The sequence below is a fragment of the Micromonospora sp. A200 genome, assembly GCF_029893845.1.
Lineage (GTDB): Bacteria > Actinomycetota > Actinomycetes > Mycobacteriales > Micromonosporaceae > Micromonospora > Micromonospora purpureochromogenes.
The window spans coordinates 1-40,641 of sequence record NZ_JARXXY010000048.1 but is presented as its reverse complement, the minus strand read 5'-3'; the positions used below and the strand labels follow the sequence as shown (position 1 = coordinate 40,641).

Here is a 40,641-nt window from a genome sequence, read left to right as displayed (position 1 = left end):
CTGACCCTCTTGATCACTTAATCGACGTACCCGAACCGGCTCTGCCACCCCGACAGCCTGACGGCCCCACGCCGGCCCAGCCCTTCACTCAGGCCAGCGTGTCAACAACACCGCCAACGTTTGTGGTCAGAGCACTAGCACACCCGGGTGCCGTTTTAGACAGGCAGGAGGACGCCACCACCACCCGCCTGCCGCCTGCCGGTTGCCGGTTGCCGAGGAAGACTCGCGCCGTACGGACGCACGGCCGCCATCAGATGACCGAACGTGCCGGCGGTGCGCTGCGCGTACCACTGCTCGTCGACCGCGGCCCACGTCCGAGTCGGCGGCGTCGAAGGACAGCACGTTCGGCGCCTTGTGGTCGCTGGTGAGCGCCAGGTTGTAGACGTACGGGCTGTTCGCGATGCCGGTCCACGACAGTGTCACCGGGCCGACGGCGAGCCGGGCCCGCAGCGCGTCGCCGGTCTCCGGTCGGGGACGTACTGGCTGTTTGCGGCCCTTGATCACGTGACGCCCGAGAGCGCCGTGCGCCGCTCGGAATCGGCTCCCCCGAGCAGATCACCGGGTTAGGGACCGATCGAGGTCTCGCCGATGGTCGATTCGCGGAGAAGACCCAAAATTCGTGGACAAGACCCAGTAGATCCCGTTTCCCACTAAGGTGAGGGCTGCTCGGACAATCCCCACCCGCCTCGCTGGGCGCGGCCTGGCGTGACTCGTCGAGCGAGGTGTTGGTGCTCTCCTCATCCGTGACATCCCGGTCCGGGGCGCGACCCCTGGTCGCGGTGTGCGTGATCTTCGCCGCCGCGTCGCTGGTCGCGGTGCCGGCCAGTCTCGACCTCGGCTGGGACGAGGTCGTCTATGTGAGCCAGCACGGCAACCATGCGCCGTCGGCGTTCATGAGCGCACCGCGCGCCCGGGGCGTGACCCTGCTGGTGTGGCCCCTAGCGTCCTGGCTCGATTCCACCGTCGTACTCCGGCTGTTCCTCACCGTCACCGCGGCGGCGTCGCTCGGGCTGGCGTTCTGGGTGTGGTCGCGGGTGTCCCGGCGGCCCGGCACCGCCGCGATCGCCGCCGGGCTGTACGCGAGCCTCTGGACCGCCCTGTTCTACGCGAACGCCGCAATGCCCAACCACTACACGGCGATGGCGGCGGTGGCAGCGGTCGGCTGTTTCCTGCTGGCCGTGGCCGAGCCAGCCCGGCCCGGGGCGTACCTCGGGCTCGTCGCCGCCCTCGCCGTGGCCGCCCTGATGCGTCCGGCCGACGCCTTCTGGCTCGGGCTCCCGCTGCTCGCCGCCGCCGTCGCGGTGCCTGCGTTCCGGCGTTGGCGGCTGACCGCGGCAGTGGTCGCAGGCCTCGTGCTCGGCGGCGCACCGTGGGCGGTCGAGGCCGAGCTGCGCTACGGCGGGCTGCTGGAGCGCATCCGTCAGGCCGGTCACGTGCAGGGCGGCACGAAGCTGCAGTTCTCCCTCGGGCACGTGATCAGCACCCTGGACGGGCCGATCCTGTGCCGCCCGTGCGGCAGCCCCGTGCGGTGGCCGGCGGTGCTCTGGTGGCTGGCGCTGGCGGTGCTGGTGCCACTGGCTGTTCGGGCGGCCCATCGGGCGGGCGTGGCACGGACGGCCTGGCTGCCATTCGTGGTCGCCGCCGCCATGGCCTTCCCCTACCTGTTCCTGATCGGATACTCCGCACCCCGGTTCCTGCTGCCGACCTACGCCGTTGCTCTGGTCTGCACCATTCCGGGGCTCGCCGCATTGTTCTCCACGGCCGTCGGTCAGCGGCGGCGGGTCGTTGCCGCCGTGGTGGCGTTGGGCTTCGCCGGCCACCTCGCCATTCAGGCCGGCGTCCTGCACCACGTCGTGGCGGAGCAGGTCCGCAGCCGCGGCGACTGGACCCGCCTCGTCCAGACCCTGCGGTCGCACGGGGTGCGACCGCCGTGCGTGATCTCCGGCCACGAGGCCATCCCGATCGCCTACTACGCGGGGTGCCGGGCGCTGGAAGATCGGGGATACAACCGCAACGCGAGCACTTCGCAGCTGCGGCAGGCCGCGGCGACCGGACGCTTCGCCCTGCTGGTCAAGAACTCCGCTCCGCCCGGCTGGGCCAGGGACTGGCACCGGGTTCCGGTGCCGGACCTCACCACCTCGGGCTGGGAGGTGTACCTGCCGCCGGCGGCAGCACCGAACTGAGACGGCTGCGCGGCGGTGGGGCGCCCCGGCACCGCGCTCGTTCGGGCATACGGCGGGTGCCGGCGGGTATGTGCGGCGGATGCGCACCGGCGAGGTGACCCGGCTCTACCACCAGCAGACGAACCAGTGTCGCGGCGACCGGCCGCCGGGTGTCCCGGGGTTCGTCCCGATGGACCCGAGCAACCGGCCCCAGCCCTTCAAACGCCACCTCGGGGCGCCGGTGCACCCCCTCCCCCGCGACCTGCCGCCGACCGGGGCGCCGGCCGCGGTGACCCTGTCCGGACGGGTACCGCCGAGCGACCCGGCCATCGACGGCGAACTCCTCGCCCGGCTGCTGTTCTACTCGGCCGGCGTCACCCGAACCGTCGGAGACAACCTTTGGTTCCGGGCCGCCGCCTCCGCCGGCAATCTGCACCCCCTCGAGGTGTACGCGGTGGCCGGCGAGGTGGCCGGGCTCGACGCCGGGCTGTACCACTTCGCGCCGGAGGTGTTCGGTCTGGAGGCACTCGCGGCCGGGGACCACCGTCGGGCGCTGGCCGACGCCACCGCCGACCCGGACGTCGCGGCCAGCCCGCTCGCCCTCGTCGTCACCGGCCTCCCGTGGCGCACCGCGTGGAAGTACGCCGAACGGGGCTGGCGGCACGTCTACTGGGACGCCGGGACGATGCTGGCGAATCTGCTCGCCGTCGCCGAAGGCCACGGGCTACCCGTGCGGGTACGGCTGGGCTTCGTCGACGCCGCCGTGTCCCGCCTGCTCGGCGTCGACGGCGTGACGGAGTTCCCGGTGGCGGTGATCACCTGCGGCCGGCCCACCGCGACCGCCGCCGCCGAACCGGTCGAGCTACCTCCGCCGCAGTTCCCGCCGACGCCGCTCTCCCCCGCGCCGGTCGACTTCCCGCTGGTCGTCCGGGTGCAGCAGGCCGGTGAGCTCACCACGGGCGACGACGTGACCGGCTGGCGGGCGGCCGCCGTCGCGGGCCTGCCCCGCGCCACCGACACCGTCGATGCACCGGTTGCGGCCGGCAGCGAGCCGATCGAGTCGGTCATCCTGCGCCGCGGTTCCACCCGGCGCATGCGCCGCCAGGTCGCCCCCGCCGAGCTGCTGCACTGGGCGATGGCTGCGGCGACCCGAGCGGTCCCCGCCGACGCGATCCCGACCGGGAGCACCCTGCTCTCCCACGAGGTCGCGGTCCACGCGGTGCAGGACACGGAGCCGGGCCTGTACCAGCGGGTCGACGGCCCGCCGCAGCTGCGCCGGCCGGCGCCGGAACCCGAGGTACGAACGCTGAGCCAGGCGCTCTGCCTCGACCAGCCGCTCGGCGGCGACTCGGCCTACACCGACTTCGCCTGCGCCGATCTCGACCAGGTGCTCGACGGGTACGGCGAGCGCGGCTACCGGGTCGCCCAGTTCGAGGCGGGGGTGGCCGCCGGCCGCCTGCAACTGGCCGCCTTCGCCCTCGGTCACGGCGGCACCGGCCTGACGTTCTGCGACCAGGACGTCTCGGATGCGTTCGACACCCGTGCGGCCTGCATGCTCGCCATCGCCATCGGGCTACCCGCCTACCGGCCGAAGCCGGGCGGCCCGCCCGGCCGGCCCCGGCGGCTCACCCGCTGACGGGGTCCCGCTGGGTGCCGGGTGAGCGCCGGCAGCACGGACGGGCCCGTCGGCGACCGCCTCGACCACCTGGAAGCCGTACGCGTCGAGGATGCGCGTCAGCCCGTCCCGGAGGAGGGCGAGGTCCTCCGCGTCGACAACCCGCTAAGCCTTCGCCACGCCCGCCGGCTCCGGGGCGGCGTGCCGCCCCCTGGCCGGCCGCTCGTCGCCGTGTCCCGGCCACCACGCCTTGTGCCCGATCAGCGCGGTCAGCGCCGGAACGAAGAACATCGACATGACGAACGCCGACAGCACGATCCCGATCGCCACCGCGAAGCCCATCTGCTGCAGGAACGAGATCGGCGCGAGCATCAGCACCCCGAACGTCCCGGCCAGGATCAGCCCCGCCGCCGCGACCGTCGGACCGGCGTGTTCCACCCCGATGGCGGCCGCCTGGTGCGGCTCGTTGCCCTCCCGCGCCTCCTCACGCAGTCGGGCGATCATCAGGATGTTGTAGTCGGTCCCGATCGCCACCACGAAGAGGTAGAGGATGATCGGCAGCTGGAAGGTGATCCCGGGCTTGTCCTGCAGCCCTTGAAAGAGGTAGACCGTGGCGCCCAGCGTGGCGGCGAAGTTGAGCAGCACCGCTATCACGAGGTAGATCGGCGCGACCAGGCTGCGCAGCAGCAGCGCGAGGATCAGCGCGATCAGGCCGGCCGCCACCGGCAGGATCACCGACAGGTCGCGGTTGTTCGCCGAATTGATGTCCGCGAAGATCGCCGTGGGTCCGCCGACCACCGCCCGGGTGCCGGGCGGGGCCGCCGCGTGCAGGGCGTCGCGCAGTTCGTCGCGGACGAGCGTGATCGCCTCGTTGGAGACCGGGTTCTCGTCGAGCAACAGGTTGACCCGGGCGACACTCGGGTCGTTGCTGCGCTCCGGAGGCTGCGCCCGGCCCACTCCCGGGGCGCCGGCCGCGGCCGCCGCGAAGTCGCTGACCTGTTGCTCGGTCAGCGGCGACCCGTTGTCGGTGGTCAGGTAGACCTCGGTCGGGGCGAGCGCACCAGCGGCGAACCCGCGCTGCAGGTCCGCGGCGGCCTTCGCCGACTCGGTGTCCTGCGGGAAGCCGGAGCTGAAGTCGTAGTCGGCCTTGTAGGCCAGGGATCCGGCGGCGAGCGCGACCAGCAGGGCGCCGGATGCCGCCGCGACGAGCGCCGGACGGCGACCGATGGCGGTCCCGAGGCGACGCGCCATGGTGGCCTTGGGGGCACGCTGCCACGCCTTGGACGGCCAGAAGACGTACCGGCCGAGCAGCGAGACGACCGCCGGGATGAGCGTGAGCGAGGTGACCAGCATGACGCCGACGGCGATCGCGAGCGCCGGGCCGAGAGAGCCGAAGAAGCCCAGGGATGCGAGGAGCAGCACGAGGAACGCGACGATGACCGCTCCCGCGGCCGACGTGATGACCTCGCCGACCCGCTCGACGGAGACCATCATCGCGGTGCGCTTGTCGTCCCCGGCACGCAGCCGCTCGCGATAGCGGAAGAGCAGGAACAGGATGTAGTCGGTGCCGATGCCGAACAGCACGATCAGCAGCACGGTCTGCAGATCCTGGCTGACGTTGAGGTCGAACGCCTTACCCGCCGCGGCGACCAGTCCGCTCGTGACGGCCATGACCACGCCGATGACCACCACGGGCAGCAGCGCGGCGATGGGGCTGCGGAAGATGATCAGGATCAGTCCGATGATCAGGATGATCGTGGCGATGCCGACCACGGCGAAGGCCTGGTTGAAGGTGTCCTCGTTGTCGACGAAGCTCGCCACGTCGCCGGCCACGCCGGCGGTCAGCCCGCTGCCCGCCAGCTCCGGACCGATGGCCGCCCGCAGATCGCGAACGGCGTCGAGCAGCGCCGGGTCGTCCGGGGCGACCGCGTCGAGCCCGACGTTCACCACCTGCACCGACTTGTCCGGCGCGACGGCCTGCGGGCCGGTCAGGTAGCCGGACGTGTGCGAGATGTTCTTCGCCTTGAGCGACTGGGCGAGCTGGCCCACCCTCGCCTCGTCGGCCGGCGTGAGCGGCTGCCCGTCGGCGCGCTTGACCACGATGGTCGCCGTCGCCGTGGCCTGCTGCGGAAACGTCCTTTTGGCGAGTTCGATGGCCTGCACCGACTCGTACGAGCGGGGCAGGAAGCTGCCCTGATCGGCGGAGGTGATGTCGCTCAACGACGGCGTGGTGACGACGATGGCACCTGCCGCGAGCACCCAGCCGGCAATCACCCACCAGGCCCTGCGCACCACGAATCTGCCCAGCCGCTCGAACATGGTTTCCCCCGTTTGTTCGGCACCACCGACACCTGAGGCGTGGGGCGCCTCTGGGCGCCCGCCCGTCACTCTGCCGGGCAGCCTTCGCTACCCGTGTGCATCCTACCTACGGTGGGCAATCCTTTTCGGACGCGTGGGAGCGTGGGGCGTGTTCTACGAGCAGCTCAGCTGGCAGGGCCAGGAGGTCGAGGAGACGGGAGCCGAGATCAGGCCACCACCGCGTACGGCTCGGGCTCGGGTGACCGGCGGCGCTCGTCGTAGTCGGCGGCGAGCGTGCCGAAGAGCCGGTCCCAGATCGACGTGTAGAAGCCGAGGTTGACCGACGGCTCGACGTGGTGCCCGGCGTGCAGGGTCGGGGTGGCGACCCAGCGGAACACCGGGCTGCGCCGGGCCGCCGGCGGGAGCACCTCCACGCCGAGGTGGCCGAAGATTCCGAAGACGAGGTTCACCGCGGTGTAGGCGACGATCGCCCAGACCGAGAACGTGTGTGCGGCGAGCGCGGCCAGCCAGAGCCCACCGAATCCGAGGATCTCCAGCGGATGCAGCGCGTACAGCGTCGCGGGCTGGGCGTCGACGAAGCGGTGGTGCAGCGCGTGGGCCAGCGGGAAGATCCGGGGCCGGTGCGCCACCGCGTGGCCGGCGTACATCAGCGGGTCCATCAGCAGAAGCAGCAGGACGAAGTCGGCCAGGGCGCGCAGATTCCAGTCCGCGTTCAGGTGGATGATTCCGGCCTTCCACAGCCCCCAGCCGGCGACGGTGACCAGGGAGTTCATCAGGATCGCCCCGCCGGCGAGCCAGAGCTGCAGGCGGCTGATCCGGCCGGGGTCGGGCAGCAGCCGTACGACCGTCGGAAGCCGCAGCATGGCGTTGCCGACGCCGACGGCGACCAGGAAGAGAACCATGTTCTCGAGCAGGGCGAACCCGACCACCTGGGCGACATCGAGTCGCCACGCCCAGTCGAGCACACCATCCACGTCCTTCAGTATGCGCCCGTCGGAGAGGCTCGGGACCGACCTGATTCGCGGATCCCGCAACGGGCCGGCGCGAACGTCCATAGCCTGGCAGGCGGGGGCACTTCGAGACGTTGACGGAGGACACCGTGACCAAGGCCGTCAGGGAAGCGCTTGAGGGCGTCAGCGAGATCGAGCTGACCGTGACCGGCCGAAAGACCGGACGGCAGATCACCCACCCCGTCTGGTTCGTCCAGGAGGAGGAGAGCGCCTTCCTGGTCCCGATAACCGGCTCGGACAGCGACTGGTACAAGAACGTACGGCAGACACCGTTCGTGCAGCTGGCCGTCAACGGGACGGCGGTGAGCTCGACCGCGACCCCGATCACCGAACCGAACCGGGTCGATCACGTGGTGGAGATGTTCCGCGAGAAGTACGGCTCGGATCAGGTGGACCAGCACTACCCGAAGCGTGACGTCGCCGTCCAGGTCTCACTCACGTAGCCCGTCGGGTCAGCCGGTGATCGTCAGCGCGACGGGCAGGCCCTGCTGCACCTCCAGGCCCGCCCGCTCCCCCAGGCGGTCGGGCCAGTTCGGCTGCAGCCGTGCGCTCAGCCCCGATGGACGGGCACGCCTCGCCGCCGCCGATCAGCCGAGCACCGATGACCTTTAGCGGCACCCAGTCGGGGCAATCGCCAGGGCTCGACCCCCCGGATCTGCGCCAACGCCGCATCCGCCGAGGCGAGCGGCAGGTCGCCGGTGCCGTCGGCCCAGGTTACCTTCCCGCTCGTTCCGGGACGCCCTGACAGCCTTTCGATGGCCTCGATCCGACCGGCCCCCAGCGCCTGCTTGTGGTCTGCTTTCGCCGGCTCCCAGTCGCCGACCTGACGGGTCAGCTCGCCCACCGGAACGAACCGCGGCGGGCCGGCAACCGCTCGATCTGCCGCCCTCGTACCGGGCCAGCGCGTCGGCCGCTGGCTGGTGCAGGCCCTCCACTTCGTCGGCTGCTGGGCCGCTCCTCGCCGCAGCCGGCGAGCAGTGCCGCAGCGGTGATCCACAGCAGTAAGCGCTCGACCGGGGAAGTGGGCGTCACCATCTGACCACCGATCCGTGGTTAGCCGAGAGCTGGTTGTTCCACGGGTGTACCGCTTCATTGACGCGTGTGGACAGTCGTGCAATGCTGTCGGCCGGTACACCGAAGGAACAACCGGGAGGCTCCGTGAAGTTCTACACCGCCACCAAGAGCCGCAACCAGGGCCGTGAGAGCTGGTCGGTCATCTTCCGGCATCCAAGCAGGCTCGACATCGGTACGGGTAAGCCCGGCCGCCGGGTGCGTCGGGGACTCGGAACGACCGATGATGTCGAGGCGGGTCGCATGGTCGAGCAGCTCAACGAGATCTTGCGAACGCCAAGTCTTTGGGAGCTGACCGCTCGGGCGAGCGCCGAAGCTCGATTCGACGCGCGGGTCGTGGAGATCTTCTACGAGGGCTTGGAGGCTGTGGAGCTCAACTTCGCAGGCGTACGCGAAGAGCTCCTTCCTCTTCCGACGGCGGCCGACGGATACCGAACCGTGATGATGCTCGGCACCACTGGGGCCGGCAAGACAACCGTGGTCCGGCAGATCCTCGGCACCGACCCGGATACCGAGCGGTTCCCGTCGACGTCAACGGCGAAGACCACTGTTGCCGACACGGAGCTGATTACCAGTGCAGACGAGACTTACCGCGCCGCGGTGACGTTCACCCCTCGCGACGAAGTGATCGACTACCTCACCGAGAACGTGTCTGCGGCCGCGCTGGCCGCCTTCAGTGGCAAGGATGACGCCGAGGTGGTTCGGCGGCTGCTCGACCACATCAACCAGCGATTCCGTTTCAGCTATGTGCTGGGCCGCGCCACAGCGCCGACCGCCGAGGACCTCGTGGACGATGACGTCGAAGAGGACGACGACATCGATCCATCCGAGTACGGCCAGGTTGACCTCGAGGTTACCCGGCAGGTGATCCAAAAAGCGGCGCGCTCGGTCCGAGTGATCGTCGAACGGCATGCCAGCGCGATCCGCGACGAGTTCGATGCCAGCGAGGAAGACGAGCGGGTCGTTGCGGAGTACATCGAGGAAAACCTCGATACCGAGTTGCGGCAATCCGACGAGTTTCACAGCATCGTGGACTCTCTGGTCGACGAGATCGAAAAGCGCTTCTCGACGCTGGATGTCGGCGTCCTGCGGCGGAACCGGCAGGGCTGGCCGGTCAGCTGGTCGTGGAGCACCGACGACAGAACGACGTTCATCAAGTACGTCACCAGGTTTTCCAGCAACTATGCGCCACTGTTCGGCCGCCTGCTCACGCCGCTAGTTAACGGGATCCGAGTCAGCGGTCCGTTCGCGCCGGAGTGGGGCTCGCGGTCTGCAAAGCTTGTCTTGGTAGATGGCGAGGGTCTCGGCCACACCCCGAAGTCGGTTGCCACGCTTTCGACCCGCGTCGCCGCTCAGCTCGAGAGGGTCGATGCCGTGCTGCTGGTCGACAACGCGACTCAGCCAATGCAGGCGGCTCCTGTGGCGGCGCTGAAGGGCATTGCGGTCTCTGGCAACGCAATGAAGCTGCACTTCCTGTTTACCCACTTCGACCACGTCAAGGGAGACAACCTGCCGACGTTCTCGGCACGCGAGGAGCACGTCCTGGCGTCGGTGGAGAATGTGCTGCAGGCGATCGGCGACGAGCTAGGGCCCGCTGCAGAGCGTGTCCTGCGCCGCCGCCTGGACTGCGCCCGGTTCTTCGTCGGCGGAATCCACGAGTCGCTCAACGCGAAGAAGAAGATGGGCGGACGGTCAATCCAGGAGTTCCAGCGGCTGCTCGATGCCTTGTCTTACCCGGAGCATGCGGTCGAGGCCGGCCCCAGCCGGCCCGTCTACGACCGGATGAATCTCTCGCTCGTGGTGACGGAGGCGGCGAAAAACTTCCACCTGCGCTGGCGTGGCCTGCTAGGGCTCGATGTGAACCCGGATGCACCGAAGGAGCACTGGACCCGGGTGAAGGCGTTGAGCCGCCGCCTGGCGGAGGGCTGGACGGACGAGTACGACAACCTCAAGCCGGTCGCCGATCTCCGCTTCGAACTGCAGCGACAGGTGTACCTCATGCTGCAGCGCCCGGTGCGGTGGGATCGGGGCGAGCCGAGTGACGACGAGAAGCAGGCGGTCATCGACGATGTCTCGAATGCCGTGACCAAGAGGCTGATGGATCTGACACGCCGAAGGATGCAGGACGAAGTCAGGCTCGGCTGGCAGACGGCCTACAGCCAGAGCGGTACCGGATCCACGTTTGTCCGCGCGCGCATCATCGCCTCCGATGTCTACGACAAGGGCGCCCCGATACCAACCGTCAGCGCCTCGCCCGACCAGAATCGCTTCCTCAGAGACGTCGCGGGGATTGTCTCCGAGGTGGCGGAAGAACTGGACATCGTACTGGCGTGAGGGCCGTCGTCAGCTCAACGCCTGGCGATCGATTCACTTCTACGATGCACGTCGTGCGCGATGATGGTGAGCTCCCCGCAGGCCAGGACGGTTCGGGTCGGCGGTCGCTGGGCCGTACCCGGCTGGTCCTGGTGCTGTGTGGGGCGGTCGTCGCCGTCGTGGCCGCCACCGCGGGTGTCCGGTGGTTCGTCGGCGAGCCCGATCCGGCCGTGGGTGGGAAGCGGCCGATCGGCTACGGCTGCCCCGTGTTCGGCTCGGACCCGGGCCCTCCGAAGGAGTGCGGTCCGCCCGCGGCCCTGGACCCGCGCCGCGCAGCGGTGACCGAGGGGCAGCGGACGGCGGTCAGGGACAGGGCCAGGGCCATTCGCCTCGCCGCGTCGCACGCCGGCTGGTGCATGACCGGCACCCAGCCGGAATGTGCCCGTCAGCCGGCGTCGCACGAACCGACGCAGCACGATGTCGACGCGGCTCGGCTGTGGCTGAGCCGGACGGAGGCCTCAGCGAGCACGGCACGGCTGGCTCGTCCGGGCGATCCAGGTCATGTGGGCGCGCTGCTCTACGCGGCTCGCCTCGATGACGTCTGCGTCGTCGGCTACCTCGAGCAGGTGCCGAACGGTGTGAGCGGCGAGGAGATCGTCGGCCTGCTGCCCGACGGGACCTGCCTGCCCGACTGACGAGCCGAGTGTCCCCACCGGCGCAGGCGGGCACCCGACCGGACCCGGCTCCGCTCCGACAGCCGCCGCCCTGATCGGCGTCCGCCGGCCCGACGCGGATGCCGACGTCAGCGTCGAGTACCCGTACCGGTTGGCGGGTGGGGCCGAACCGCCGATATCCACGGCTATCCGTGACCGTCCGCGCGGCGATAGCGTGCACGCACCGCGACGCCCCTTGCGCGTCCCCACCTCGCACCACCGGATCGATCTCACGTCCGACGCCGGCGTAGTCGCCGGGAGAGAGGATCGAAGAGGATGCTCCCGACACCCACCACCTCCCGCTGGCGAGCGGCGAGAGTCACCCTTGCCGCCGCCATCGCACTGGTCAGCCTCGGCATTTTCGGCGCGCCCGTTCATGCCCAGGGACAGTCCAAAGTCACCGTGATGACCCGGAACCTGTTCCTGGGCGGCGATCTGACGCCGTCCATCGGCGCGCCGACAACGGGCGCGTTCCTGGCCGCGAACTCCGCGCTGTTCAGCCACGTCGGCCTGGTCAACTTTCCGGCCCGGGCGAAGCTGCTCGCTCGGGAGATCACCGAGAACAAGCCGGACCTGGTCGGACTGCAGGAGGTCGCCCTGTGGCGCACCGGCACGTTCGCTGACCCCGCACCCGCCACCGAGATCCGGTACGACTACCTGGCGCTGCTCATGGGTGAGCTGAGCCGTTCCGGTCACGCGTACGACGTCGCGGTCGTACAGGCCGAGGCGGATCTGGAGGCGCCCGCCGGCGGGCCGCACTTCCTCGACGTACGGCTCACGATGCGCGACGTGATCCTGGTGCGCCACGGCGGCCGGGTGAAGGTGACCGACTCCTCGTCCGGCACCTTCGCCAACAACCTCACCTTCACGCTCGCGGCAACGGGCGGGACCGTGACCAGCACCCGCGGTTGGACCGCGGTGGACGTGGTGCACGGGCAACGGCCGTTCCGGTTCGTGAACACCCACCTGGAGGCCTTCCACCCCGGTGTCCGGGTGCTGCAGGCGCGCGAGCTGCTGGCCGGGCCGCTGGCCACCGCGCCGGGTGACGTCATCCTCGCCGGTGACCTCAACACGGGTCCCGACCTGCCCGTCGCCGAGAACCGGCTCGCCTACGCGGCGCTGGTGGCCGGCGGGATGCGGGACACGTGGGAGATCCTGCATCCGGATGAACCCGGCTACACCGCGGGTCTGGGCGACGACCTGAACCAACCCGCCGACGCCGTCGAGCACCGCATCGACATGGTCCTGTTCCGGGGGGCGGTCGTACCCGTGTCGAGCCTCATCTTCGGCAACGAGCGGCAGACCCCCGACGGCCGGTGGGCTTCGGACCACCTCGGCTACCTGGCCGTGCTGGCCCTGCGGTAACCCGAACGCTGCTCCGGGCTGGCGCCGACGCGCCAGCCCGGAGTTGCCACTGGCGCAGAGCGCCACGGCGTGGCCACGGCTGCGATGACCGCCGCTCCGACGCGTCCGGCCGGCAACAGGCTGTCAGTAGGTCCCGCCCCGGGCCACCTGCGCGGCCACCCGCTCGTGCAGCGCGGCGAGGGCCGGGCTGACGGTGGCGGTGAGCGGCGCCGGGTCCGCCAGCCGACGCGCCGGCTCCGGTAGCCAGGCGAGGTCCGCGTCGAACCGGTTGCGCGCGGCGCGTACCTCACCGGCCGGGTCGGCGGCGGCCAGGCGGCGGCCGCCGCGCATGACCTGCACGAGCAGCGGCTCGCGGTCGCCCGGTGGGGGTTCGTCGCGCAGCCCCACCACGTCGCCGCCGGCACCGGTGGGGTCGCGGAAGACCTGCTTGGGACCGGGCAGGGTGGCCTTGCCGGGCGACAGCTTGAGCACCGGCCGGTCGCCGACGGCCACTAGCTTGTAGGCGCTGTCCAGGGACGGCGCGTCGAACGAGACGCCCATGCGGGTGCCGACGCCGTACGCGTCGATCGGTGCGCCCGCGGCGACAAGCGCCGCGATGACGTCCTCGTCGAGGCTGCCGCTGGCCACGATCTGGGCCTCGGTCAGCCCGGCCTCGTCGAGGATCGCGCGGGTCTGCACGGCCAGCGCGGCGAGATCTCCGGAGTCGAGCCGCACGCCCACCGGGCCGGTCAGTCCCAGCTGCGCGATGACCTCGACGGCGGCCCGCACTCCGGCGGGCGTGTCGTAGGTGTCGACGAGGAACACCGGGTTCGTCGGGAAGTCGGTCGCGAACGCCCGGAACGCGGCGCGCTCGTCCGGGAACGCCTCGACGTACGAGTGGGCCATCGTCCCGGACGGCAGCAGTCCGTATCGTCGAGCGGCCTCGACGTCGCTGGTCGCGGCGAAGCCGGCGATCGCGGACGCCCGCGCCACGGCCGCGCCGGCCTCGATCCCGTGCGTGCGGCGGAACGCGAAGTCGACCAACTGCGCGTCGCCGGCGGCGAGGCGGCAGCGGGCGGCCTTGCTGGCCACCGTGGTGTGAAAGGTGATCAGGTTCAGCACGCCGGTCTCCACCAGCTGCGCCTCGGCGATCGGCGCGGTGACCTCCAGCAGCGGTTCGTCGGCGAACACCACGCGGCCCTCCGGTACGGCCCACACGTCACCGGTGAACCGCAGCCCCGCGAGCGCTGCCAGCGTCGCTTCGTCGAGCCCGACGGTGTCGCGCAGGTAGCCGAGTTCGCCCTCGTCGAACGCGAAGCTTTCCAGGAACGCCAGCGCCTCGGCCAGCCCGGCGGCCACCAGGAAGCCACGCTGCGGCGGTAGGCGGCGGACGAACAGGCTGAACGTGGCGCGCTCCACCATGTCCCGGCGCAGGTAGCTGGCCGCCATCCGCAGCTCGTACAGGTCGGTACGCAACCCGGTCACAGTTCCTCCATCGGCACGGGCACCGCGACCACCCTGTCTGGCGGGATGTGTTGCGCGCGGGTACCCCTTCGGGTCGCTCGTACACCTACCGGCGGTGAACCCGCCGTGGCTCCCGCCCGCCAGTCCGTCGTCGACCGCCTCGCCGGGGTCCGCTCACCCCTGACGGATCAGACTGTCGAGGGCGACGGTGGGATCGGCCAGGCGATCGAGGTCGACGGGCTGCCGGGAGCGGATCAGCTGCCCGATCGGGCCGGTCACCTCCCAGACGTTGACGTTCATGCCCGCCAGCACCCGCCCCTGCGCGGTCCAGAACGCGATGAACTCGCCGCTGGTGAGCTCGCCGCGGACGACGACGCGGTCGTAGGAGCCGGGCGGGGCGTGGCCGGTGTACTCCATGCCCAGCTCGTACTGGTCGGTGTAGAAGTAGGGCAGCCGGTCGTAGCTGACGGCCTGACCGAGCATGCCGCGGGCGGCGGCGGGCCCGGAGTGCAGGGCGTTTGCCCAGTGCTCGACCCGCACCCGGGTGCCCAGCATCGGGTGGTGGGCGTTGGCCAGGTCGCCGGCGGCCCAGATGTCCGGATCGCTGGTACGCAGGGTGTCGTCGACGAGGACCCCGTTGTCGACGGCGAGGCCGGCCTGTTCGGCGAGTTCGGTGTCGGGCTGGACGCCGACGCCGACGACGACGAGGTCGGCGGGCAGGACGGTGCCGTCGGCGAGCAGTACCCCGCTGACCCGGTCCGACCCCTGGAACTCGTGGACCTGGGTACCGAAGTGGAAGGTGACCCCGTGGGCGCGGTGCAGGTCGGCGAAGACGGTGGCGAGCTGGTCGAGGAGGACGCGCTGCAGGGGCAGGTCGGCGGTCTCGACGACGGTGACGGCGGCGCCGCGGGTGCGCGCGGCGGCCGCCACTTCCAGGCCGATCCAGCCGGCGCCGACGATGACGACGTTCGCCCCGTCGACGAGGGCGTCGGAGATGCGGTCGCTGTCGGCGAGGGTACGCAGCCGCAGCACGCCGTCGAGGTGCGCGCCGGGAATCGGCAGGGTCCGGGCCCGTGACCCGGTGGCCAGCAGCAGCCTGTCGTAGGGGAAGCGCTGCCCGTCGGCCACCGTGACCTGCCGGGACCGGCGGTCGAGGGCGGTGACGCGGGTGTCGGTACGCAGGTCGACGTCGTGGTCGGCGTACCAGCCGGCGTCGTGTACGTAGACGCTGTCGCGCTCGCTGGTGCGCAGCAGCAGGCCCTTGGACAGTGCCGGCCGTTCGTACGGGCGCTCGGTCTCCTCGCCGAACAGGACGATCCTGCCGTCGAACCCCTCCTCGCGGAGTGTCTGCGCGGCTCTGGCTCCGGCCAGCCCGGCCCCGACGATCACGAACGGACGCTGCTGGGTCACGGATTCTCCTAGCGGGACGTGTCAGGCGCGGGCGCCGACTCCGGTGAGGGTGAAGAACTCGGCGCGGGAGCGCGAGTCGTCGCGTAGCGCGCCGAGCAGCGTGGAGGTGATGGTGGTGGCGCCGACCGCCTGGACCCCACGCAGGGTCATGCACAGGTGTTGCGCCTCGATGACCACCCCGACGCCTCTCGGACGTAGGTGGGCGGTGAGCCAGTCGGCGATCTGCTTGGTCAGCCGTTCCTGTACCTGCGGGCCGTGGGCGAAGAGTTCCGCCACCCGGGCGAGTTTGGACAGCCCGAGGATCCGCTCGCCGGGCAGGTACCCGACGTGGGCGACGCCGATGAACGGCAGCAGGTGGTGCTCGCAGACCGAGCGGATCGGGATGGCCCGGGCGACGACGAGCTCGTCGTAGCCCTCGTCGTTGGCGAAGGTGGTGAGCCGGAATTCGCGCGGGGTGAGCAGTTCGGCGTAGGCGCGGGCCATCCGGCCCGGCGTCTCGGCCAGCCCGTCGGCGTCGAGGTTCACGCCGAGTGCCGTCAGGAACGCGGACGCGGCCTGTTCGGCGGCGACCAGGTCCTTTGTGGCGGGCCGCCGGTCGACCTGTAGCGGACTGAGGGCCACCTCTACTCCCATCGACGGGCGGTGGGTGGTTCCATGTCGACCACCCACCCGTTTTCGCCAACCAACGTTGTCGTTATTCATGTTGTACCCGGCGCGGAAGAATTTCAATAGCCGGCGCTGGTGATAATCTCGGTGGGATGCCGGACCGATGGACAGCCGTGGCCGCGCTCGCCGATCCGTCCCGGCGGGCGCTGTACGACCACGTGCGCCATCAGGACCACCCGGTCACTCGGGAGGAGGCCGCCGACGCCACCGGGATCACCCGCGGATTGGCCGCCTTCCACCTCGACAAGCTCGTCGACGCCGGCCTGCTGCGGGCCCGCTATCAGGCCCCACCCGACCAGCCGAGAGGCCGGGGCCGCAGCCCCAAGGTGTACGAGCCAGCGGGGGACGGTCTCGCCGTCACGGTCCCGGAACGCCGCTACGAACTGATCGCCGAGATCCTCGCCGACGCGGTCGTCGACGATCCGGCCCACGCCGACGACGCCGCGCGTCGGCTCGCCGGGCAGCGCGGCCGCAGCCTGGGCGCCGGACTGGCCGAGGACGGGTGCGACGTCCTGTCGGCGCTGGGCGGCCTCGGATTCGAGCCGCGGCCCGATGCGCAGCGGCGGGTGCTACTGCACAACTGCCCGTTCCACGCCCTGGCCACCCGGCACACCGCACTGGTCTGCGGGCTGAACCACGCCTTCCTCACCGGCCTGCTCGACGGGCTCGGCGCCGCCGATGTCGACGCCCGGCTGGCCCCCCGCCCCGGTGCCTGCTGCGTGGAGTTGAACCTGCCGTCGTGAGTCCTCGCTCCACCGCACCGGCGGTCATCCCACGGTGGGCGTGGCCTTCAGGTTCAGCAGCCCGGCGTCGACGACGGCGCGGCTGAGCGGCCGCGCCACCTCCGCGAGCCGCGCACACCCGTCCTCGCCGAGCACCCGGTAGGCCGGTTCGGCGAGCGCGTCGGTCCGGTCCTCGACCGACTGACGCAACTCCCGGCCGGCGTCGGTGAGCGCGAGGTCGTCGGCGGCACCGTCGGCCAGCAGGCCGCGGGACCGCAGCCCGTCCACCGCCGCGGCCCACTCGTCGCCGGTCCAGCCGCGACTGCGGAGCAGGAACCGTACCGGTACGTCACCGGTGGCGGCGTGCAGCACGAGCGCGTCGAGGCCGGTGATGCCGGCGACGACGAGGGCGTTCACGTGCCCGTCGCCACGGAACTCGCGCAGCAGCGTCTGCGCGTGCCAGAGCACCAGCTGCGGCTCCTCCGGCCACGGCAGCGCCGCGTGCGCGGCGAACAGCGGACGCCCGGGCAGCTGCTCGCACGCCGACTCGGCGGCCCGGCGCGCCAGCTCGGCCGCCTCGGCGATGGCCTCGGCTGCGTCCTCCAGAGCCGAGAAGGCCCGGCTCAGGGCCGCGTCCGCGGCGTCCAGGCGGGCGCGCAGCACGCTCGCCGGGTCGGCGCGTTCCCAGGCAGCGGGCAGCGCCGCGCGTACCAGTGCGGGCTTGAAGTTGAAGAACGTCGCGATGACCGGCTCGGCCGGTACCGCACCGAACGCGGCCGATCGGGACGCGAAGTAGCCCGTCAGGCCGTCCAGGCCCAGCGCGTCGTACCGTTGCCGCGCCTCGGGGGCGAAATAGATCATGGCGTGGATCGGTTCGGCGCGGCGCCACGCGGCGCGGGCGACCGCGGGGTCGAGGGGGGATCGGGCCACGGGAGCTCCTTCCATCACTGGTCGACGACGGTCACGTGCGGGGTCTTCAGCAGGTCAGGGCGTCCGGTCCTGCGCGAAGCGCCACCGTAGCTCCCGCTTGAGGACCTTCATGCTCGGACCCAGCGGGAACTCGTCGACGAACTCGACCCGCCGCGGGTACTTGTGGCGGCCCACGTGCTCGCGCGCCCATTCGATGATCTCGTCGGCGGTCACCTCCGCCGCCGGGATGACCACCGCGCAGACCTCTTCGCCGTGCGTCGGATGGGGTACGCCGACCACCGCGACCTGCCCGATCGCCGGGTGGCGCAGCAGCGCCTCCTCGACCTCCCGCGGGTAGACGTTGAATCCGCCCCGGATGATCAGGTCCTTCTTCCGGTCGACGATCGTGACGAACCCGGCCTCGTCCCGGGTGCCGAGGTCGCCGGTGCGGAACCAGCCGTCCCGGAGGACCTCCGCGGTCGCCCGTGGCTGGCCGAGGTAGCCGGCGAAGATGTTGTGCCCACGGATGACGATTTCGCCGATCTCGCCCGGCGGGAGCAGCTCCACGTGGTCCTCCCGGTCGGCCCGGGCCACCTCGACGTCGACGCCCCAGATGGGGCAGCCGACGGTGCCCGGCCGCGTGCCGAAGGTCGGCTGGTTGGTGGTGGCCACCGGGGAGGTTTCGGAGAGGCCGTAGCCTTCGTAGACGGTCGTCGTGAACGTCGCCGCGACCTCGTCCAGCACGCTGAGCGGCAGCGACGCGCCGCCGGAGACGCACAGCCGCAGGGACGGGCGCGGTGCGCCCCTGCGGGCCGCGTCGAGCAGCGCGATGTACATGGTGGGCACGCCGAGGAACGCCGTCACGCCGTGCGCGACCATCAGCTCCAACGCCTGGGCCGGGTCGAAGCGCGGCTGGAGCACGAGCGTGGCGGCGGCGCGGAACGCGGTGTTCATCGCGGCGGTCTGCCCGAAGCTGTGGAACAGCGGCAGGCAGCCGAGCAGCACGTCGTCGCGGCGCACCCCGAGGTCGTCGAAGGCGTTGACGGTGGCGTTCATCGTCAGGTTGAAATGGGTCAGCACCGCGCCCTTCGGTCGACCCGTGGTGCCGCTGGTGTAGAGCACCACGGCGGGGTCGTCCGGCGCGGTCGGCACCAGCCCGGGCCTCGGCGCCAGCCGGGCGGCCGCCGCGACCAGCGAGTCCGGATCGGCCGGATCCAGTGGGACCGCCGGTATTCCGGCCAGCTCCGCCGCCTTCACGGCCGTCGCCGGGTCACCGCCGCCGTGCACCAGGGCACGGGCGTGGCTGTCGCGCAGGACGAACGCCACCTCCTCGGCGGTCAACAGCAGGTGGATCGGCACCACGACCGCGCCGAGCGAGAGGATCGCGTAGTAGGCGCGCGGAAAGTCCGGCACGTTCGCGGCCATGAGCGCGACATGGTCACCGGGGCGTACCCCCCGCTCGGCCAGCGCCGCGGCGTAGCCCCGGGTCTGCGCCCACAGCTCCGCGTACGTGACGCGTTCGTCGCCGCAGACGATCGCGGGATGCGCGGGTCGGCGTCGGGCGGACTCGGCCAGGACGGAAGCCAGCGACAGTTGGGCCATGGTTCCTCGCCGTCGAAGGGGGTGGGCGGCGTCGCGGACCGGACGCGGCGGGTGGGGGTCCACTGATCGAAGACCGGCGAGCCGGCGAAATCAAAGACGAGCCGTCACCCGCCCCATAGGCGGCGGCTATGGGGCGGCGCGCAACCGCCGCGACCACGGCGTCACGGCGTGGCCGGTCTACTCCGGCCCGGGCAGCAGTTCCAGCAGGGCCTGGGCGGCCGGCGACAGCCGCCCGGGCCGGTGGACCAGGGCGAACCGGCAGACCACCGGTGGGTCCAGCGCCCGCACGACGGCCCCGCCGCGGGCCGCCTCGTCGGCGTACCACCGGGTCAGGAACGCGGCGCCGGCCTGGGCCAGGACCATGGGTACGACGGCCTCGCGGTGCCGGGTCACCGCCGCGCGACGCATCCGCACACCGGCCGTGGCGAGCGCGGCCAGGACCGTCGCGCGCAGCGCGCTGTGCCCCTGGATGTCGATCACCGGGGTGTCCTGGAGCGCCCGCAGCGGCAGCGGCCCGTCGGGAGCGGGCGTGCCGGGCGGCAGCACCGCCCACACCTGCTGCGCGCCCAGCTCCCGCACGGGCAGCCGGAGGTCGGGGATGGGCAGGTACGTCAGGGCCAGCTCGCAGCTTCCGTCGCGGACGAGCCGGGCCAGGTCCTCGTCGTCGCGGGGCTCCAGCACGCGCACCGCGATGCCGGGGAAGCGTCGCCGCAGGGTGGCGAGCGCCGGGGTGAGGGGGTCGACGGTCAGGGCGGCGTGCGCGGCGATGTCGAGCCGTCCGGTGCGCAGGTTCACCACGTCGGCGACGGCGGCCCGGGCGGCGGTGGCGTCCTGAAGGACCTGCCGGGCCGGGGCGACCAGCGCCTCGCCGCCGACGGTGAGGACCAGGCCGCGCCCGGTGCGGTGGAACAGCTCGATGCCGAGTTCGCGTTCCAGCCCCCGGATCGCCTGGGACAGGGACGGCTGGGCGATGCGGATGGCCGCAGCCGCGCGGGTGACGCCGCCGTGGTCGACGACGGCGAGGAAGTACTCCAGCTGGCGCAGGTCGACCGTCATCGCCCCGCCCCGCACACGGCGCGGGCGTGTGCCACGAACGCACGGGCGGCCGGCGACAGTGGACCGGGCCGGTGCACCAGCCCGTACGCCTGCCGCAGCGGCGGGTCGACCGGGCGCACGACGACGCCGAGCGAGGCGGCCGAGTGCGCGGTCTCCCGCTCCAGGAAGGCGGCGCCGGCGCCGCCGAGGACGAGCGGCGCGAGCGCCTCCGGGTGCGCCACCTCGACCACCAGCCGGGTGCGGACGCCCTGATCGCGCAGCGCCCGCTCGACGTCGTCCCGTTGCCAGCTCCCGCGCGGCACCCCGAGGACGTCGGCGCCGTGCAGCCGGGCCAGCGGCACGGCGTCACCCGGACCGACGTCGGTGCCGGGCGGGAACGCCAGCCACAGTTCCTGTACGCCGAGTTCGACGACGTGGAGCCCGAGGTGCGGCAGGGGCAGGTGCGTCAGGCCCAGCTCGCTGTGCCCGTCCCGGACGAGGATGTGCAGGCCGTCGTCGGTTTCCGGCTCGTCGATGTGGACGACGATGTGCGGATTATCGTGCCGGAAGGAGCCGACCAGGGACGCTCCCGGGTAGGCCGCCAGCACGGGCACGGCGACCAGGTCGAGGGCCGGCGTGGCCCGTGCGTGCGACCCCACCGCCTCGCGGGCGGCGGTGATGCCGCGCAGCATCTGCCGAGCCGGGCCGACGAAGGCCCGGCCCGCGTAGGAGAGCACCAACCCGTGTGGGACCCGGTGGAACAGCTCGGCGCCGAGTTCCCGCTCGAGCGCGCGCACCGACTGCGACAGCGTCGGCTGGGCGACGTCGAGCGCCGAGGCCGCCCGACTGAAGCCACCGTGCTCGGCTACCGCGAGGAAGTAGGAGACCTGCCTGACGTCCAATGGGTTCCCGATGACTCAGCTGGTGCCCGGTCAGCACGGATGTTACCGGTAGGTTCTGCCCGGGCCGCCGGGCGTGCCGGGCAGAGTGTCGGAGCGAAGTTCTAGCCTGACCCGGACCCGACGCCCGCAGGAGGCAGCATGCTCGACCACCTGTCCATCCAGGTCCTTGACGTGGCGGTCAGCGCCGCCTTCTACGACGCCGTCCTGGCCCCGCTCGGCGGTCGCCGGGTGATGGAGTTCGGCCCGGTCATCGGGTACGGCACCGACAGCCCCGACTTCTGGCTCGGCCCGGTGAACACCGGCGGTGAGGCGCGCGAGGCGCACATCGCGTTCACCGCGCCGGACCGGGCCGCCGTGCAGGCGTTCCACGGCGCCGCGGCCGCCGCCGGCGCCGAGGTGCTGCACGCACCCCGGCTCTGGCCGGAGTACCACCCGAGCTACTTCGGCGCGTTCGTCCGCGACCCGGACGGCAACAACGTCGAGGCCGTCTGCCACACCGCCGAGTGACGAGGCCGGCCTAGCCGGGACCCCGCCTGGATCTCCACGGCTCAGCCCCGCCCGAGCAGGGTGGCGGCCCGTGCCAGCCAGTGCGGCACGTCGGCCTCGTGGTACACCCGCTCGCTCGGCTCGATCGCGGCGAGGAAGGCCGCGTACACGGCCGCCGACCGCAGTGCCGCGACCGGCCGCAGCAGCTCCACGGCCCGTTCCGGCTCGCAGCCGGGCACGTCGGCCCGCCACCGGGCGCACCATGCGGCCACCAGGGCGCCCGACGCGTCGGGCGGAAGCCCGCTGGTCAGTACCAGGATGTCGAAGGCCGGGTGCCCGACGAACGAGTCGCCCCAGTCGATGATGACCCGCCGGTCACCGTCGCTGCGGACGTTGCCGGGGTGCAGGTCGCCGTGCACCAGGGTGTCCGGCACGCCGCACCGCCGGGCCTGCGCCAGCCGCTCCTCCAGCCCGTCCAGCACGGCGTCGGCGTGGTGCCGGGCGAGCGCGGCGCGGATCCAGCGGGCCAGGGCGGCGCCGCGCAGGTCGGGCACCCCGGCCGCCACCAGGTCGTCGACGAGGGGCAGCGCGCGCATCTGGAGGGCGTGCTGGTCGGCGGCGATGGCGTGGCGTTCGGCGGGGTCCGCCCCGTAGCGGTCCTCCCCCGGCACGTGGTCGAGCAGCATCCGCCCGTCGTCGTCCGCGGCGAGCAGCGGCGGCACCAGGCCGGGCGTGACCGCGCCGAGCCGGCGCAGCACCGCCGCCTCGTGCCGGAAGAAGCCGGGCACCTGCTTGAGCCAGACCGGGCCGTGCGGACCGTCGAGTCGCCAGATCGCGGACAGGTTCCAGGTGCGCCGTTGCGCTGCCTCCTTCGCCGGCCGGCCGAGGCGGTCGAGGGCGGCGGTGGCCCACCCGACGGTGGCGGCCGGTCCGCCCGCCTCGGCGTAGGGCGCGCGCAGCGGGTGCGACGCGAGTTCCAGGTCCATCGGTCGCAGCGGTACGGCGGGTGGGGCAGCCACCTCGGCCAGGTACGTCACCGCGCTGCCGATCCCTGGCCGGTCGCTGACGCCGGAGAGCAGCCGCAGCACCGCGACCTCGACGGGCGCGCCGCAGACGACCGCATCGACCTCCTGCCACCAGGGCGTCGGCACCTCGTACGGAGGCAGTGCGCCGAGCAGCCGGCCGGCGGGGTCGACCAGGACGAGGGTCACGGTGCGGGTCACGGTCGCCGACGGTAGCGCCGGGGCGGGACGCGGGCGAGCGGGTTATCGCACCGGGTCGTGGGTGCCGCGCGGCACGCCGGGCCGGCACCGGCGCAGGCGGTCCGCCGCCATCCGCCCGCCGACCGCCAGGCCGTACCGCTCGACGGCGGTGAGGCCGTACGCGCTGCACGTCGGGGTGAACCGGCACTGGCCCGGCCAGCGGTGCGACAGCCAGCGCCGGTAGCCGAGGATCGCGGCTCGGCCGGCCCGGTCGACGACCGGTGCCCGGCTGACCTGGGCGGTCGTGGCGCCGAGGGTGAGCAGGAAGGAGAAGAGCCCGAGGTCGCAGCAGTTCGGACCGTCGCACTCGCAGGCGTCACAGCCGGCGTAGGCCCAGTCGCGCTTCTTCCTGTTCTTGGCGGTGCGCCGACCCCACAGTCTGTTGATCACGCCGTCCATGGTGGGACAGCCCCGCCACCCGGGTGCTGGTCAGGCCGGTCGGTCCGGCGGCGTGGTCAGGGCGAAGTGGACGGTACGGCCGGTGCGCCGCCGCCCGAGGCGGTGAGCCAGCGGCACGAGCACGCCGTGCAGCACGGGGTACTTGCGGACCAGCAGCCGGGCGGCGTGCCGCTCTTCGTCGCCGGTGAGCCGACGCGCGGTGGCCTCGACGGCCGAGCCGGTCGGTCGGCCGCGAGCGGTGGACGGGGCGACGGTGACCCTGGGCTCGTTGCGGACGCGCCGGGTCTTGCCGGCCCGCTCGAAGCTGCGCACGTACGCCCGGTCGCCGTCGACGGCGATGCTCACCGCCGTGTCGACCGGGGTGCCGTCGCGGCGGAAGCTGGTCAGCAGCACGGTCTTCTGCCGGGTGAACGGCGCCCACCCCGGTGCCGCGCCGACCTCGACCGCGCCGAGCACCCCGCCGAGTTCGCGCCACCGGGCCACCAGCGCCGCCGCCGCCAGCGCGGCGGTGAGCCCGACCAGCCAGGTCTGGCCGGCGCTGCCGCCGAGGTGCCGGTCGGCGAGGTGGGTGCCGGTGTGCGCGAGCGCCCCGGCGAGGTATCCGGCCAGGGCGACCGCCGGCGCGTCGGCCCAGATCGCGGCGAGGAGCAGGGTAACCCCGATGCCCAGCTGGAACGCGCCGACGTCGTGGACGAAGTGGTGGCTGCCGGGAAAGTCGACCGCCTCGGCGAAACCGTCCGGTCGGCGCAGCGCCCACCCTCCGACCAGCAGTGCGGTCAACCCGAGCAGGGCGCAGGCGGCCCGGACGAAGATCCTCATGCATACCTGACGGAACGCCGTGGGAGAACGTGACGGTCCCCGGCGGTACGGTCCGGGGCATGGAACAGCGGATCAGCCTGATCACCCTCGGCGTCGCCGACCTCCCGCGCGCCCGGGAGTTCTACGAGCGCCTCGGCTGGCGGGGCCAGGAGGTCGAGGAGACGGTCTTCTTCCAGGCCGGTGGCCTCGCCCTGGTCCTGTGGGGCCGGGAGAAACTGGCCGCCGACGCGGGCGTGCCGGACACCGGCCCGGGCGGACTGACGCTGGCGCAGAACGTCCGTAGCCGCGCCGAGGTCGACGCCGTGCTGGCCACGGCGGAGCGGGCCGGCGCGCGGATCACCCGCCCGGCGGCGGAGACCTTCTACGGCGGCTACGCCGGCTTCTTCACCGACCCCGACGGTCACGTCTGGGAGATCGCCTGGAACCCGGGGTTCCCGCTCGCCGACGACGGCACGCTCACCCTGCCCGACCTCAGCTGAACACGGTGCGCCGCACCCCCCGGTGCCCGGCGCAGGCGTCGCGCCGCCCTCCGGTGAGGCTGACCGCGCCGTCCTTGCACTGCACCAGGTAGCCGCGCCCCGCCCAGAAGTTCTGCGCGCAGTCGAAGAAGTCGCAGATCCGGTGGTCGGGCCGGCGGACGCGCTCGCCGCCGCAGAAGTCGTACCCCATGGGGTTGGCCGGGGCGCCGCAGCGCCGCTCGGCCGACGGCGAGGGCGCGGCCGGCGAGCGGCGGGGCTTCGCCACGGCGGACGGCGAGGGCCCGGCGGCGCGGGGCGCGGCCACCCGCGCGGGCACCGGCGTGGCGGCGACGGCGACGTCGGAGCCGGGACTGACCGGCGGGTCGGCCTCGAAGAGGACCGCGGGCACCACCAGGGCGAGCGCGGCGGCGACGGCGACGCTGCGCCGACCGCCGGGGATGCGCCCGGCGAGCCGGGCCTGCCCGGGGGTGGCGATCGCCGGCCGGAACGGCCGGGTCTGCTCGTGTTCGGCGATCAGCTCGTCGAGCTGCGCGATCACCGCCGCGCGCTGCTCGATGGCGTCGGCGAAGGCCAGGGTGAGGGTGAACCGGAACTCGGCCGCCGCCGTGGGCGGCACCAGCAGGCCGCAGGTGCGCCGCCGGTCGAGGACCTGGATCAGCGACACCGGGGCCGCCGGGTCGTGGGACAGGCCGGTCATCTTCCCGTACGCCCAGTCGCGCCGGCCGCGCCCGCCGAGCAGCACCAGTCGGCGGTTGGTGATCACGGCCACCCCGGCGTCGGTGGCCCGGACGCCGTCCGGGAGCCGGTGGCGCAGCGGCGCCGGCAGCGGCTCGACGGTCAGGTCGGGTGCGGGCAGCACCGTGGTGTGCCGGACCTCGACCAGTTGCGCGGCGGGCAGCGCCCAGAAGACCACCTCGCCGGGAGCGAGCTCCAGGGGCAGTCCGTGGCCGGCCGCCACCGAGCCGTGCAGGTCGACGGCGAGGGTACGCAGTCGCCGCAGCTCGTCGTCGCGCTGGCGCCACGCGCGCTCGGCTTCGCGGTATGCCCGCTGCCGGCGCTCGTTCTGCTTGCGCGCCCAGGTGTAACGCCAGGTGGAACCCGTCGAATCAGTATCTGCCACGCCGACTCCTTCGCCGCGCGAGCCACCAACCGGGGTGTCATCCGGATCAACGGTGGCGGCGAGTCCGGCGGACACGCCGAAGCGCGCGAACCACCCGATCGGGTGACCAATCCGGACGATTGGTGGATGCGCTGCGTCGATTCACGTTCGCCTCGGCAGGAGGCCGGCGGCGACGCCGACCGAGGCGAGATCATCCCGTGCGCCGTGCGGGGTGCCCTAACCCTCGGTAACGTCAGCCGAGCCGGACGGCGACGGGGCTACCCGGCATCGTGGCGCGGAGGTGGGCCGGTGAGCGACAGGGTCGTGCTCGGCGTCGACATCGGCACCACCAGCACCAAGGTGGTCGCCTACGACACCGAAGGCGAGCAGCTCGCCCACCATTCCGTGGGCTATCCGATGGACGAGCCGCACCCGGGTTGGTCGGAACAGGACCCGTCGACCATCTTCGACGCGGTCGTCGAGTGCGTCCGTACGGTGGCCGGTGAGCTGCCCGGGCCGGTGGCGGGCCTGTCGTTCAGCACCGCCATGCACAGCCTGGTCGGCCTGGACGCCGAGGGCGTCCCGTTGACCCCGTCGGTGACCTGGGCGGACTCCCGGGCCAGCGTGCAGGCCGAGCGGTTGCGGGCCGCCCCGCCGGGGCTCGCGCTGCACCGGCGTACCGGCACGCCGGTGCACCCGATGGCACCGCTGCCGAAGCTGGTCTGGTTCGCCGAGCAGGAGCCGATGCTCTTCGAGCGGGTCGCGCACTGGGTCAGCATCAAGGACTACGTGCTGCTGCGCCTGACCGACGCGCTGGTGACCGACCACTCGGTGGCCTCGGCCACCGGGCTGATGGACATCCACCACCTGGTCTGGGACGCGGAGGCGCTGGGCATCGCCGGCATCGTCGAGGAGCAGCTGCCGCAGCTCGTCGCGACCACCACGGTGCTGCCCGGCCTCACCGCCGAGGCGGCCGTGGCGACCGGGCTGCCCGCCGACACCCCGGTGGTGGTCGGCGCGGGCGACGGCCCGCTGGCCAACCTCGGCCTGGGCGCGGTCCAGCCGGGCGTGGTGGCCTGTTCGATCGGCACCTCCGGGGCGATGCGGGTGGCCGTGGAGCGGCCGGCCGTCGACCCGCTCGGCGGGGTGTTCTGCTACGCGCTGACCGAGGAGCGCTGGGTGGTCGGCGGCGCGATCAACAACGGCGGCATCGTGCTCCAGTGGGCCGGCGACGCGCTGGCTCCGGACCTGGGCGAGGACTCCGAGGAGGAGCTGCTGGCGCTGGCCGAGCGGGCGCCGGTCGGCTCCGGTGGGCTGATCATGCTGCCGTACCTGCTCAGCGAACGGGCGCCGCACTGGAGCGCGCTGCCGCGCGGGGCGTACGTGGGGCTGACCCACGGCCACCGCCGCGAGCATCTGATCCGGGCGGCGCTGGAGGGGGTGTGCCAGCAGCTCGCCCTGGTGCTGGCCTCGGTGCGGGCGGCCGGCAACGAGGTACGCGAGATCCGGGCCAGCGGCGGCTTCGCGCGCAGCCCGCTGTGGCGGCAGATCCTCGCCGACGCGCTCGGCATGCCGGTGCGGTTCCCCGCCGGGCACGAGGGCTCCAGCTTCGGCGCGGCGCTGCTCGGCATGCAGGCGCTCGGGCTGATCCCGTCCATCGACGTCGCCGCCGACCTGGTGGACATCGACGAGACGGTACGCCCCGACCCGGCCGCCGCCGCCACCTACGCCGCGCTGCTCCCGCTCTTCTCCGAGCTGTACGACGCGCTGGTCCCGACCTTCGCGTCGCTGCGACGGCTGGCCCCGAGCCTGCCGCCGGAACCGTCACCGACCCCCGCACCCATGTGATCGCCCGTTCCGCACGGGAGACCGGACGCCGTCCGAAGGGTCGTGATTACCGTGACCACTGTCCTCGCCGCACCGGCCGAGCTCACCGACGCCGGTGACGCCCAACTGATCGTCGCGGCGCTGCTGGGCATCGCGGCGGTGGTGCTCCTGATCGCCTGGGGCAAGGTCCACCCGTTCCTGTCGCTGATCCTCGGCGCGGCGGTGCTCGGCGTGGTCGCCGGCGTGGCCCCGGACAAGATCGTCACCTCGTTCAGCGGCGGGGTCGGTTCCACGGTGGGCGGGGTCGGCCTGCTGATCGCGCTCGGGGCCATGATCGGTGGCCTGCTCGCCGAATCCGGCGGCGCGGACGGCATCGTCGAACGGGTGGTCGGCCGGGTCTCCGGCACGGCGCTGCCCTGGGCGATGGCCGGGGTCGCCGCCCTCATCGGGCTGCCGCTCTTCTTCGAGGTCGGCGTCGTGCTGCTGGTGCCGATCGTGCTGCTGGTCTCGTTGCGCACCGACGTACCGCTGATGAAGATCGGCATTTCGGCGCTGGCCGGCCTGTCGGTGCTGCACGGCCTGGTGCCGCCGCACCCGGGCCCGCTGGTCGCGATCGACGCCCTGGGCGCCAACCTCGGCCAGACCCTCGCACTGGGACTGCTGGTCGCCATCCCGACGGTGATCGTCGCCGGTCCGATCTTCGGCAACTTCATCGCCCGCTACGTGCCCGCCACCGCCCCGGAGGCGTTGCTGCCCACCCGGCGACCGGCCGCGCTCGCCGGCGGGCGGGGTCCGGCGGCCACCGGTCGCGGCCCGCTCGACGCCGACGGCGACCTGGTCACCGAGGACGACCTGGCCAACCCCGGCGCCGGCCGCCCGGGTGCGCCGATCGACGAGGCCGCCACCGCGCGGGTACGGGCGCGCCGCGCGCCGGCCCTGTGGGCCGCGGTCATCACCGTCCTGCTGCCGGTGGTGCTGATGCTGCTGCGGGCGATCGGCGAGCTGACCCTCGACGAGGGCACCGGCGGCCGCAAGGCGCTGGACATCATCGGCACCCCGATCGTCGCCCTGCTCGCCGGCGTCATCTTCGCGATGATCTTCCTCGGCTACCGGACCGGTTTCAGCCGTACGCAGGTCTCCGCCTTCCTCGGCGGGTCGCTGCCGCCGATCGCCGGCATCCTGCTGATCGTCGCCGCCGGCGGCGGTTTCAAGCAGGTGCTGGTCGACGCCGGCGTGGGGAACCTGGTCGCGAACGCGGCCGAGGGCGCGAACCTCTCACCGCTGCTGCTGGGCTGGCTGGTGGCCGTCGGCATCCGGGTGGCGACCGGCTCGGCCACCGTCGCCACCATCACCGCCGCCGGCATCGTCGCGCCGCTGGCGGAGACCCTCCAGGGACCGGAGGTGGCACTGCTGGCGCTGGCCATCGGCTGCGGGTCGCTGTTCTTCTCGCACGTCAACGACGCGGGCTTCTGGCTGGTCAAGGAGTACTTCGGACTGACGGTCGGACAGACCATCAAGAGCTGGTCGGTGATGGAGACGATCATCTCGGTGGTCGGCTTCCTCGGCGTCCTCGTCCTCGACCTCCTCCTGTAACGCCCACGGCGAGGTGAGCCCGTGAGCCGGCGGGGGGTGGTCAGGGGGCTTCGACGGCGGAGATGCGGTAGCGGTGCACCTCGGCGCCGAGGATCGCCGCCACCTGCTCCTCCGCTGGGCCGGAACCGCGGAAGGCGAGCAGTTGGTCGTCGCTGTCCCAGCGCTCGTAGACGTTGATCCGGCCCGGCTCCACCAGGTCGGCGCTGATCGCGAAGTCGATGCAGCCGGGCGCGGAACGCGCCTGCCGGACGACCTCGGCGCAGGACGCCAGGTAGGCGTCCCGGCCGGCCGGGTCGACGTAGAGACTGCCCGCGACGATGAGCACGGTGACCTCCGGTGGTGTGGTGGGGCGGTCCGCCTGACAGGCACCAATATGCCTGCCAGGCGGCACCGGCACCGCCCACACCGGCTCAGGCGCGCGTGATCGCGTTGGCGTGGATCGCCTCGTTCAGGTACGCGGCCATGCCCGGGGCGATCGCCTCGTAGTGCGCGGTGAACCGCGGGTCCGCCAGGTACATGTCGGCCAGCCCGGTGTGGATCTCGTAGGAGCAGTCGTAGAACCAGCGGCCGATCAGCTGCCGGTGCTCCTCGGCCAGCGCCATCGCCGCCGGCGAGTCCGCCGCCGCCCCGGACGCCATCAGCTCGACGAACCGCCGCCCCCAGTCCTCGTTCTCCGCCTTGTTACGCAGCCAGTCCTCCTTCGAGTAACCGGCCACCCGCCGGTTCGACTCCCGGTACGCGTCGGTGCCGCCCCAGCGCTGCTCCGCCTCCTCGGCGTGCGCGTCCGGGTCGAAGTCCCCGAAGACCTCGAACCGCTCCTCCGGGGTCAGATTGATGTTCATCCTTCTCGCCTCCATCGCGAGCTCGATCGCGGTGACCATCTCCTGGAGCTTCCCGATCCGACCGCTGAGCAGCTCGTGCTGCCGGCGCAGGTGCGCGGCCGGGTCGGCGCTCGGGTCGTCGAGGATCGCCGCGATCTCCTCCAGCGGGAACCCCAGCTCCCGGTAGAACCGGATGTGCTGCAGGCGCTCCAGGTCCGCGTCGTCGTAGCGGCGGTAGCCCGCCGCGGTGCGTCCGCTGGGCGACAACAGCCCGATCTCGTCGTAGTGGTGCAGCGTCCGGACCGTCACCCGGGCCGCCTTCGCCACCTGACCCACCGTGTACGCCATGGTTTCCCTCCCTTCCGCGACCAAGGCTCCCGCCTGCCGTTGCGTGAGGGTCAAGCCCGATTCTGCGCGCCGCGTCACACCCTCGCCGGTGATCGGCGCGGCGGCACACGCGAACGCCCCCGGCCTCCGAGGGGGTGGAGAGGCCGGGGGCGTCCGGGGCGGGGTCAGGCGGTGGCCCGGTCCTTCGCCCGCTCCGGGGCGGCGAAGGCCTCGGTGGCCGGGGTGCGGAAGGCGTGCACCAGGCCGGCGATCGACAGCAGCAGGAGCAGCCCAGCCCCGACGAAGGTCACCAGCCCCGACCGGTCAGACCGGGGCGGAGACCGGGCGCAGGTCGGCCAGGCGGCCGGGGCGGCCGTAGCGGTAGCCCTGCCCGTGCACGCAGCCGATCGCGGTGACCGCCGCGTGCTGCTCCTCGGTCTCCACCCCCTCGGCCACCACCGTCAGGTCGAACGCGCCGGCCAGCCGGGTCACCATCTCCACGGTCGCATACGCCCGGGCGTCGGTGTCGAGCCGGGAGACGAACGATCGGTCGATCTTCAGCTCGGTGGCCGGGATGCGGTGCAGGTAGCTCAGCGACGAGTAGCCGGTGCCGAAGTCGTCGATGGCGATCCGGATGCCCAGTTCGCGCAGCTGGCCCAGCCGCTCCAGCACCGCCTCGCTGCCGTCGATCAGCGCCGACTCGGTCAGCTCCAGGGTCAGCGCGCGGGGGGCCAGTCCGGCGCTGGCGGTAGCTGCGGTGACGGTGGCGATCAGGTCCGGCCGGCGCAGGTGGGCGGCGGCGATGTTCACCGCCACGGTGGCCTCCGGCGCCCGTTCCCGCCAGGTCGCGGCGGCCCGGCAGGCCTCGTGGATCACCCAGCGGTCGATCGGCACGATCAGGCCGGTCTCCTCGGCCAGCGGCAGGAACGCGGCCGGCCCGAGCAGCCCCAGCCGGGGATGCCGCCAGCGGACCAGCGCCTCCGCGCTGCGGACCGCGCCGGTGGCCAGGTCGACGATCGGCTGGTAGTCGAGGTGCAACTGCTGCTCGTCGACCGCCCGGCGCAGGTCGGCGATCAGCTCCGCCCGGGTCACCGCCGACTCGCGCAGCCCCGGCGTGCAGGTCCGGTACGCGGACTTCCCGGCGGCCTTGGCCGCGTACATCGCGATGTCGGCGTCGCGCAGCAGGTCGGTGTGGGAGGCGTGCTGCGGGCCGTACTCGGCGATGCCGATGCTGGCCGACGGGTGGATGCCGACGTCCTCCTCGCCGGCGGAGGGTTGCAGGGCGGCGAGCAGCCGTTCGGCGAGCCGTTCCGGCGCGACCGGGCCGTCCCCGTCGACCAGCACGGCGAACTCGTCCCCGCCGAGCCGGGCGATGGTGCCGTCGTCGCCGACCGCGTCCCGCATCCGGTCGGCGATGCTGGTCAGCAGGGTGTCCCCGGTGGCGTGCCCGAACCGGTCGTTGACCTGCTTGAACCCGTCCAGGTCCAGCAGCAGGACGGCGACCGGCGGCCCGTCGCGCAGCGCCCGGCGCAGCCGCCGGTTGAACATCAGCCGGTTGGGCAGCCCGGTGAGCTGGTCGGCGTAGGCGAGCCGGCGCAGCCGCGCCACCAGGCGGAGGTTCTCGTTGGCGGCCAGCCCCTGCCGCAGCGCCAGAGCGCCGAGCAGCGCCATCATGCCGATGAAGACCAGGTGCGGGGTCTGCCCGGTGGGGTGCCGGGCGAGCACCACCGCGATGATCGCCCCGCCCACCGGCAGGTACGGCAGGGCGACCCGCCACCAGGGCGGCAACGGCGACTCGATGCCCTCGTCGCCGCCCTCGCCGATCGGCGGCGGCGGGTACGTGGTGGCCACGCCGATCAGCAGGTAGCTCAGCGGCCAGCAGACGTCGATCACGTGCCCGGGGGCGTAGGTGCCGTGCGCGACGAGCGAGACGTAGACCGCGTCGGCGCCGGCCCGGGTGGCCAGGCTCGCGCCGATCAGGGTCAGCGGCCGCCAGATCGGGCGGGACGGGCCGGCCACCGCCACCAGGATGGTCAGCTGCATCAGGTCGAGCATCGGGTAGAGCAGGCCGAAGGTGCGCAGCGGATCGGCCAGGTCGGCGTCGGCGATGTCCCGGAACACCACCACCCAGCCGATCGGGATCAGGGCCAGCGCGACGATCACCCCGTCGAGCAGGGTGCGGGCCCGGCCCACCGCGCTGCGCGGGGCGGCGAGCGAGCAGAGCAGGGCCATGGTGCCGGTGAGGATGCCGGCGGTGAAGACGGCACCGATCAGCGGAGTGTGCGGCAGTGTCTCGCCGCCGAGGCGGTCGACGGTCCACAGGGTGCGGCCGGCGGCGGCGAGCGCCATGGTGACCGCCAGCAGCGTCCAGAACCGGCGCAGCGTCGCGGGGTGCCGGCGGGCCGCGCCGGCGCAGGCGACGGTCGACCACCCGGCCACCGTGATCGCGCCGACGTCGCCGGCCAGGGCGGCGCCGGGCAGCGCGGCCGTCAGCCAGACCGTCTCGACGAGGACGACCAGCGCCGCGGCAACCGCGCCGACCCGTCGGGCGCGGGTCGAGCGGGGCGGCGCGACGGCCTCTCGGCGGGCGTCATCGGGCAGCACGATGGTCGCTCCGGCTCTCTCTCCTGTGCGCACCTCGTCGGTGAGGACCGGTCACGGGCGGCGAACCATCGCAGCCTAGCCAGCACCGGGGCACCTCGCCAGGGCCGCTGGACCCGGGCCGGACCGTCCGTCCAGGACGGTCGGACCGGCGCGGCGGCGGGCGAGACGAGCTGTCCGGCCAAAAGGGACGCGGGGCGGCGCGGCGGTCAGCCGCCGCCGTCGCTGGCGGCGGGCGCGTCGTCGGCGCGGGTGGGCGGCGGCCCGCCGTGCGTCCACGGCGTCTCCTCCGGCGTCGGGAAGGCCCCGGCGGGCAGGAACGCCTCGGACAGGGTGGTGTAGCAGAGCCGCTCCCCCACCTCCGGCACGCTGCCCGGCGCCGCGGTCAGCCCCCGGCCCATCGCGCCGGAGAGTTCCAGCACCACCTCGGTCTTGCCGTCCGCCGCCGGGGTCAGGAAGACCACCCTGGCCTTCTGCGTCGGCCGGGCCGGCGAGTAGAGGGTCGTGCCGACCGGCACCAGCACCGGTTCGGTGGTGACGAGCTGGATCCGGGGGCGCAGCACCGGCCGCTTCCCCGTGTCGTCGACCCGCTTCGGGTCGGCCAGCGTCACGTCCCCGACGAACGCCTCGCCGGTCAGCCGGTGCTCGGCCATCACCAGCGGGTCGTCGTAGGCGCGCTGCACCGCGTACGTGGTCAGGGCGCGTTCCAGCCGGTGCAGCCGCTGGGCGGCCACCACCGCGCCGTCGCGCCGGGGCTGCGGGCCACCGCCGGCGTCGACGTGCTCGGCGTGGCCGGTGAAGGTGTCCTTGTCGCCGTCCCAGCGGCCGGCCACCCGGGCCCCGGGCGGCAGGGTCCGCAGCAACCCGACGCCGCGCCACATCAGCTCCCAGGTGGGCGTCAGCTGGTCGCGCAGCACCCGTTCCAGCTCCGCGTACGCCGCGCCGCGCGCCACCGGGTCGTCCCCCGCGTCGGCGTACGCGGCGACGGCCGGGGCGAGCACCCGGTTGTCGAACTCGGGGTCGGTGGCCGGGCCGGCGGGCGGACAGACCGCCGGGTCCTCGGCCCGGGCGGCCGCCTGCGCCCCGGTCATGCCCGCCGGCGGATCGATCCAGCCGAGCAGCGCCGGCAGGTGCAGGTCCTCCACCACGCTCTGGCCGGTGGCCCAGTGCAGGCTCAGCGCGTCGGTCATCGCCACCAGCGCCGACGAGCCCGGGTGCTCGGCCCGCTCGGCGAAGAAGGCCAGCCAGCGCCCGAGCAGCGGCACCGACGGGTGCACCGGATGGTCGCCGTCCGGGCGGCGGAACCGGGTGGAGCGGCCCAGCAGCCGCAGGAAGGTGATCCCGGCCGGGTTCGGCACCAGCAGCTGCGGCGCGTCGACGTACCGGTGCCGGACGTCGCGGCCCCGGTCGACCGGCACCGCCTCGGTGCCGTCGCGGAACTCGTCGAGGTAGGGCAGCACGGTGGCGGCCAGCTCGGCGGCGAAGCGGAAGCGCTGGTCCCGGTTGCGGGGCTGCGGCACGACCAGCAGCCGCGCCGCGTCGGGGGCCGCGCCGACCAGCGCCGCCAGTGGCGCGTTCGCCTCGCCGGCCATGGCCAGCGGCACCACCACCAGCGGGCGCGCGGACAGGTGCAGGTGCCGGACGGTGGCCACCGGCTGGGCCACCCCGGCGGCCAACGCCTGCGCCCTGGCGAGAGCCCGGAGCGTACTCATGCGGGCCGCCGGATCGGGGCGGCCGGCGCGCGGCGGGCGCGGGGCGTACTCATGCGGGGTTTCCGGCGAGGGCGTCGGCGCGCAACCGGGCGGCGGCCCGCAGCAGCGCGGCGGCCTCCTCCTGCTCAGGTTCGGGGGCGCGCTCGCCGGTCGCCAGCGCCAGCACCTCGGCGACGGTGGCGACGCCGCCCAGCGCCTCCCGGACCGGCCGGCCCAGCGCCCCGGTGTGCCCGCCCGCCTCGTTGCGGCAGAAGTACGCCAGCTCGCAACTGGCCAGGCACTCCGGCGCGTAGCGGGCCGGCACCCCGCGCAGGCCGGCGGCCAGCGTCGCCGGGTCGGCGGTCGGGTCGGCGGTGAAGTCCGCCGGCACGCTGTCGAGCAGCGCGTCGAGCTTCGCCATCCGGTCGAGCTGCCGGCGCAGCACCAGCAGCTGCTTGCGGACGTCGAGCAGGCTGGCCACCGGTCGGTTGCCGAAGTCGCGCGGGCAGATCAGCACCACGTCGTGCGAGACCAGCTCCTCGGCGTGCCCCTCGGCGGCGAGCAGCTCGCGCAGCGCCAGCACGTAGACGGCGGACTGGATGGCCGCGGCGGCCACCTTCGCCGGGTCGGCCTGCCCGTCGACCACCGGGAACGACTTGATCTCCACCACGTGGAACCGGCCGCCGAGCCGGGCGGCGACCAGGTCGGGCTCCAGGTGTACCCGCTGGCCGGCGACGTCCAGGCCGAGCAGCGGGTGGTCGAAGAGCGCCGCCTCGGGCCCCTGGGCGGTCAGCGCCCGGCGGGACCGCTCGTGCCGGTCCGGCAGGTCGTCCGCGCCGCCCAGGTCCGTCCAGCCGGCCCGCTCCGGCACCGGTACGCCGAGCCGCTCCGCCACCAGCCGCAGCAGCTCCGCCCCGCCGTCGGCCTTCACCTGCGCCTCGAAGGCGTTGCCCCGGGTGATGGCGAACCGCGACTGTCCGAAGCGGGCCGGGAAGCCGATCGCCTCCGCCAGCCTCGGCTTGTCCACCCCGGCGCCGTCCAGCACCGCCCGGCGGGCGCAGCCCGGGTTGCCGGTGAGCGCGGCGAGGGTCCGGGCGTTGTGCCGTTTCGGGGGCAGGTCGCCGCGGATCGCGGCCAGGCGCTGCGCGGTGCTCGTCACGATCCGCCAGGATAGGCGCTCAGCGCCGGTTCGGCCGGGACGCTGGCCCGGTGGACCAGCACGGCGGTCGCCACCGCGGCGAGCAGGGCCACGCCGGCCATCGCCCAGAGCACGGTACGCAGGCCGCCGGTGAAGCCGGGGTCGGCGAGCCGGCCGGCGGTGGTGCTGGCCAGCACCGCGCCGACCACCGCGATGGCGACGGTCTCGCTGGCGAGCCGAGCCGTGTTGATCATTCCGGCGCCGGTGGCCGCCCGGTGCGCGGCGACGCTGCCGATCGCCATGGCGTCGAGCAGGCCGATCGACAACCCCACCCCCACGCCGATCGTCAGCAGCGGGCCGGCCAGGGCGGCGGTGCCGCTGTCCGGGGCGAGCACGGTGGCCCAGGCGGCGCCCACCGCGACCACCGCCACCGAGGTGACGATCACCGCCGGGGCCGGCACCAGCCGGGTCAGGGCACCGCTGAGCAGCGGCAGCACCAGCGTCGGCGCGGTCAGCAGGATGAGCGTGGCGCCGGCCGCGCCGGGGCTCATCCCGACCACCGTGGTCAGGTACGACGGCAGGTAGACCAGCAGCGGCACCAGCACCGCGACGATGGTGGCCGCCGCCAGGCAGATGCCGAGGAAGCGGGGGCTCGCCAGCAGGGCCAGGTCGAACATCGGCTCCGGTCGCCGGCGTTCCACCCGGACGAAGGCCACCAGCAGGGCCACCGCCGCGGCGAAGGCCGCCACGATCACCGGGGCCGACCAGCCCAGCTCGGGGCCCTGCACGAAACCGAAGATGAGCAGCAGCAGCGCGGCCGTGAAGGTGACCGTCCCGGGCCAGTCGATCCGCCCGGCGTGCGGCTGGCGGGACTCGGGCAGCAACGGGGTGAGCGCCAGCACCGCCACGGCGGCCAGCGCCGGCGCGGCGAAGACCGCCCGCCAGCCGAACGCGGAGATCAGCAGGCCGGCGATGGAGGGCCCGAAGGCGAGGCCGACGCCGATGGTCGTCCCGAAGATGCTGAACACCCGGGCCCGGGACCGGGCCGGGAAGGCGTGGGCCAGCAGGGCGGAGGCGCTGGTCGCGGCGGCAGCGGCGCCGACGCCGGCCAGCGCGCGCAGCAGGTCGAACAGCACGATGTTCCCGGCGACCGAGGCGAGCAGCCCGGAGCCGGCGAAGATCGCGACCCCGGTGGCGAAGACCCGACGCCGGCCGAGCAGGTCCGCCAGCGCCCCGGTGGCCAGCATGAAGCTGGCGAAGGTGGCGTTGTAGCCGTTCACCACCCACTGCACGCCGGCCAGCCCGGCGTCGAGGTCCCGCCCGATGTTCGGCAGCGCGACCGACGCGCCGGTCAGCGAGACCGGCAGCGAGAGGGTGGACAGCAGGACGGCGACCAGCACGACGGCCGGGTGGTTACGCAAGGATTCTCCCCGTTCGGACGGCGGCCCCAGCCTAAAACGCGGAGGTGGGCAGGCATCCGGTACGGGCGGAAGATCACATGGTCAGCGCTCGGCGGACCGGTTCCAGGGAGAGCGGGGCGAGCGGGCCCCGGCCAGCGGGCGGCTGCGACGGCGGTGCCGGCGACGGCCCGGGGTGCAGGGCGGACGGGAGACGGTGTGCACCGGCGCGAGGGCCGGCACGACCGGCTGCCGGCCGATCAGCCAGCAGAGGAAGCGGGCCATCGCCGGGTCAGCCGACCGGGAGGCTGCGGGCCTCGTCCTTGGCGATCCCGTACTCGGCCCCGCAGAACGAGCACTGCTGCACGTAGCGGGTGCGGACCGGGATCAGCGGAATGAAGAAGAGGGTGAACTTCGTCGACCGGCGGGTGATCACCTGCGCGGCCCGGTTGCCGCAGTTGCGGCAGACCGCGGTGACCACGCCGGACCGGTTGACGGACGTGCGCAGTCCGAAGATGAAGAACATCGCCGGCCTGTACCCACGGGAGGGGGCTCACACACCCGTTTTCAGGAAATGGTTCGCCGCCACGGCCGACGGGCGTCGAGCTGGACGGCGAGCAACTCCAGGAATTCCCGGAACCGCTCCTCGTCGTGCGGGGTGGGCAGCTCGTCGGTCAGCGGACCGCGGTGCCGCCGGGCCCGGGCGATCGCCGCGGCGTAGACACGCGGACCGGCGCCGAACAACCGGCGTTCGACCATCGCCTCGGCCATCCGGGCGGCGGCCGCCTCGTCCAGCTCGACGGTGAAGATCAACCCGTAGAGGATCTGGTTGACGACACCCTTCCAGTCGTCGCGGGGCATCGCGGTCCTCCTCGGTCACTCCGTCGCCGGTGAGCGGTGCCGATGACATGATCCACCCGTGTCCGGCCCCGACCCGGTGGACCCGCCGTACCGGTGCGTCGGCGAAGATTTCCCGTCGGTCGGTGTCCGGATCCGGGTCGACCGTTCGTCACCCTGGTGAGAGACCACGACACCGAGGAGCGCCGACCGATGAAATTCATGATGTTCGTCTGCACCGACACCGAGCCGGACACCGACCCGGACGCCGCGCCCGACATCGAGCAGTGGGTGGCCGAGCGGGACGCCCGCGGCCAGCGCCTGGAGGGCAGCGTGCTCGCCCCGCCCTCGGGGGCGACCACGGTCCGGGTACGCGGCGGCGAGCTGCTGCTCAGCGACGGCCCGTTCGCCGAGACCAAGGAGGTCATCGTCGGATTCGACCTCCTGGAGTGCGCCGACCTGGACGAGGCGATCGAGGTCGCCCGAGCCCACCCGATGGCGTACGGCGGGCGGATCGAGCTGCGCCCCTTCGCCGACCTGGACTGACGCGGTGGTGGACGCGGCCGACGCGGTGGCGGACGCGGGTGCCGAGGCGTACCCGCGGATCGTCGCCGCGCTGATCCGGGTCACCGGCGACTGGACGCTCGCCGAGGACTGCGCCCAGGAGGCGCTGGCCTCGGCGCTTCAGCGGTGGCCCCGCGACGGCGTGCCCGGCAATCCGGGCGGCTGGCTGATGACGGCCGCCCGGAACCGCGCCGTGGACGTGCTGCGCCGCGCCGCGGTGGAGCGGCGCAGGCTGCGGGACCTGGCCCTGTTGACCGATCCGGAGCCGCCGACCGGGACGGCGGGGGACGTGGTGGACGACCGGCTGCGACTCGTCTTCACCTGCTGCCACCCGGCGCTGGCCCTGGAGGCGCGGGTCGCCCTGACCCTGCGCACGGTGGCCGGGGTGCCCACCGCCGACATCGCCCGCGCCTTCCTGGTCAGCGAGTCCACCATGACCCGGCGGATCACCCGGGCGAAGACCAGGATCGCCACGGCCGGCATCCCCTACCGGGTGCCGACCGGGCCCGCGCTGGTCGAGCGGCTGCCGGGCGTGCTGGCCGTGCTCTACCTGCTATTCACCCGGGGGTACGACGCCGACGGCGAGCCCGCCTTCGCCGATGAGGCGATCCGGCTGGCCCGGCTGCTCGACCGGCTGATGCCCGACCAGCCGGAGGTCGCCGGGCTGCTGGCCCTGTTGCTGTTCCAGAACTCGCGCCGCGCCGCCCGCCGTGACCCGGCCGGTGACCTGCTGACCCTCGACGCGCAGGACCGCTCCCGCTGGGACCACGCCGCCATCACCGAGGGACTCGCCGCCCTGGACCGCGCCGGCCACGGCCCGTACGCGCTGCAGGCCCGGATCGCCGCCGCGCACGCCACCGCCCCGACCGCCGCCGACACCGACTGGGCCGCCATCGCCGGCTGCTATGACGAGCTGGCCCGGATCCGGCCCACCCCGGTGATCCGGCTCAACCGGGCGGTGGCGCACGGCTACGCCGACGGGCCGGCGGCGGGGCTTGCCCTGGTCGCCGAGGCCCGCGCGGGCGGCGCGCTCGACGGCTACCCGCCGGCGCTCGCCGCGCAGGCCGAGCTGACCGCCCGCCACGGCGACCCGGTACGCGCCGCCGCGCTGTTCCGCGCCGCCGCCGACCTGGTCGGCTCCGACCCGGAACGCCGGGCGCTGCTGCGCCGGGTCGGCGAGCTGGACCACTGACGGCGCCGCCTGTCCCGTCGGCACCCACCGGGTTCAGGGCTGGCGGCACCGGCGGGATGGCCGGCGGGTACCGGCGGGATGGCCGGCGGGCGGTCCGACCGGCGCGAGCGCGCGGGGCGACCGGACGCCCAACCGGATCCGGCCGAACGTTCGTGGTTTCCGGCCGCGGCGGCCGGTGATGGACGAGGTCCGCGCACCCACCCGTCCGGCCACCTCCAAGGCAGTCCCCTACCCGCCGCCACCATGCCATGGGGTATGCGAGCCCTTTCGACCTGATGACGTAAACGAATCGGGGCTGAGCGAGGCGACCACACCGCGCGGCGCCCCGTCGCGGACGACCGGGCCTCCCGGGCCTCCCGGGCCTCCCGGGCGTCGGGCTCGCCGCGCGCCGTGGACCGACCGGCGGACGACGCGACCCGGGCCGCCCACGCACCTCGGCTCGGTCCGCCCCTCGGCCGTAACAGGCCCCGGCAGCGCAACCCCGCCTCTCTGCCGAACCGCGCCGTGAATCGGCCCGCCAAGCGGTCAACAGTCACCAACGCCGGCCAACGACGACCGCCGACTCTCACGGCCGGCGGCTCCCGGGGACCGAATCCCGGCGCCGGTGCCGGTGAATCGTTTGCGTCATCAGCTCGAAAGGGCACCGACACCGTCCATACCGCCCGGCCACCGCCGGGTCCACTCGCCGGGAGTCACGCCTGGACAGGAACACGGTGCACGGACGGGGCGGGGCGCCCCCCCCCCGGGGGGGGCCCCCCCCCCCCCCCCGGGGGGGGGGGGGGGCCGGGGGGCGGCCGCCCCCCGGCCCAAAAGCGGCCCCGGCGGCCCCAACCCGGTGGGGGGCCCCGCGGC

At 73.4% G+C, this 40,641-nt stretch carries 35 protein-coding genes and 1 pseudogene; 13 read left to right on the top strand and 23 right to left on the bottom strand.

Annotated elements, in window-relative coordinates; genetic code table 11:
- Positions 1 to 743 precede the first annotated feature (743 nt).
- Both M2302_RS29935 and M2302_RS29930 read left to right on the top strand, forming a co-directional pair.
- Positions 744 to 2,183, top strand: a complete 1,440-nt coding sequence (locus tag M2302_RS29935) for a hypothetical protein (RefSeq protein ID WP_280841170.1) — start codon at positions 744 to 746, stop codon at positions 2,181 to 2,183.
- Positions 2,184 to 2,262: 79 nt separating this feature from the next.
- Positions 2,263 to 3,798, top strand: a complete 1,536-nt coding sequence (locus M2302_RS29930; RefSeq protein ID WP_280841169.1) for a SagB family peptide dehydrogenase — start codon at positions 2,263 to 2,265, stop codon at positions 3,796 to 3,798.
- Positions 3,799 to 3,840: 42 nt separating this feature from the next.
- On the opposite strand, the pseudogene M2302_RS29925 reads toward M2302_RS29930, so the two are convergent.
- The 3 genes and pseudogenes from M2302_RS29925 to M2302_RS29915 all read right to left on the bottom strand — a co-directional run.
- A pseudogene (locus tag M2302_RS29925) lies at positions 3,841 to 3,942 on the bottom strand (DNA-binding response regulator); the annotation flags it as partial.
- Complete coding sequence (locus M2302_RS29920) at positions 3,943 to 6,096, bottom strand: MMPL family transporter (protein ID WP_280841168.1); 2,154 nt, start codon at positions 6,094 to 6,096, stop codon at positions 3,943 to 3,945.
- 206 nt (positions 6,097 to 6,302) lie between these two features.
- A complete protein-coding gene (locus M2302_RS29915; protein WP_280841167.1) occupies positions 6,303 to 7,070 on the bottom strand; it encodes a sterol desaturase family protein in 768 nt (255 codons plus the stop codon).
- A gap of 125 nt (positions 7,071 to 7,195) precedes the next feature.
- Here M2302_RS29915 and M2302_RS29910 point away from each other — a divergent pair, with 125 nt between their 5' ends.
- The 4 genes from M2302_RS29910 (at position 7,196) to M2302_RS29895 (ending at position 12,568) form a co-directional block, all read left to right on the top strand.
- Positions 7,196 to 7,549, top strand: coding sequence for a nitroreductase/quinone reductase family protein (locus M2302_RS29910; RefSeq protein ID WP_280841166.1), 354 nt, complete (start codon positions 7,196 to 7,198; stop codon positions 7,547 to 7,549).
- 715 nt (positions 7,550 to 8,264) lie between these two features.
- The gene (locus M2302_RS29905; RefSeq protein ID WP_280841165.1) at positions 8,265 to 10,511 is read left to right on the top strand and encodes a hypothetical protein; all 2,247 of its coding nucleotides are present in this window, start codon (positions 8,265 to 8,267) and stop codon (positions 10,509 to 10,511) included.
- Positions 10,508 to 11,185: a hypothetical protein gene (locus M2302_RS29900; RefSeq protein WP_280841164.1), complete on the top strand. Its 678-nt coding sequence runs from the start codon at positions 10,508 to 10,510 to the stop codon at positions 11,183 to 11,185. The genes M2302_RS29905 and M2302_RS29900 overlap by 4 nt, the downstream gene beginning before the upstream one ends.
- A gap of 423 nt (positions 11,186 to 11,608) precedes the next feature.
- Positions 11,609 to 12,568 carry an endonuclease/exonuclease/phosphatase family protein gene (locus M2302_RS29895; protein WP_280841163.1) on the top strand — a complete coding sequence of 320 codons (960 nt, stop codon included), beginning with the start codon at positions 11,609 to 11,611 and terminating at the stop codon, positions 12,566 to 12,568.
- A 123-nt stretch (positions 12,569 to 12,691) separates the two neighbouring features.
- Here the strand turns inward: M2302_RS29895 and M2302_RS29890 are convergent, their stop codons facing one another.
- The 3 genes from M2302_RS29890 to folE all read right to left on the bottom strand — a co-directional run bounded on the left by M2302_RS29890 (position 12,692) and on the right by folE (position 16,042).
- Positions 12,692 to 14,032: a nicotinate phosphoribosyltransferase gene (locus M2302_RS29890; RefSeq protein ID WP_280841162.1), complete on the bottom strand. Its 1,341-nt coding sequence runs from the start codon at positions 14,030 to 14,032 to the stop codon at positions 12,692 to 12,694.
- Positions 14,033 to 14,185: 153 nt separating this feature from the next.
- Positions 14,186 to 15,421: an FAD-dependent oxidoreductase gene (locus M2302_RS29885; RefSeq protein ID WP_280841161.1), complete on the bottom strand. Its 1,236-nt coding sequence runs from the start codon at positions 15,419 to 15,421 to the stop codon at positions 14,186 to 14,188.
- A 21-nt stretch (positions 15,422 to 15,442) separates the two neighbouring features.
- Positions 15,443 to 16,042, bottom strand: coding sequence for a GTP cyclohydrolase I FolE (folE, locus tag M2302_RS29880; protein ID WP_280841160.1), 600 nt, complete (start codon positions 16,040 to 16,042; stop codon positions 15,443 to 15,445).
- Between the two features lie 137 nt (positions 16,043 to 16,179).
- Between folE and M2302_RS29875 the strand changes: the two genes are divergently transcribed.
- Entirely contained in the window at positions 16,180 to 16,830 is a 651-nt protein-coding gene (locus tag M2302_RS29875) for a helix-turn-helix domain-containing protein (RefSeq protein WP_280841159.1), read from the top strand.
- Positions 16,831 to 16,854: 24 nt separating this feature from the next.
- Here the strand turns inward: M2302_RS29875 and M2302_RS29870 are convergent, their stop codons facing one another.
- From M2302_RS29870 to M2302_RS29855, 4 genes are all read right to left on the bottom strand, one after another.
- The gene (locus tag M2302_RS29870) at positions 16,855 to 17,739 is read right to left on the bottom strand and encodes a hypothetical protein (RefSeq protein WP_280841158.1); all 885 of its coding nucleotides are present in this window, start codon (positions 17,737 to 17,739) and stop codon (positions 16,855 to 16,857) included.
- 54 nt (positions 17,740 to 17,793) lie between these two features.
- Positions 17,794 to 19,320: a long-chain fatty acid--CoA ligase gene (locus M2302_RS29865; RefSeq protein ID WP_280841157.1), complete on the bottom strand. Its 1,527-nt coding sequence runs from the start codon at positions 19,318 to 19,320 to the stop codon at positions 17,794 to 17,796.
- A 177-nt stretch (positions 19,321 to 19,497) separates the two neighbouring features.
- Positions 19,498 to 20,376 (bottom strand): LysR family transcriptional regulator, encoded by an 879-nt coding sequence (locus tag M2302_RS29860; protein WP_280841156.1) that lies wholly within the window; start codon positions 20,374 to 20,376, stop codon positions 19,498 to 19,500.
- On the bottom strand, positions 20,373 to 21,257 hold the full coding sequence (locus tag M2302_RS29855; RefSeq protein WP_280841155.1) for a LysR family transcriptional regulator: 885 nt from the start codon (positions 21,255 to 21,257) through the stop codon (positions 20,373 to 20,375). Before M2302_RS29855 ends, M2302_RS29860 begins: the two co-directional genes overlap by 4 nt.
- A 138-nt stretch (positions 21,258 to 21,395) precedes the next feature.
- Here M2302_RS29855 and M2302_RS29850 point away from each other — a divergent pair, with 138 nt between their 5' ends.
- The gene (locus M2302_RS29850; protein WP_280841154.1) at positions 21,396 to 21,764 is read left to right on the top strand and encodes a VOC family protein; all 369 of its coding nucleotides are present in this window, start codon (positions 21,396 to 21,398) and stop codon (positions 21,762 to 21,764) included.
- A 41-nt stretch (positions 21,765 to 21,805) separates the two neighbouring features.
- On the opposite strand, the gene M2302_RS29845 is transcribed toward M2302_RS29850, so the two are convergent.
- The 3 genes from M2302_RS29845 to M2302_RS29835 are packed head-to-tail and all read right to left on the bottom strand — an operon-like array spanning position 21,806 to position 24,223.
- On the bottom strand, positions 21,806 to 22,966 hold the full coding sequence (locus M2302_RS29845; RefSeq protein ID WP_280841153.1) for an aminoglycoside phosphotransferase family protein: 1,161 nt from the start codon (positions 22,964 to 22,966) through the stop codon (positions 21,806 to 21,808).
- A 42-nt stretch (positions 22,967 to 23,008) separates the two neighbouring features.
- Complete coding sequence (yidD, locus tag M2302_RS29840) at positions 23,009 to 23,404, bottom strand: membrane protein insertion efficiency factor YidD (protein WP_280841152.1); 396 nt, start codon at positions 23,402 to 23,404, stop codon at positions 23,009 to 23,011.
- A 30-nt stretch (positions 23,405 to 23,434) separates the two neighbouring features.
- Positions 23,435 to 24,223, bottom strand: coding sequence for a PPOX class F420-dependent oxidoreductase (locus tag M2302_RS29835; protein ID WP_280841151.1), 789 nt, complete (start codon positions 24,221 to 24,223; stop codon positions 23,435 to 23,437).
- 59 nt (positions 24,224 to 24,282) lie between these two features.
- On the opposite strand from M2302_RS29835, the gene M2302_RS29830 reads away from it, so the two are divergent.
- A complete protein-coding gene (locus M2302_RS29830; protein ID WP_280841150.1) occupies positions 24,283 to 24,702 on the top strand; it encodes a VOC family protein in 420 nt (139 codons plus the stop codon).
- Here M2302_RS29830 and M2302_RS29825 read toward each other — a convergent pair.
- Positions 24,695 to 25,822 carry a hypothetical protein gene (locus tag M2302_RS29825; RefSeq protein WP_280841149.1) on the bottom strand — a complete coding sequence of 376 codons (1,128 nt, stop codon included), beginning with the start codon at positions 25,820 to 25,822 and terminating at the stop codon, positions 24,695 to 24,697. The genes M2302_RS29830 and M2302_RS29825 overlap by 8 nt on opposite strands.
- 288 nt (positions 25,823 to 26,110) lie before the next feature.
- On the opposite strand from M2302_RS29825, the gene M2302_RS29820 reads away from it, so the two are divergent.
- Positions 26,111 to 27,649 (top strand): gluconokinase, encoded by a 1,539-nt coding sequence (locus M2302_RS29820; RefSeq protein ID WP_280841148.1) that lies wholly within the window; start codon positions 26,111 to 26,113, stop codon positions 27,647 to 27,649.
- Positions 27,650 to 27,700: 51 nt separating this feature from the next.
- Positions 27,701 to 29,221 (top strand): SLC13 family permease, encoded by a 1,521-nt coding sequence (locus tag M2302_RS29815; RefSeq protein WP_280841147.1) that lies wholly within the window; start codon positions 27,701 to 27,703, stop codon positions 29,219 to 29,221.
- A gap of 40 nt (positions 29,222 to 29,261) precedes the next feature.
- Here M2302_RS29815 and M2302_RS29810 read toward each other — a convergent pair whose 3' ends face one another.
- The 9 genes from M2302_RS29810 to M2302_RS29770 form a co-directional block, all read right to left on the bottom strand.
- Entirely contained in the window at positions 29,262 to 29,546 is a 285-nt protein-coding gene (locus M2302_RS29810; RefSeq protein WP_280841146.1) for an antibiotic biosynthesis monooxygenase, read from the bottom strand.
- Positions 29,547 to 29,631: 85 nt separating this feature from the next.
- Positions 29,632 to 30,390 carry a MerR family transcriptional regulator gene (locus M2302_RS29805; RefSeq protein WP_280841145.1) on the bottom strand — a complete coding sequence of 253 codons (759 nt, stop codon included), beginning with the start codon at positions 30,388 to 30,390 and terminating at the stop codon, positions 29,632 to 29,634.
- A 164-nt stretch (positions 30,391 to 30,554) separates the two neighbouring features.
- Positions 30,555 to 30,680, bottom strand: a complete 126-nt coding sequence (locus tag M2302_RS29800) for a hypothetical protein (RefSeq protein WP_280841144.1) — start codon at positions 30,678 to 30,680, stop codon at positions 30,555 to 30,557.
- A 13-nt stretch (positions 30,681 to 30,693) separates the two neighbouring features.
- Positions 30,694 to 32,973, bottom strand: a complete 2,280-nt coding sequence (locus M2302_RS29795; RefSeq protein WP_280841143.1) for an EAL domain-containing protein — start codon at positions 32,971 to 32,973, stop codon at positions 30,694 to 30,696.
- A 206-nt stretch (positions 32,974 to 33,179) separates the two neighbouring features.
- The gene (locus M2302_RS29790) at positions 33,180 to 34,682 is read right to left on the bottom strand and encodes a hypothetical protein (protein WP_280841142.1); all 1,503 of its coding nucleotides are present in this window, start codon (positions 34,680 to 34,682) and stop codon (positions 33,180 to 33,182) included.
- 49 nt (positions 34,683 to 34,731) lie between these two features.
- Positions 34,732 to 35,820 carry a hypothetical protein gene (locus tag M2302_RS29785; RefSeq protein WP_280841141.1) on the bottom strand — a complete coding sequence of 363 codons (1,089 nt, stop codon included), beginning with the start codon at positions 35,818 to 35,820 and terminating at the stop codon, positions 34,732 to 34,734.
- Complete coding sequence (locus M2302_RS29780) at positions 35,817 to 37,220, bottom strand: MFS transporter (RefSeq protein ID WP_280841140.1); 1,404 nt, start codon at positions 37,218 to 37,220, stop codon at positions 35,817 to 35,819. Before M2302_RS29780 ends, M2302_RS29785 begins: the two co-directional genes overlap by 4 nt.
- Before the next feature lie 268 nt (positions 37,221 to 37,488).
- The gene (locus M2302_RS29775) at positions 37,489 to 37,722 is read right to left on the bottom strand and encodes a zinc-ribbon domain-containing protein (RefSeq protein ID WP_280841139.1); all 234 of its coding nucleotides are present in this window, start codon (positions 37,720 to 37,722) and stop codon (positions 37,489 to 37,491) included.
- A gap of 41 nt (positions 37,723 to 37,763) precedes the next feature.
- Entirely contained in the window at positions 37,764 to 38,057 is a 294-nt protein-coding gene (locus M2302_RS29770) for a hypothetical protein (protein ID WP_280841138.1), read from the bottom strand.
- Between the two features lie 189 nt (positions 38,058 to 38,246).
- Here M2302_RS29770 and M2302_RS29765 point away from each other — a divergent pair, with 189 nt between their 5' ends.
- Positions 38,247 to 38,579: a YciI family protein gene (locus tag M2302_RS29765; protein WP_280841137.1), complete on the top strand. Its 333-nt coding sequence runs from the start codon at positions 38,247 to 38,249 to the stop codon at positions 38,577 to 38,579.
- 4 nt (positions 38,580 to 38,583) lie between these two features.
- The gene (locus tag M2302_RS29760; RefSeq protein WP_280841136.1) at positions 38,584 to 39,789 is read left to right on the top strand and encodes a sigma-70 family RNA polymerase sigma factor; all 1,206 of its coding nucleotides are present in this window, start codon (positions 38,584 to 38,586) and stop codon (positions 39,787 to 39,789) included.
- Positions 39,790 to 40,641: the final 852 nt, after the last annotated feature.

What these genes read in the sequence shown, in the direction of transcription:
- M2302_RS29805 (WP_280841145.1), bottom strand. Translation starts at nt 30,390, where the DNA reads ATGGCGTACACGGTGGGTCAGGTGGCGAAGGCGGCCCGGGTGACGGTC.
- yidD (WP_280841152.1), bottom strand. Translation starts at nt 23,404, where the DNA reads ATGGACGGCGTGATCAACAGACTGTGGGGTCGGCGCACCGCCAAGAAC.
- M2302_RS29850 (WP_280841154.1), top strand. Translation starts at nt 21,396, where the DNA reads ATGCTCGACCACCTGTCCATCCAGGTCCTTGACGTGGCGGTCAGCGCC.
- M2302_RS29860 (WP_280841156.1), bottom strand. Translation starts at nt 20,376, where the DNA reads ATGACGGTCGACCTGCGCCAGCTGGAGTACTTCCTCGCCGTCGTCGAC.
- M2302_RS29835 (WP_280841151.1), bottom strand. Translation starts at nt 24,223, where the DNA reads ATGAGGATCTTCGTCCGGGCCGCCTGCGCCCTGCTCGGGTTGACCGCA.
- M2302_RS29920 (WP_280841168.1), bottom strand. Translation starts at nt 6,096, where the DNA reads ATGTTCGAGCGGCTGGGCAGATTCGTGGTGCGCAGGGCCTGGTGGGTG.
- M2302_RS29865 (WP_280841157.1), bottom strand. Translation starts at nt 19,320, where the DNA reads ATGGCCCAACTGTCGCTGGCTTCCGTCCTGGCCGAGTCCGCCCGACGC.
- M2302_RS29765 (WP_280841137.1), top strand. Translation starts at nt 38,247, where the DNA reads ATGAAATTCATGATGTTCGTCTGCACCGACACCGAGCCGGACACCGAC.
- M2302_RS29775 (WP_280841139.1), bottom strand. Translation starts at nt 37,722, where the DNA reads ATGTTCTTCATCTTCGGACTGCGCACGTCCGTCAACCGGTCCGGCGTG.
- M2302_RS29770 (WP_280841138.1), bottom strand. Translation starts at nt 38,057, where the DNA reads ATGCCCCGCGACGACTGGAAGGGTGTCGTCAACCAGATCCTCTACGGG.
- M2302_RS29930 (WP_280841169.1), top strand. Translation starts at nt 2,263, where the DNA reads ATGCGCACCGGCGAGGTGACCCGGCTCTACCACCAGCAGACGAACCAG.
- M2302_RS29830 (WP_280841150.1), top strand. Translation starts at nt 24,283, where the DNA reads ATGGAACAGCGGATCAGCCTGATCACCCTCGGCGTCGCCGACCTCCCG.
- M2302_RS29790 (WP_280841142.1), bottom strand. Translation starts at nt 34,682, where the DNA reads ATGAGTACGCTCCGGGCTCTCGCCAGGGCGCAGGCGTTGGCCGCCGGG.
- M2302_RS29875 (WP_280841159.1), top strand. Translation starts at nt 16,180, where the DNA reads ATGCCGGACCGATGGACAGCCGTGGCCGCGCTCGCCGATCCGTCCCGG.
- M2302_RS29895 (WP_280841163.1), top strand. Translation starts at nt 11,609, where the DNA reads ATGACCCGGAACCTGTTCCTGGGCGGCGATCTGACGCCGTCCATCGGC.